The organism is Achromobacter sp. D7-1, from assembly GCF_059760445.1.
The window spans coordinates 1-44360 of sequence record NZ_JCBAMT010000061.1; the positions used below are offsets into that span (position 1 = coordinate 1).

Below are 44360 nucleotides of genomic sequence, written 5' to 3' on the forward strand. Positions count from 1 at the left end.
GGGGCGGCAAGGTTGCCGCCCCTGGCGCTTTTTTTGCTGCCGGAGGTCAGGGCGTGATCTTCGTGCCCAGCACCGCCAGGAATTGCGACATCCAGGCCGGATGCGCGGGCCAGGCCGGTGCCGTCACCAGGTTGCCGTCGGTGTAGGCCTGGTCGATGCCGATCTCGGCGTAGGTACCGCCCGCCAGGCGCACTTCCGGCGCGCACGCGGGATAGGCGGAGCAGGTGCGGCCCTTCAGGATTCCTGCCGCGGCCAGCAGTTGCGCGCCGTGGCAGACCGCCGCGATGGGCTTGCCGGCCTGGTCGAAGGCACGCACGATGTCCAGCACCTTTTCGTTCAGGCGCAGGTATTCCGGCGCGCGGCCGCCCGGAATCACCAGACCGTCGTAGGAGGCGGGCTCGACGCGGTCGAAGTCGTAGTTCAGCGCAAAATTGTGGCCGCGCTTTTCGGTGTAGGTCTGCGCGCCCTCGAAATCATGGATGGCGGTGGCAATGGTGTCGCCCGCCTTCTTGTCCGGGCATACCGCATGCACGGTGTGCCCCACCGTCAGCAGGGTCTGGTACGGCACCATGGTTTCATAGTCCTCGGCGTAGTCGCCGACCAGCATCAACAGTCGCTTGCTCATGTGTGTCTCCTAGGGATGGCGTAAAGCCGGTTCAGCGCCCGTGGCCGGGCTCCGGTTCTTGATCTACGCCCCTATTGTGGCGCGGCCGCCGACCCAGGAGGTGGTATGGGAATACCACGCCCACGCAAACGCGCCCTACTCCAGCGCCACGGACACGCCCTTGGCTCCCAGCAGCGCAACCAGCACCTTGGGGTCGATGCCTATCAGGTACCCGCGCCGCCCGCCGTTGATGTAGACCACGGGGTAATCCAGCACCTCGGCCTCAACCCAAACCGGCATCTTCTTGCGCGTGCCGAAGGGCGAGGTGCCGCCCACCTGGTAGCCCGAATGGCGCTGCGCCACCTCGGGCTTGCAGGGCTCGACCCGCTTGAGACCGGCCTGCCGCGCCAGATTCTTGGTGGAAACCTCGCGGTCGCCGTGCATGACGACGATCAGGGGCTTGGCGGACTCGTCCTCCATCACCAGGGTCTTGACCACCGCATGCGGATCCAGGCCCAGCTGGCGCGCGGCTTCGCCCGCGCCGCCATGATCCACGTAGTCGTAGGTGTGTTCCGTGTAGGCGACCTTGTTCTGCTTGAGGAACTGGGTAGCGGGCGTTTCCGAAACGTGGCGGGCTTTGCTCATGAGAATGCGTGAAGGAAGAAGTAGGTAAACCGCGTCAGGCTAGCCGCGCGGATGGTGCGCCGCGTGCAGCGCCTTCAGGCGTTCGCGCGCGACGTGCGTGTAGATCTGCGTGGTGGAGATGTCGGCGTGCCCCAGCAGCATCTGCACCACGCGCAGGTCGGCGCCGTGGTTCAGCAGGTGCGTGGCGAAGGCGTGCCGTAGCACGTGCGGCGACAGCGGCGCGCGCACGTCGGCCAGCAGGGCGTACTTCTTCACCAACTGCCAGAACGCCTGGCGCGACATCGCTTCGGCCCGGCCGGTGATGAAGAGCGCATCGCTCACGCGTCCGGCCGCCAGCTCCGGGCGTCCGGACTTCAGATAGAGGTCGATCCAATGCGCGGCCTCGGCGCCCAGCGGCACCAGCCGGTCCTTGCCGCCCTTGCCCAGCACCACCCGCACCACGCCTTCGTTCAGGCTCACGTCGAGCGCGCGCACGCCCACCAGCTCGGACACGCGCAACCCCGTGGCGTACAGCGTTTCCAGCATGGCGCGGTCGCGCAGGCCGCGGGCCTGCCCCAGGTCGGGCGCGCGCAGCAAGGCGTCCACCTGCTGCTCGGACAAGGTCTTGGGCATGCGCGGCGGCTGCTTGGCAGCGATCAGCGTCAGGCAGGGGTCGCGTTCGGCGCGGTGTTCGCGCAAAGCCCAGGCATAGAAGCGGCGCAGCGCGGCCAGCCTGCGGTTGGCCGTGGTGGCGCGGGTTTCCTCGTGGCGGAAGGCGAACCAGGCTTCGATGTCAGCCTTGCCGGCATCGCGCAGGGGCTTGGCGGGGCCCGCAGGCAGCGCGTGGGCCTGCGCGGCATCGCCATGGCGGTCGGCCATTTCGCGGGCATAGGCCTCGGGGTCTTCGAGCCAGCGGGCGAAGCCCGTCAGGTCGCGCCGGTAGGCGGCGAGAGTGTTGGCCGACAGGCCATCCTCGAGCCAGACGGCGTCGATGAAAGCGTCGATATCGGCCTGGGATTCAAGCGGCGGGCGGGATGCGGACATGCCTGGATTCTACGGCTCAGCGTCCGCCCACGCCGGCGGCGGCTGTCTTCAGCCAGCTCTCGAAGAGTTGGAGCGCGTCGGAGCGCTCGCTGCGTTGCGGATAACCGAAGTAATAGCCCTGGCTGACCGCCAGCGATTGCGGCACCGGCATCGCAAGCGTGCCCTGGTCCAGCGCGGGCTGAGCCAGGAAGCGCGGCATCAGGCCGACTCCCAGGCCGGCCTGCACCGCCGCCATCACCATGGTGAAGAGCTCGTAGCGCGGCCCGCCAGCGGCGTGGGGACCATAGAGATGGCTGTTGGCCGCATACCACTGGCGCCAGGCGTCAGGGCGCGACGCCAGATGCAGATGAGTCATGCCGGACAGGGCGCTGGCGCCCGGCTCCGCCGCCCGCGCCGCCAGTTCCGGCGCGCACACCGGCACCAGTTCGCGTTCGGGGAACAGCAGTACGCCCTGGGTGCCCGGCCACAATCCGTCCCCGTGGTACAGCGCGCCGTCGAAGGGCTGATCCTTGAACTGGAACGGCAGCGTGCGCACGGACAGGCTGACCGTGATGTCGCCATGTTCGCGCTGGAAGTCGGCCAGGCGCGGTATCAGCCAAGTCGTCGCCAGGGTGGGTACCACGGCGATATGGATGCTACGGCCCATGCCGGTGCGGCTGACCAGGCCGAAGGTGTCTTTTTCAATCTGGTCCAGGTGGTGCCGGATGCGGCCGGCGTACTCCGCCCCGTGATCAGTCAGCACGATGCGCCGCCGCACCCGCGTGAACAGCTGCACGCCCAGGCGCGACTCCAGGCTGGCCACCTGCCGGTAGACCGCGCTGTGTGTCAGGGACAGTTCCTCGGCGGCGCGGGAAAAGCTGCCCAGGCGGGCCGAAGCTTCGAACGCCTGCAAGGCGCTCAGATTGGGAATGCCGTTTCTCATGTCGCGGGAACCGCCTGGTGCCGGTGGACGCCGCCGCGCCGGGCCGCGCGCATCTTGTCGCGGCGCAGCATGGCCGGTCGTGCCGGTGGGTCAATAGATTGTGCAATTTTATCAATTGCATTGTGCGATCAAGGAACATTATGCTCGGATGTCCTAACCTCGGCTCATCATGACTACCACCCCCATGTCCCAGCAAGAATCCCGCCTTGGCGGTCACATCCTGGTCGACCAGCTGGTTGCACAGGGCGTCAAACATGTTTTCTGTGTTCCCGGCGAAAGCTATCTGGCGGTGCTGGACGGCCTGCACGATGCGGACATCAAGGTCACGGTGTGCCGCCAGGAAGGCGGCGCGGCCATGATGGCCGATGCCCACGGCAAGCTGACCGGCGAACCCGGCATCTGCATGGTGACCCGCGGCCCCGGCGCGTCCAACGCGCTGGCCGGCGTGCACATCGCCAAGCAGGACTCCACCCCCCTGATCCTCTTCGTCGGCCAGATCGAGCGCGGCATGCGCGAACGCGAGGCCTTCCAGGAAATGGACTACCGCGCCGTGTTCGGCACGCAGGCCAAGTGGGTCACCGAAATCGACCAGGTCGAACGCATTCCCGAACTGGTGTCGCGCGCCTTCCATATCGCCACCTCGGGCCGTCCCGGCCCGGTCGTGATCGCACTGCCCGAAGACATGCTGGTCGAAGCCGCCAAGGTGGCCGACGCGCCGCGCTACGAAGTCATCGACTCCGCGCCCACGGCCGGCCAACTGGCCGACCTGGAAAAGCTGCTGGCCGAAGCCAGGAATCCGGTCGCCATCCTGGGCGGCACGCGCTGGGACGCCCGCGCGGTGCAACAGTTCGCCGACTTCGCGCAGCGCCACGCCCTGCCCACCGCGGTGTCCTTCCGCCGCCAGATGCTGTTCCCGGCCGACCACCCCTGCTTCATCGGCGACGTGGGCCTGGGCATCAACCCGGCGCTGCTCAAGCGTGTCTCCGACGCGGACCTGATCCTGCTGGTGGGCGGCCGCATGTCGGAAAACCCCAGCCAGGCCTACACCCTGCTGGACATCCCCGTGCCCAAGCAGAAGCTGGTGCACGTGCATCCCGATACCGCCGAGCTGGGACGCGTCTACCGCGCCACCCTGGCCATCAATACCTCGCCCGCCGCCTTCGCGCAGGCGCTGGCCGGCCTGAAGGCCCCGGCCCAGCCCGCCTGGGCCGCCGGCACGCAAGCCATGCGCGAGTCGTACCTGAAATGGAGCGATCCCGGCGCCATCACCACACCCGGCGCGTTGCAGATGGGCCAGGTCATGGCCTACCTGGAAAAGACGCTGCCGGCCGACGCCATCATGACCAACGGCGCAGGCAACTACGCCACCTGGCTGCACCGGTTCCACCGATTCACGCGCTACGGCACGCAGCTGGCGCCCACCTCGGGCTCCATGGGCTACGGCCTGCCTGCGGCCGTCGGCGCCAAGCGGGTGTCGCCCGACAAGACCGTGGTCTGCTTCGCGGGCGACGGCTGCTTCCTGATGCACGGCCAGGAGTTCGCGACGGCGGTGCAGTACGACCTGCCCATCGTCGTGGTGCTGGTGGACAACGGCATGTACGGCACGATCCGCATGCACCAGGAAAAGCACTACCCCGGCCGCATTTCCGCGACCGCGCTGAAGAATCCGGACTTCGCCGACTACGCGCGCGCCTTCGGCGGGCACGGCGAACGCGTCGAGACCACCGAGCAGTTCGGCCCGGCCTTCGAACGCGCCCTGGCCAGCGGCAAGCCGGCCATCCTGCACTGCTTCATCGATCCGGAAACCATCACCCCGGGTACGACCCTGGAAAAGATCCGCGACGCGGCGCTCAAGGCGCAGCACTGAAGGCGGGACGGAACGGCGGCGCCGCGCGCCGGCCGTTCCAATCGCTGCTTGCCGCCCGAATTATTTTAGGTTTAAACTTTCTAGCATTCCGAAATCCATAGCGGAGACCCAGCATGTCCTCGAATCCTTCCTTTCACTGGCAAGACCCCCTGTTGCTGGACCAGCAACTGACCGACGAAGAACGCATGGTGCGCGACGCCGCCCTGGCCTATTCGCAGGACAAGCTCGCCCCGCGCGTGCTGAACGCATTCCGCAATGAACAGACCGACCCGGCCATCTTCTCCGAAATGGGCGAACTGGGCCTGCTGGGCGCCACCATCCCCGTCGAATACGGCGGCGCCGGCCTGAACTACGTCAGCTACGGCCTGATCGCCCGCGAAGTCGAACGCATCGACTCCGGCTACCGCTCCATGATGAGCGTGCAGTCGTCGCTGGTGATGGTGCCCATCAATGAATTCGGCAGCGAAGCGCAAAAGCAGAAGTACCTGCCCAAGCTGGCCCGCGGCGAATGGATCGGCTGCTTCGGCCTGACCGAACCCAACCACGGCTCCGACCCCGGCGGCATGGAAACCCGCGCCGTCAAGACGGCCGACGGCTACAAGGTTTCCGGCAACAAGATGTGGATCACCAACTCCCCCATCGCCGATGTCTTCGTGGTGTGGGCCAAGTGCGTCGGCGGCGACTTCGACGGCAAGATCCGCGGCTTCATCCTGGAAAAGGGCATGAAGGGCCTGTCGGCTCCGGCCATCCACGGCAAGGTCGGCCTGCGCGCCTCGATCACCGGCGAAATCGTCATGGACGAAGTGGAGATTTCCGCTGACCAGATGATGCCCGGCGTGTCCGGCCTGAAGGGTCCGTTCACCTGCCTGAACTCCGCTCGCTACGGCATCGCCTGGGGCGCCATCGGCGCCGCCGAAGCCTGCTGGCACACCGCCCGCCAGTACACGCTGGACCGCAAGCAATTCGGCCGCCCGCTGGCCGCCAACCAGCTGATCCAGAAGAAGCTGGCCGACATGCAGACCGACATCACGCTGGCCCTGCAAGGCTGCCTGCGCCTGGGCCGCATGAAGGACGAAGGCACCGCCGCCGTCGAAATCACCTCCATCATGAAGCGCAACTCTTGCGGCAAGGCGCTGGACATCGCCCGCCTGGCGCGCGACATGCTCGGCGGCAACGGCATCTCCGATGAATTCGGCGTGGCCCGCCACTTGGTGAACCTGGAAGTGGTCAACACCTACGAAGGCACCCACGACGTGCACGCCCTGATCCTGGGCCGCGCGCAGACCGGCATCCAGGCGTTCTATTGATAGTCTGATTGGTTCTGACGACACCGCCCTTCGGGGCGGTTTTTTTTTGCCCCGGCTCCGGCGCCGGGATTCGTCCCCACCCGCTGGACAACGAGCGCCACGCGACGCGTCCTGGACACCGGGACTTTTTGGAAGGTAGCAGTCAGGCGGCATGACCCAGCAACTGCTCCGCAGCACACGCGAAGGCCGCATAGCATGTCTCGAATTCCGGCTTCTGCGCAGCGTACAGCAACGGCTTCAGACGCTGCTCGAAATTCGTCTTCAGTCCTTCATTGGCGGCAGCAGCAAATAATGTCCGCCGCAGCACCGAGTATGCGTCTTGATCAAACTCGGGATGCTGACCTCGGAATTCGTCCATCTCCTTTCGGACCAATTCCGCAAAGATCTGGCAGGCCGCGGTCAAGGCATCGGGCCTATTTTCTGCAATACGCCAGACGTCGTAGATATGGCGGACCAAGGCGGCATCGTACTCACCACGTTGATGCCCATCCCAACTCCAGGCGCAGCGACGCAACAGTGATAGCACTTTCTCTGCGAGCGTCTCCGCGACCGTGATGCACGCCATCGAAAAGCGCAGAGGCGCTACGCGCGGAACAAAGCCGTCAAACATGTAGCCCATTTCGCGAATTTCAGCCGTTAACACGGGAGGACGATGTACCAGTTCAAGCTTGAGTTCGGGCCTCAGCGCACCAGATACGTCCTGGAAATACGCCGCATACGAAATCAATAGGCAATAGTAGCGACGGCTGTCGCGCGCAACGGGGTTCTCCTCGTCATCACGCGCCACAAGTTTGAAGCCGATCTCCGCGAGACAACGCTCCACCTGCCGATGCAATTTGCCCAGCCGAGCCCGGTCTGTGTGCCCGTCTTGCAGCACGTACCCTTCCGGTACATCTTCCAGCGCAACCTTGATGTCTATGTCCTCGGACATCCGCTGAACCAGACCGTGCGCTTTGGAAAGGCATGTCCCGCCAGCGAAGACCAACCGTGTAGTCACGGTGATGGACTCGGGCCTGGAATCCCTTTTTTTACGGTCTTTCTGATGCGCAATATGCGTAACCTTGATCTGGGCCAGCACTCGCAGCGCGTCAGTGATGTGCAGGTCTTTTTCAGCGACGGCAGGCGACAAGGCGCCTAGCAGCCCCGCTGTGGCGGCGTCTTCAATATCAGACTTCAGTTCGTCTGAGATTCTTTTCATACGTCAGCGTGCTGCTCCCTACTGTCACTTTCCGCGTGATGCGTCGGCGCCCGGTACTGACAGTCGCCCCCATGGGAATCTGCGTCGATTTGCCACTGTTGTATTCGGCCACGAGCGCACTCGGTTCCACAGATATCTTGAGCTTGCGAAAAAGCTCCTCGGCAATCATTTCCAGCGTTCCGGCGGGCGTTGCCTTGCCCGTGAACTTGTTGATGCGTGTCTTGGCAAAGGCCCCCTTGCTCACGCGAACAAGCCTGCCCTCGTCTACGAAGCGGGCCAAAACGCGTCCGATCTGAGAATCGCTCGCCATCTCAGCAAAGTCGGAGCGCAAGACGACGACGCTAGCGCGCTGCTTGATCGAGCGACTCATGCGATCTTCGAGTTTCATACTCTACCCTCAATATGGAGATATATTTCACCAGGTGACCTGAATTCACAGCTAGCAATTCTTCCAGTAATTACAATATATTGCATTACAAAAACCACGCATCAATGCATGGTTTTTGCTTCATTGAAAACTCCGCGACCGCCCCGTCAGCGCTGTCACCCAGAAACAAACCCGCACATTGCCGAAAGCCCGTATAGGCGAGCGCTTGCGCAAGCCGTACGCTTTGCGGCATCGGCCAGGCACGCGCGCCCCGGCGCTCCCGCGCCCCCCGTGTCCGGACCAGGTTTCCCACCCGACCAGGAGCCGCGCATGCAAGGCTGTTCTACCCTACGCCTGATGACGGGCGTCGCCATGGCGTTCGTCGCCCATGGCGCCTACGCCGCCACCACCCTCACGATGACCACCGAGTACCCGGCCACCTCCATGCCCGGGCAAGGCGTCTCCACCTTTGCCGAGTTGGTCCGCGCCAAGACGGCGGGCAAGGTGGTCATCGACGCCAGCTATGACGCATCCAAGGGGATCAAGTCGGCCGATATGATCGATGCGGTGCAGGCGCGCAAGGTGGATGCGGGCGATGCTTTCGCCGGCGCGCTGGCCACCAAATACCCCTTGTTCGGCGTGTCGTCCCTGCCCTTTCTGGCGGACTCTCTGTCCAAGGCCCGCAATCTGAACAAGGCCGCCAGGCCCGCGTATGAAAAACTGCTGGCGGCGCACGGGCAGAAGTTGCTCTACACCACGCCTTGGCCGGCGTCGGGCATCTGGTCCAAGCAGAAGCTGGACAGCGTGGCGGCGTTGAAAAAACTGAGCATCCGCACCTACGACGCCACCTCGCAGGACGTCATGCAGAAGGCCGGCGCCCAGGCGCGCAATGTCTCCTTTGCGGATGCGATGCCGCTGATCGCCTCGGGCGAAGTGAACGCGGTGCTGTCGTCGGGCGACGGCGGCGCAGGCCGCAAGCTGTGGGAACACCTGCCCAACTTCGCCGAGATCAACTACGCCATGCCGATCTCGGTGGCGACGATGAACCTGCAGGCTTATCAGGCGCTGGACGCGCGCACGCGCCGCGCCATCGACCAGGCCGCGGCGCAGACCGAAACCGATCAATGGAAGCGCATCGACGGGCGACTGCAGCAGAACTACGCCAACATGCGCAAGAATGGCGTGGCGATCAATACGTCCGTGCCCTTGCCCGTGCGCAAGGCGCTGAAGGATGCGGCTGCGGACTCGGTAACTGCATGGAAGGCCGCAGCCGGTCCGGACGCGGCCGCCATTCTCAAGCAGGCAGCCAAGCGCTAGCGCGGCGGGTTCGAGGACGCGACCGCGGGCATGAGTCCGGCCCCGGACCTCGGACCCTGAAGCCCCGAGGTCTCACGGCGCAACGCTCAGTTCTCGCCGGAAAGGTCGAACAGGCTGGTCGCGTCCAGTTCCAGCACGCCTTCGTCGTGCTGGTTCAGGACCGTCCAGGCCCAGGTGATGATGCCCAGGTCCGGGCGCGACGACGAGGTCCGCACGCCCTGCACGCGCGCTTCCAGGCGCAGCGTGTCGCCGGGACGCACCGGCGTGCGCCAGCGCACCTCGCCCAGGCCGGGCGAGCCGAAGGATTCGGAATCGTGCAGCGCCGCGTCCACCGCCATGCGCATGGCCAGCGCGCAGGTGTGCCAGCCGCTGGCGATCAGTCCGCCCCAGCGGCCTTCCGAGGCGCGCTTGGGATCGGTGTGGAACCACTGGGGATCGAACTTGCGTGCAAACTCCAGGATCTCGGGCTCCGTCACGGTGACCGGACCGCCCTTGATGATCATGCCGTCCTTGAACTCGGCGAACTTCATTTTGTGGTTTCCCCCCCGCAAATGAAATCGGCGCGCCATGGCGCGCCGATTGCCACGCATGTTTGTGGATTCAGTACGTTTCGAAATGCAGGCGCCCTTCGCGGCGCAACGCATCATGCAGGATAGACCAATCCTGGCCCGCTTGCATCGTCACTTCGCGCAGGGCGTCCAGCACGCCCAGTTCCATGCCCTTCAGCCCGCACACGTAGATGCAGGTGTTGCGGTCCGCCAGCAGTTCGCGCACCGCGCCTGCGCGGTCGCGGATCAGGTCCTGCACGTAGCGCTTGGGCTGTCCGGCCTCGCGCGACAGCGCCAGATTGATATCGATGAAGTCGCGCGGCAACTTCATCAGCGGCCCGAAGTACGGCAGTTCGCGCTCGGTACGCGCGCCGAAAAACAGCAATAGCCTGCCGTTTTCGCCGGTCTCGATGCGGCGGCGGTAGCGCTCCGTCATGGCTCGCATGGGCGCCGAACCCGTGCCGGTGCAGATCATGATCAGATTGGCGCGGGGATGGTTGGGCATCAGGAAGGTATTCCCGAACGGCCCGATCACCTGCACCTTGTCGTTCTTGGCCAGGTCGCACAGGTAGTTCGAGCACACGCCGTGGGCGGCCGCGCCCGCATGGTCCTCGGTGACGCGCTTCACCGTCAGCGAAAGATTGTTGTAGCCCGCCCGCTCGCCGTCGCGCGGGCTGGCCAGCGAATACTGGCGTGCGTGATGCGTCCGCCCCTGCGCGTCCACGCCCGGCGGCAGGATGCCGATGGACTGCCCTTCAAGCACCGGAAACGGCAGTTCGCCGAAGTCGAGCACGATATGGTGGATGTCGCTTTCCGTGTCGGCGCCGGTCACCCGGTAGTTGCCGACCACGGTAGCCGTCATCGGCGCCTTGTGCGTGTACAGGTTGACGTAGGGATGGGCCGCGGACCAGGGCGGAACGGTGGCGCCGGGCGCGACGGACGGCGGCGACGCAATGGCTGCCTCGGCCGCATCCGGCTCGTCGCTTGCGGGGGCTGCGGCCATGGCTTCAGGCAGCGCCTTCTCGCCCGGCAGTTCTTCCCAGCCCAGTTGTTCCTGCAGGCCATAGGCTTCGGTGCGCACCATCAGCCGCCAATTGTCGATGGCCCCCGTGGGGCAAGGCGGCACGCAGGCCATGCAGCCGTTGCAGATCTCGGGATCCACCACGTAGTTGTTCGAATCGTGGGTGATCGCCTTGATCGGACAGGTTTCTTCGCAGGTATTGCAGCGGATGCAGATCTCGGGATCGATCAGATGCTGCTTCAGGACTTCTGCTGGTAAGGGAGCGTTCATCTCGGTCTTCCCCATGCTCCGGTAGGCGGCCGCGGGCGCGGCCGCCGCCCCGCTTTAGTTGAAACGGACGTAGTCGAAATTCACCGGCTGGCGGTTGATGCCCATGACGGGCGGCGCGATCCAGTTGGCGAACTTGCCCGGCTCGGTGACGCGGCCCATCAGCGATGCGACGAAGGCGCGGTCCTCGGGCGTGGGCAGCCACTTGTGGCTGTTGGCCTGCCATTGCGCTTCGGAAAGGATCTCGCCTTCGGGCGACATGCGTATGCCGGCCAGCGTGCCGATCTGGCGGTTGAAGGCCTTGTGCGGCACCTGCAGCCGGAACGGCACGCCGCTCTTTTCGATGACCTTGTTCCAGCGGCCGATGCCGGCGACCGAATCGCGGATGAAGTCGTCGCGCAGCACTTCATTCAAGGCGTTCAGCATCGGCACCTCGGTCTCGCGCAGCTGGCCGTTTTCCACGGTCAGCACGCGGTAGGTGTCGTTCTTCAACTGGTGGTCGTCGGTGCGCTTGCTCTCTTCGTAGCGGCCCTTCAGGCCCGAGCCGTAGAAGATGGCGGCATTGGACGACTGGTCCGCGCCAAACAGGTCGATGGTGACGCTGTAATGGAAGTTCAGATAGCGCTGGATGGTGGGCAGGTCGATCACGCCGGCCGCGCGCACGCTAGCCGGATCGTCGGTCTTGAGCTGGTTCATGACCTCGCAGGTGCGCTGGATGACGCGCGAGATGCCGGACTCGCCCACGAACATATGGTGCGCTTCCTCGGTCAGCATGAACTTGGTGGTGCGCGCCAGCGGATCGAAGCTGGACTCCGCCAACGCGCACAGCTGGAATTTGCCGTCGCGGTCGGTGAAGTAGGTGAACATATAGAAGGCCAGCCAGTCGGGCGTTTTCTCATTGAATGCGCCCAGGATGCGCGGGTTGTCGGAATCCCCCGAGCTGCGCTGCAACAGCGCATCGGCCTCTTCGCGGCCGTCGCGGCCGAAGTAGCGGTGCAGCAGGTAGACCATGGCCCACAGGTGGCGGCCTTCCTCGACGTTGATCTGGAACAGGTTGCGCAGGTCGTACTGCGATGGCGCAGTCAGGCCCAGGTGGCGCTGCTGCTCGATCGAAGCCGGCTCGGTGTCGCCCTGCGTGACGATGATGCGGCGCAGGTTGGCGCGGTGCTCGCCAGGTACGTCCTGCCAGACGTCGCGGCCCATGTTTTCGCCGAAATGGATCTTGCGCTGGCCGTCCTGCGGCGCCAGGAAAATGCCCCAGCGGTAATCCGGCATCTTGACGTGGTTGAAGTGCGCCCAGCCGTCCGGCTGCACGCTGACCGCCGTGCGCAGGTAGACGTCGAAGCCATGGGAGCCGTCGGGTCCCATGTCCTGCCACCACTGCAGGTAGTTGGGCTGCCAATGCTCCAGCGCGCGCTGCAAGGTGCGGTCGCCGGACAGATTGACGTTGTTGGGGATCTTATCGCTGTAGTTGATTCCAGACATGTCTCGCTCCTGTTCCTTGGGATGGCCGCGGTCACGCGGCGCGGTGTCGCGGGGCCGTCAGACCCGGTTCCAGTCGAATGCGGCTTGTTCACCCTTGCCGTACAGCTTGAGCGCGCCCTTGTCGCCAGCGGCGTTGGGGCGGTTGAAGATCCAGTTCTGCCAGGCGGTGAGCCGGCCGAAAATGCGGGTCTCCATCGTTTCCTGGCCGCCGAAGCGCAGATTGGCTTCCAGGCCCGTCAGGGCGTCGGGCGAGAGCGCGCGGCGCTCTTCCAGCATCATTCGCACCTCGTCGTCCCAATCGATGTTGTCGGGCGCGTAGGTGACCAGGCCCAGCTCCAGCGCTTGCGTGGCCGACAGCCGCTGGTCCGCGCGCGCGCGCACCGCTTCCAAGGGGCCTTCCTCTTCGTAAAAGCGGCGCTGCAGCCGGCTCTGCCCATTGACCATGGGATAGGCGCCGAAATTGCGCGCGCCCACCACGATCTGTGCGGGCGCGGATTCGTCCTCGTTGTCCAGCATGTAGCTGCGGTCGGCGGCCAGCGCCAGTTCGAGCAAGGTGCCGGCAAAGCAGGAGCCCGGCTCGATCAGCGCGAACAGGCTGCGCGAGGTGACGTCCAGGCGCGCCAGCGTGCGGCGCAGCATGCCGGCCGTTTCGCGCACGAACCAGTGGTCGGCATGCTGTTGCAGGGCGGCATCGGCAGCCAGCACCAACGCGGCGTCGCCCTCGGTCTTGAGGGTCCAGGTGCCGATGTCCAGCTCATTGGTGCGCATGGTCAGGATGGCGTCGTCCAGTTCGCGCGCCATTTGCAAGGGCCACCAGGCGGCGCCGGCAGCGACGATGTCCCGCAGTTCAGTTTCCACCGCGCCTTCGGGCGCGCGGACCGTCCAGGTGGCCTGGCGCTTCTCGCGGTCCAACTGGATATCCACATAGCGGTAGGAAAGGCCGTCGGCGCTTTCGGTACGTTGCACCGGCGTCAGCGCGATGCCTTGCTCACTGGCCGGGCGGTCGCTGCCCTGCGCCAGCGCCTGCGCGCGTTCGCGCACGGCCTCCTCGAAGCGGGCCGGCTTGACCACCTCGTCCACCAGGCGCCAGTCCTTGGCGCGCTGGCCGCGCACGCCTTCGACCAGGGTGCAGAAGATGTCGGCGTGGTCGTGGCGCACGCGGCGCTTGTCGGTCACGCGGGTCAGGCCGCCGGTGCCCGGCAGCACGCCCAGCAGCGGCACCTCGGGCAGCGCGACGGCGGACGAGCGGTCGTCAATCAGCATGATCTCGTCGCAGGCCAGCGCCAGCTCATAACCGCCCCCGGCGCAAGCGCCATTAAGCGCCGCAATGAATTTCAGCCCGCTGTGGCGGCTGGAATCTTCGATGCCGTTGCGGGTTTCGTTGGTGAACTTGCAGAAGTTCACCTTCCAGGCGTGCGAGGACAAACCCAGCATGAAGATATTGGCGCCGGAACAGAAAATGCGGTCCTTCATGCTGGTCACGACCACGGTGCGTACTTCCGGATGTTCGAAACGGATGCGCTGCAAGGCGTCGTGCAGTTCGATGTCCACGCCCAGGTCGTAGGAATTCAGTTTGAGCTTGTAGCCCGGACGCAGGCCGCCGTCCTCGGCGACATCCATGGCCAGCGTGGCAACCGGGCCGTCGAAGCTCAGGCGCCAGTGGCGGTACTGCTCGGGATCGGTCCGGAAATCAACCCGATTGAGGGTGCTGCTCATAGTGTGTCTCCTCGTACGCCTGCCAAAACAGGAAAAATACTGCACTACATGAATTATTGTGCAGATTAGAGGACAAAAAAAGCCCCGTCAAGCGGGGCATGCACAAAAATGCATATTGCCGGCCAGGCCGGCATCGAGCCAGCCTATAGCGGCAGGCCGCAGGCTTTGCGCACCTGGGTACGTAGGCCGGCAAAGCTCTCCTGCACCTCCAGGTTGCTGGTGACCCAGGTCAAGTCGGCCTTGGCGTAGAAGGCCTCGCGCCCGGCCAGGATGCGCTTCAGGTCGGCCATGGCCTCGTTGTTGCCCGACATGGGGCGGAAGTCGCCCTGCGCCATGACCCGGCCCATGTGCTCCTCGGGCGTGGCGCGCAGCCAAACCGTATAGCAATGCGCCAGCAGCAGGTTCAGCGTGGCGGGCTCGGACACCAGCCCGCCTGGCGTGGCCAGTACCATTTCCGGGTAGATCTGCACGGCTTCTTCCAGCGCCCGCCGTTCGTAGCGGCGATAGGCGTTGGGGCCGTACAGATTGTGGATCTCCAGGATGCTGCATCCCGCCACGCGCTCGATCTCGCGGTTCAGCTCCACGAAGGGATAGCCGAGATCGTCGGCCAGCATCTGGCCCAAGGTGGACTTGCCCGCGCCGCGCAGGCCGATCAGCGCCACGCGCTGGGTGCGATTGGGGCGCTGCGCGCCCGCTCCCACCCCGAACAGCTGGGTCAGGGCCTCGCGCGCGCGCTGCAGGTCGGATTCCGTGCGGCCGCTGAGCAGTTCGCGTATCAGCAGCCAATCGGGCGATTCGGTGGTGACGTCGCCCACCAGTTCGGCCAGCGCGCAGTTGAAGGCCCGGGCGATCTGGAGCAGCACCAGGATGGAGGCGTTGCCCACCCCGTGCTCCAGGTTGGCGAGGTGGCGTTCCGATACGCCGGTCACCTGCGACAGGCTCTTGCGGGTCATGCCGCGTATAGCCCGCAGGCGGCGCACCCGCTCGCCCAATGCCACCAGGAACGCTTCCCGCCTGGGTTCGGATGGCGCCGCGTCTAGCGCTTGATTCATGTTTACGTGACTCCGCAAAAACCCTGATTACCACGTTTTATGCACTATAGTGCTTGACCCTAATCAATGGAAGCACTATTTTTCCTTCATCGAGTCCAAAGCGGCTCGGCTCATGCGCAAAAAAACAGCAGTCGATTTCATCTCGATTCTGAAGCGCCGACAGTGTAAAGGAGGAGCCCGGTGAGTACGCCTGACCAATTCCATGCCCTGATGCGCGAGGTCGCGCGCCTGACGCAAGGCCAGCCGCTGGACGCCGCGCTGCAGGAAAGCCTGAACCGCGAGGCCGGTCCGCAAAGCGCCCTGTTCCAGGAGATATACGCCACCTGTAGGCAGGGCGTGGCCGAGGGCTGGATGTGCAACCGCGAAGGCGGCGGCATCCGCTACGGCCGCGTCATCAAGCCGGCGCCGGACCTGGCGGACTGCTCGGTGGACGTGGTCGACATGAACGACCTGGCCGGCCCCCACCACGCCCATCCCAATGGCGAGATCGACATGATCATGCCGCTGACCGACGGCGCCCGTTTCGACGGTCAAGGCGCTGGCTGGCTGGTTTACAGCCCCGGCAGCGCGCACAGTCCGACCGTAAGCGGCGGCCGCGCCCTGGTGCTGTACCTACTGCCGGGCGGCGCCATCGAATTCACGCGGTCCTAGCGCCGCCTTGCCGCCAGAAAAACACACATAGCGCGGCCCCCACCCACAGGACATCAGGAGACAACCGTGAACGCCTGTCCCGCCGAACTCAACTTCGCCAGCCACCTGGCGGCGCTCAACGCGCCGCGCGCGGCCAAGCCGGCCTACATCGACGATACGCGCCAGATCAGCTACGGCGAACTGGCGGAGCGGGTGGCGCGCATGGCCGGCGCGTTGCGCCAGCTGGGCCTGCGGCGCGAGGAGCGCATCCTGCTGCTGATGCAGGACAGCGTCGACTGGCCGGTGGTATTCCTGGGCGCGCTGCATGCGGGCGTGGTGCCGGTGGCCGTGAACACCCTGCTCACCGCCGACGACTACGCCTACATCATCGGCCACAGCCGCGTGAGCGCCGTGTTCGCGTCGGGCACCTTGCTGCCCGTGGTGCAGGCGGCGCTGGCGCAGGCTTCGGCCGACGTCGAACATCTGGTGGTCTCGCAGCCGGCCGGCCCTCTGCCCGAGGCCGCGCGCGAATTCGAATCGCTGCTGGCGGCGGCGCCGCTTGCGCCCGCGGCGCGCACCCTGTCCGACGAGATCGCCTTCTGGCTGTATTCCTCCGGCTCCACCGGCAAGCCCAAGGGCGTGGTCCACACCCACGGCAACCTGTGGCATACCGCCGAACTCTATGCCAAGCCCGTGCTCGGCATCCGCGAGGACGACGTGGTGTTCTCGGCCGCCAAGCTGTTCTTCGCCTATGGCCTGGGCAACGGGCTGACCTTTCCCCTATCGGTCGGCGCGACCGTCATCCTGATGGGCGAACGCCCCACGCCGCAGGCGGTGTTCCAGCGCCTGACCCGGCACCGGCCCACGGTGTTCTACGGCGTGCCCACGCTGTACGCCAGCATGCTGGCCTCGCCCGACCTGCCCCCGCGCGAACAGGTGGCCATGCGCATCTGCACGTCGGCCGGCGAAGCCCTGCCGCGCGACATCGGCGAACGCTACACGCGCCACTTCGGCTGCGAGATCCTGGATGGCATCGGCTCCACCGAGATGCTGCACATCTTCATCTCCAACCAGACCGGGCAGCTGCGCTACGGCACCACGGGCAAGCCGGTGCCCGGCTATGAAGTGCAGCTGCGCGACGACAGCGGCGCCCTGGTGCCGCCCGGCGCCATCGGCGACCTCTACATCAAAGGCCCGAGCGCGGCCCTGATGTACTGGAACAACCGCGACAAGACCCGCCAATGCTTCCTGGGCGACTGGCTCAAGAGCGGCGACAAGTACACCTGCGACGCGGACGGCTACTACACCTATGCCGGACGCAGCGACGACATGATCAAGGTCAGCGGCCAGTACGTGTCGCCGGTCGAGGTCGAGAACATCCTGGTGCAGCACGAAGCCGTGCTGGAAGCCGCGGTGATCGGCGTGCCGGACCATGACGGCCTGGTCAAGACCAAGGCCTATGTGGTGCTGCGTCCCGGCTTCGAGCCCGACGCCCAGACCGGCGCCGCCTTGCAGAACTACGTGAAGCAGCACCTGGCGCCGTTCAAGTATCCGCGCCAGATCAATTTCACCGAGGAACTGCCCAAGACCGCCACCGGGAAGATACAGCGCTTCCGCCTGCGCCAGCTGGAAGAGGCCACGCTATGAGCGCGTGCGACGTGGCCGAGACCGTCTTTGCCGAGTTCCATGCCGGCGGGCGCGACCTGCGCCTGGAATGCCAGTGGCTCGAGTCCGATCGCGCCGGCGCGCCGCTGCTGGTGTTCCTGCACGAAGGGCTGGGCTCGGTGTCCATGTGGAAGGACTGGCCCCGGCGCGTCTGCGAGGCGGCCGGCTGCCGCGGGCTGGTGTATTCGCGCTACGGCTACGGGCAATCGACGCCACGGCCACCCGAAGAAAAACGGCCGGTGGATTTCATGCACACCGAGGCGCGCGAGGTGCTGCCCGCCTTGCTGCGCGCCCTGGACGTGGACGCCGCGCGCGACAAGCCGGTACTGTTTGGCCACAGCGACGGCGGCTCCATCGCTCTGCTGTACGCCGCGATGCATCCGGACGCCGTCGCCGGCGTGGTGGCCGCGGCCCCGCACATCCTGGTCGAAGACGTCTCGGTCGCCAGCATCGCGCAGGCGCGCCAGGCCTATCTGGAAACCGACCTGCGCGCCCGGCTGGGCCGCTATCACGCGGACCCGGACTCGGCATTCTGGGGCTGGAACGACATCTGGCTGGACCCCGCGTTCCGCCGCTGGAACCTGGACGAATACCTGTCCCGCATCGCCTGTCCAGTGCTTGCCATCCAGGGCCTGGACGACGAATACGGCACCCTGGCGCAGATCCGCGGCATACGCCGGCTCGCGCCCCAGACCGAACTGCTGGAAATCCCCGACTGCGGCCATTCTGCGCACAAGGACCAGCCGGCCCGCGTTATCCAGGCCATCGCCGGCTTCGTCGGCGGCCTGGCACAACCCCGCTGACCTCGCGTCGGCCCATAACAAGCACGGAGACTAACCATGAACCACGCCCTGACCCGGGCTGCGCTCGCCGCGGCTCTGACGCTCGCCGCCACCGGCGCCCAGGCCGCCGACAAGATCAAGGTCGGCTTCATGCTGCCCTACAGCGGCACCTACGCCGCGCTGGGCAACGCCATCGAGAACGGCTTCAAGCTGTACGTCGCCGAGCAAGGCGGCAAGCTGGGCGGACGCGAGATCGAATACTTCAAGGTGGACGACGAGTCCAATCCCGCCAAGGCCGCCGAAAACGCCAATCGGCTGATCAAGCGCGACCAGGTCGACGTGCTGATCGGCACCGTGCACTCGGGCGTGGCGATGGCGCTGGCCAAGGCCGCCAAGGATGCCGACACCACCTTGATCGTGACCAACGCGGGCGCCAATGCCATCACCGGCCCGCTGTGCAGCCCGGGTATCTTCCGCACCTCGTTCACCAACTGGCAGCCCGCCTACGCCATGGGCCCGGTGGCCTTTGCCAAGGGCCACAAGACGGCCGTTACCATCACCTGGAAGTACGCGGCCGGCGATGAAGCCATCGGCGGCTTCAAGGAAGGCTTCGAGAAGGCCGGCGGCAAGGTCGTGAAGGAACTGAGCCTGCCGTTTCCCAACGTGGAGTTCCAGCCGCTGCTGACCGAGATCGCGGCGCTCAAACCGGACATGGTGTTCACGTTCTTCGCAGGCGGCGGGGCCGTGAAGTTCGTGCAGGACTACCATGCAGCCGGCCTGGGCAAGACCATCCCGCTGTACGGCTCCGGCTTCCTCACCGACGGCACACTCGAAGCCCAGGGCGCTTCCGCGCAAGGCCTGCTGACCACCCTGCACTATGCCGACGGCCTGAACACGCCGCGCGACAACGCCTTCCGCGCCGACTACAGCAAGGCCTACAAGGCGCAGCCCGATGTGTACGCGGTGCAGGGCTATGACGCGGCGCAGCTAATGCAGTCGGGCCTCGCCGCGGTCAAGGGCGACTTCGCCAAGAAGGAGGACTTCCGCAAGGCCATGCGCGGCGCCACGGTGGACAGCCCGCGCGGCCCCTTCACGCTGTCCAGCGCCGGCAACCCGGTGCAGGACATCTATCTGCGCCGCGTCGACGGGCTGGAGAACAAGGTCGTCGATGTCGCGGTGAAGAAGCTGGCCGATCCGGCCCGCGGCTGCAAGCTCTGACGCTGACCGCAATCCGCCACAGGGAGGCCCCATGGACATCAGCATCCTGCTCATCCAAAGCCTGAACGCATTCCAGTACGGCTTGCTGCTGTTCCTGGTGGCCAGCGGACTCACGCTGATCTTCGGCATCATGGGCATCATCAATCTGGCCCACGGCAGTTTCTACATGATAGGCGCGTACATGGCGTTCGCGCTGGGACCGGCCGTCGACCGCTGGCTGGGCGGCGGCTTCCTGGCCACGCTGGCGATCTGCGTGCTGGCCGCCGGCGCACTGGGCTATCTGCTGGAAGCCGCCTTCTTCAGCTACCTGTACAAGCGCAACCACCTGCAGCAGGTGCTGATGACCTACGGCCTGATCCTGGTCTTCGAAGAGCTGCGCAGCATCCTGGTGGGCAACGACGTGCACGGCGTGCCCCTGCCCGCCTGGCTGCAAGGCAGCATCGCGCTGGGCGATGTCATGACCTATCCGGTCTACCGGCTGTTCATCTCGGCCGTCGGCATCGCGGTGGCGCTGCTGCTGTACTGGGTCATCACGCGCACGCGGCTGGGCATGATGCTGCGGGCGGGCGCCAGCAACCGCGAAATGATCGGCTCGCTGGGCATAGACATCAACAAGCTCTACCGCCTGGTGTTCGCGGCCGGCGTGGCGCTGGCGGCCCTGGCGGGCAGCATCGCCGCGCCGGTGTCCTCGGTCTACCCCGGCATGGGCAACGGTGTACTCATCATCTGCTTCGTGGTGGTCGTGATCGGCGGCATAGGCTCGATCCGTGGCGCCTTCCTGGCCGCGATGCTGGTGGGGGTGGTGGAAACCTTCGGCCAGGTGCTGTTCCCGTCCGCGGCAGGCGTGCTGGTGTACCTGCTGATGGCGTTCATACTTCTTTGCAAGCCCGAAGGGCTGTTCAAGCAGGGCTGACCATGTTGAACCGACTATTGCCCATTGCGGCGCTGCTGGCCCTGGCCGCCTTTGCCTGGAACGGCAGCGACTACTACACCGGCCTGGCGATCAAGATCATGATCTACGCGATCTTCGCGCTCAGCCTGCAACTGCTGGTAGGTGGCGCCGGACTGGTCAGCCTGGGCCATGCCGCCTTCTTCGGCATCGGCGCCTACGTCGCGGCGCTGCTGTCGCCGGAATCCGAGGCCGCGGGCCTGTGGTGGCTGCTGCCCGCCGCGCTGCTCGCCGCTGCGGCCTATGCGCTCGTGACCGGCGCGCTGGCGCTGCGCACCCGCGGCGTGTATTTCATCATGGTCACGCTGGCATTCTCGCAGATGGCCTACTACGTGTTCCACGACACCAAGATCGGCGGCGGCAGCGACGGCATCTATCTGTACTTCCGGCCCGAGCTGTCCGTGGGCGGCTGGATGCCGTTCGACCTGAGCGATGCGCGAACCTTCTATTTCTTCGTGCTGGCCTGCCTGGCGCTGGCCTGGGGCTTTCTGGCGCTCCTGCGGCGTTCGCCCTTCGGCGCCGCGCTGGCCGGCATCCGCATCAACGAACAGCGCATGCGCGCAGCCGGCTACTCGACCTATCCGTACAAGCTGGCTGCCTACGTGGTGGGCGCCACGCTGGCCAGCCTGGCCGGCTTTCTATTCGCCCTGAAGGACGGCTTCGTCACGCCCGAGCTGCTGGCCTGGGAACAATCCGGCCTGGTGCTGCTGATGGTGATCCTGGGTGGCATGGGCAGCCTGGGCGGCGCGGTGCTGGGCACCGTGGCACTGGTGCTGCTGCAGGAACTGTTCCAGTCGCAGGAACTGTTCGGCGACTACGCGCGCCATTGGCACCTGCCCCTGGGCATCGCCATCATCGCACTGGTGGCCTTGCTGCCCAATGGCCTGGCCGGATTGCCGGCTCAGTTGCGCCAGCGGCGCGCGGCGCGCAACGCTGCGCCCAGCCCGGGCCACGACGCCGCCCGCAATGCCGCGCCCAAGCCGGACACGGCCCCTTCCGGCCGTCCGCCGGCCCCTGCCCGCCTGCCCATCCAGGGAGAGCCCCATGTCTGACGTCCTGCTTGCCGCCAGCGCGGTCACGCGCCGCTTCGGCGGCCTGACGGCGGTCAACGGCGTGTCGCTGCAATTGCGACGCGGCCAGGTCCATGCCGTCATCGGCACCAACGGCGCGGGCAAGTCCACGCTGATCAACATCCTGTCGGGCGAACTCGCGCCCAGCAGCGGCCAGGTGATGCTGGGCGGCCGCGACATCACCGCCTGGCGCCAGCCCGACCGCGCCCGCGCCGGCCTGGGCCGCAGCTACCAGCGGTCCACCATCTTTCCCGAACTGAGCGTGTTCGAAAATTGCAGGCTGGCCGCCCAGGCGCGCCGCCAGCGCTTCTGGCATTGGTGGCGCTCGGCCGCGGAATGCCGCCACAGCGCGGACCTTGCGCGCCACGCGCTGGAACGCACCGGACTGGCCGACGAGGCCGCGCGCGAGGCCGGGCTGCTGCCGCACGGCCGCAAGCGCCAGCTTGAAATCGCCATGTGCCTGGCGGGCGAGCCGCAGGTGCTGCTGCTGGACGAACCCCTGGCCGGCATGGGACCGGAGGAAACCGACCGCATCCTGGAACTGCTGGAAGCGCTCAAGCCCGGCCACGCCATCCTGCTGGTGGAACACGACATGGACGCGGTCTTCCGCGTCGCCGAAACCATCACCGTCATGGTCAACGGCGCCGCCATCGCCAGCGGCAAGCCGGACGAGATCCGCGCCAACCCCGACGTGCGCACCGCGTACCTCGGCGAAGAGACGCATGGAGCCCCGCTATGACCGCATTGATCGAAGCCGGCGGCCTGCACGTCTATTACGGCGCCAGCCACGTGCTGCGCGGCATAGACATGCATATCGCGCCGGGAGAATCCGTCGGCCTGGTGGGCCGCAACGGCATGGGCAAGACCACGCTGATCCGCAGCCTGATGGGCCACGTCAAAAGCGCCCAGGGCAGTGTGCGGGTGGACGGGCGCGACTGCACCCGCGCGCAGCCGCATGCCATCGCCCGCATGGGCGTGGCCTACGTGCCTGAAGGACGCGGCATCTTTCCCAACCTGAACGTGCGCGAGAACCTGCAGGTGGCGGCGCGCGCCGGCCGGGACGGCCGCCAGGAATGGACCTATGCACGCGTGCTGGAGGTGTTTCCACGCCTGCAGGAACGCCTGGGCCATGGCGGCCAGCAGTTGTCGGGCGGCGAACAGCAGATGCTGGCCATAGGCCGGGCGCTGATGACCAACCCCGAACTGCTGATCCTGGACGAGGCTACCGAGGGCCTGGCGCCGCTGATCGTGGCCGAAATCTGGAAGATCATCCGGCAGATCCGCGCCAGCGGCATGTCCACCCTGATCGTGGACCGCAACTACCGCGCGGTGCTGGAACACACCGACCGCTGCCTGGTGATGGAGAAAGGCCAGATCGTGCAGGATGGCGACAGCGCGTCGCTGGCCCGGCAGCCGGAGCAGCTGACGCGCTATCTCGGGGTATAGGTCAGGACGGTTCCGCGGCATCCAGAACCGTGACGGCCGCGGCATCCAGCACCACGCTTACGTCGCCCCCCGGCCGCAAGTCCGCAAGACCAGGCGCGCCGGCGACCAACTCCAGATACAGCGGCGTGCCGCGAGGCGTGCGCAACAGGTAGTTGAGCAGATTGCCCGCATAGCTGAGCGCTTCTACCTTGGCCTGCAGGCCGGGATGCCCCGCAGGCGCCAGGCGCAACTGGTGCGGCCGCACCACCAGACGCACGCTGTCGCCGGCGGCATGCGCACGGCTGACGGCCCCCGCCTGTATCGTGCCCCCTTCGTAATCCACCGCCACGCCGTCCTGGTCGACGGACCGCACCGTGCCTTCCAGCACGTTGCTGCGGCCCAGGAACTCGGCCACGAACAAGTTCGCCGGCCGCTCATAGAGTTCAGAAGGCGAGCCGATCTGCGCGATGCGGCCGTGGTTGAAGATCACGATGCGGTCCGACATGGACAAGGCCTCTTCCTGGTCGTGCGTCACGTACAGGAACGACGCGCCGGACTCCTTGTTCAACTTGCGCAGTTCCCATTGCAGATCCGCGCGCAGCTTTTTATCCAGGGCGGATAGCGGTTCGTCCAGCAGCAGCGCGTCGGGCCGGTACACCAGCGCGCGCGCCAGCGCCACGCGCTGCTGCTGCCCGCCCGAAAGCTGCCGGGGATATCTTGCCGCGTAGGCGCCGAGCTGCACCTGCTCGAGCGCGGCGCGGGCGCGGCTGCGCGCCTCGGCCGCGGATACACCGCGTATCGACAAGGGGAACTTCACATTCTGTTCCACCGTCATGTGGGGAAACAGCGCATAGCCCTGGAACACCATGCCGAAACCCCGCTCCTCGGGCTGACGCCGCGTGATCGATTCGCCCCTGTGGAAGATCTCGCCCGCAGTAGGCGTGACAAAGCCCGCGATCGACATCAGGGTGGTCGTCTTGCCGGATCCCGACGGGCCCAGCAGCGTGAGGAATTCTCCCGGAGCCAGCGAGAAATCGACGCCATCCAGCGCCACCGTGGCGCCGAACAACTTGCGCAGTCCCTGCACGCGCAGCAGGGGTTCAGATGAAGCAAGAGACGGATTCATGAGGGTTCCCGCTTTCCTTTCCGGTGCGCAAGCAAGCGCTCGACGCACAGGCAGATGAAGGTGATCAAGATCATCAAAGTAGCCACGGCCGCGATGGTGGGATCGACGTTCTCGTTGATTCCATCCCACATCGCGCGCGGCAACAGATAGACGTTGCGCGTGGTGATAAAGAGCAGCACGACCAGTTCATCCCAGGACACGATGAACGCGAAGATCGCGCCCGAAACGATGCCGGGCCGGATGCCGGGCAAAGTCACGCGCCGCAGGACTTGCAGGGGCCGCGCACCCATGGAACGGGCCGCCTGCTCCAGGCGCGGATCGAAATTGGCCAGGGCCGATCCGACCGACACGAACACGAAGGGCGTGGCGGCCACGACATGCGCCAGTACCACCCCGGTGTAGGTATCGAGCAAGCCCAGGTCGATGTACAGGCGGTAGTACGCCAGCGCGCCCACGATGGTGGGCACGATCAGCGGCAGCAAGGCAAGCATGCGAACCAGGCCGCCCATGCGCGCGCCCAGCTTCCACGCACCGATGGCGGCCGCGCAGCCCAGCGCGGTGGCGGCAAGCGTCGAAACCGCCGAAACGGCAACGCTCTGCAGCAGGCTGTCGCGCCAGACCGGGCTTTCCACCAGTTGCCTATAGTGTTGCAAGGACCAGGATTCCGCCGGAAACGACAGATAGCTGCGGTCGGTAAACGAAACGGGAATGACCACCAGCGCCGGCAGAAAAAGGTAGGCCAGCACCAGTGCCGCGGCCAAGGCCGCCGCCGCGAACCACCATGAAGGACGTATGCTCATGGCGCACCGAACAGGGAAGGAACGCGCACACAGCGCGACATCAGGATCAAGCTCAGCACCACGGTGACCAGCAAGGCGCTGGCGAACGCGGTCGAGATTCCCCAGTTCATGGTTTCACTGATGCCGAACTCGATGTACTGCGCCACCATCACGGTCTTTCCTCCGCCCAGCAAGGCCGGCGTGATGAAGAACCCCAAGCAGAAGATGAAGACCAGCACCGCCGCTGCCAACACGCCCGGCAGGGACAGCGGCAGGTACACGCGCAGGAAGGTCTGCACCGGTCCGGCTCCCAGCGCGCGCGAGGCCGCCATCAACGACCGGTCCATGCCCAGCATGTTGGTCAGCATCGGCAACACCGCGTAGGGAATCATGTAGTGCACCATGCCTATCAGCACGCCGGTCTCGTTGCGCAACAGCGCCAGCGGCCGGTCGACCAGCCCCAGCGCCATCAGCGTCGCATTGACCACGCCCTCCTTCGACAACAACAGAACCCAGGCAAACGCCCGCACCAGCACCGACAGCCAGAACGGCACCAACAGGCATATCGTCATCCAGCTGCGCACCTGCTCAGGCACGTTGGCCATGACATAGGCCACCACGTAGCCCAGCGTCAGGGCAATGACCGTGGTCCAGATGCATACCCTGGCCGTGGTGGCCATGATCTTCAGATAGAGCGGTTCTGTGAACAGCGCCACATAATTGCCGATGCCCGCGACGGGCTCGGTGAAGCTGATCGCCAGGATGCGCAGGACCGGCAGCAGGAACAAACCTCCGACCAGCAACACCACGGGCAGAACCAGCACGGCGGGAAGCGAGCGCTGCATGGGTTCAGTCCTCCTCGGGAAGTTGATCCGCCCACGATGCAAGCGGCGAACGGAATACGGCGCGGCCGCCGACCAGCGTGGCGCGCACCGCGGCCTCCTTGATCTGGTCAGCGGGAATGCGATACAGGTCACGGTCCAGCACGATCAGGTCGGCCAGCTTGCCCGGCGCCAGCGTGCCCTTGCTTGCGTACTGGCGCTCGGCCCGCGCCGGATTGACGGTGTAGCAACGCATGGCCTCGTCCACCGAAATCGCCTGCGCAGCGCCGATCCCGGCCCCCGAGGCGGTCTTGCGATTGACCATCGACCACATGCCCAGGAAGGGATTGCGGTCGCATACCGGCGCGTCCGAATGCCCGCAGACCAGCACCCCCCGATCCAGCATGTCGCGGTGCGGCCACAGCCAAGGCCAGTCCGATTCGGGCCGGTTGCGCAGATAGGCGTCGCCCAGGTTGTAGGCAAAACCTGCCGCCGAGGAATCGATCACGCCCAGGCGCGCCATGCGCGCCTGGATCGCGGGCGGCGCGCAGCAGCAATGTTCGATGCGCGGCGGCACCGCGCCGGGATGCATGGCAAGCGCATGCTCGAACGCATCGAGCGCGAAATCGATGCCGCGGTCGCCGTTGCCGGTGGCCGCCGCCTGCAGGCCCGCGGCCATGACCCGGCCCACCTTGAAGGCCAGCTCCTCGGCGGAGAAATTCACGTCGCCGAATTCCTGCGGGGCATCCGTCTTGCCTGCCAGGGCAGCATAGGGCCGGTAGTACGCAGCGGTGCGGCCGCTGGTGCTGCCGTCCGATCCATACTCCACGCCGAGCAGGTGCAGGTATTCATCGCCAAAGCCAAAGCGCAGGCCCGACCGGATGACATCGTCGACCAAGGCTTCGTCGCGCCCGTTGAGCATCATGCCCACGCGCACGGGCAGCTTTCCCGCCGCATGCAGCTGGCGGTACGCCTGCATCGCCAGGGCGCTGGTCAGGGCGTTGTGCACGCTGGTGATACCCACCCTGGCCATCTCGCCGAAAATCGCCGGATAGCCGTCGAGGTAGTCGTCCACCCGGTCGCCCGCAGCGATATGCGTCGTGAAGGCGAAAACGCCACGGCCCCGCGCCATGCCCTCGGCCGGATTCAGGCAATGCTCCGGAACCGTGCGCGCCAGGCCGCTGGCCGCGAGGCCGTCGAACGCGGCCTTGTTGGCCACGCCTACTTGCGCATCCCGCCGCAGCAGAAATACCGGCCGTCCCGGCGCCGCCGCGTCCAGCGCCGCGCGCGAGGGATAGCCGCCGATATCGTTCTCGTCCAGGCGAAATCCCAGGTACCAGGCGTCTGCTGGCGCGCTGCCGTGGAATGCCGCGATGCGCCACAGCAGCGCCGTTGGCGAACCGATGCTGGAAAGATCGTCCCAGCGTCCGGCCTTGACCGCCTGTCCGTCCGGATGGCAATGGCTGTCATTGATCCCCGGCATGGCGAAGGCGCCATCCAGGTCGATCTTCGCCGTGGCGGGCCCGGCCAGCGCCAGGCAGTCCGCGTCCGTGCCCGCGCCAACCACGCGGCCATGCCGTATCGCCAGCGCCGGCACGACGCCCAGGGTTTCATCGAGCGTGGCGATGCGGCCGCCATGCAACACCATATCCGCGTATGCGCTCATGCTGGCGGCTCAACCCGTGATGACTTTGACGTACTCGTTGTAGATGCGGTCCTGGTTCTCGCCGTGCCAGGTCGCATCCGCCACGATCTGCAAGCGGAAATTCTCTTCGTCCGTGGGATTGTCCTTGCGCAGCTCCGGCGGCACCAGCGCATTGGCGGCGGGGTTGGCGGGGCCATTGCCCATCAGCCGCAACAACTCGATCTGGCTTTCCGGCGATTGCGTCGAGGCGATGAAGTCGAACACCTTGCGCCCCGCTGGATTGCCCTTGGGCACCAGCCAGCCGGCGGGAATCAGGATGCCCTGGTTCCAGGTGAAATCGATGGTCGAGCCGGGTTCCCGCCGCATCACGGTCGCGCGGGTATGCCACACCAGTCCCATGCTGGCCTCGCCTTGCCGCAGCAATTGCTGGCTCTCGGCCCCCGTCTTCCAGAAGATCGCGTGCTCCTTGATCGCCGCGATCTTGTCCAGCGCGCGCTTCTCGTCGATGGGATAGATCTTGGCCGCCTCCGCGGGCACGCCATCGGCCATCAGGGCGGCCTCCAGCGAGGCCAGCACGCGATCCGGCAGGATGCGCGTTCCAGGAAAGTCTTTCGTGTTCCAGAAATCAGCCCAGGTCCGGGGCACGCGATCGCCGAAGGCCTTCTTGTCATACGCCAGCACAAAGCTGTAGATGAAATGCGAGATCCCATACTCGCTGCTGAAGCCGGGCCGCACCTTGTTGCGGTCGACGATCGTGTAGTCGATCGGTTCCAGATAGCCGCGCTTGCCCAGCGAATGCGCCGCGGCAAGATTGGCGTCGCACACGTCCCAGACTACGTTCTTCGATTCCACCATGGTGCGGATCTTGCCGAACGAGGGGCCGGTGCCATCGAACTCGACCTTGATGCCGCTCGCCTTTTCAAAGGGCTTGCCCCATACGGTAGGCTGGTGCTTGATGGCGTCCCCGCCCCAGTTGCAGACGACGATCTTGCCCGCATCGGCGCGCGCGCGGCCCAGCGGCAACATGGCTGATACGCCAGCCGCACCCAGCAAGGCCAACAACTGGCGGCGGCGCGCGGAACTCAACGAGGGATCGCTCAGCGCAAGGCGCGCCGCATCGGTCAGGCAAGGGTCTTGCGTAGGCGTCTTCATCGGTTTGCTCCGGTTGGGGATAAGGGAGCGGGCATGATGACGGCGCCATTTCTTTCATGCAATATATGAGCTTTGCACCTATCCGTACTTCCCCTAGGCCCTCTTGCCCATGAGCCCTCGCTCGCATCTCGGACTGGCCAGATCCCACGAACCGCGCGAACCCAGCTTCGCGCAGTTGGGGGTATTCAACGCCATCATGATTTCAGGCTCGGTGTCGCGCGCGGCGAAGCTGTTGGGCATGACGCAATCCGCAGCCAGCAAGATGCTGCGCCAGCTCGAGGACGACACGGGCCTGCTGCTGTTCGAACGCGCGCACCAGCGCCTGGTGCCGACGCCGCAAGCGCTGCGGTTGCAGGAAAGCGTGGAGCATCTCTACGGATCCTATGGCGTGGTGCAGCGCCTGATCGGCAGCCTCGCCAATCCGGACCATGGCAACGTCACCGTGGCCGCCATACCCACGCAGGCAGCAACCTTCATTCCGCAAGCCGTCAAGCGCTTGCGCGAACGCCATCCCGGCATTACCGTCACGCTGGAAATCCTGGCCAACCAGCCTGTCGTCGACCGCGTGCTGAACGGACAGGCGGATTTCGGCCTGGTGCATGACATCACCGCCTCGCCCGACACGCACAACGAAGATCTCGGCCCGCAACACCTGGTCTGCGTCGCCGCTCGCGGCCACCGCTATGCCGGCCTGGATCACGTCACGGCGCAGGATCTGAAATCCGAGACCTTCCTCTCGTACGGCCCGCAGACGAATTTCGGGAGTTTCCTGGAGATCGCGTTCTCCGAGGCCGGCCTGCACATGCCGGTGTCAGTCGAGGTGACCTCCTCGGCCGCGCTGCTGGCGCTGATACGCGCAGGCGTGGGCGTGGGCCTGGTGGAGCCCGCCGCCATCGTGCCTTTTCCCGAAGACCAGTTCGTGGTCAGGCCTTTCCGTCCCAGCCTGCTGATCCATTCGCGCATTGTGCGCTCGCGCATACGGCCGCTGACGCGGCACGCCGAACTGCTGCTCGACGAATACCGCGCCGTCATCGCCGCGCCCCAGCCCGGCTATTTCCTGAACTGAGACGCGCTGGCCGTTCAGATCACCGCTTCGATCAGGAACGGGCCGCGGCGCTTCAGGCCTTCCTGCAGCGCGCGCGCGAATCCTTCCACCGTATCCACGCTGACCGCTTCCACGCCCATGCCGCGCGCCAGATGCGTCCAGTCCAGATACGGTTCCTCAAGGTCCAGCATGCGGCGGGCGTTGCGGCCCGGCTCCAGCACGCCCACGTTCTTCATCTCGCCGTGCAGCGTGGCGTAGGAACGGTTGGCCAGGATCACCGTCAGGCAGTCCAGGTTCTCGCGCGCCTGCGTCCACAGCGCCTGCAAGGTGTACATGCCGCTGCCGTCGGCCTGCAGGGTGACGACCTTGCGGTCGGGGCAGGCGACCGCGGCGCCGGTCGCCAGGGGCAGGCCGATGCCGATGGCGCCGCCCGTCAGCATCAGCCAGTCGTGCGGCGCGCTGCTGGCGCTGTAGATGGGAAACTCGCGGCCCTGGGTGATGGACTCGTCGCAGACAATGGCTTGCTCGGGCAGATGATGCGCGACCAGCACGTTGACGGCGGCGCCGGTCAGCTTGCCGGACTGCGGCACCTCGTAGTTGGCCGGAGCCGCCGCCAAGCGCGGCGCGTCCTGAGCAATGCCGAGTTCGTCGGCCAGCCACTCCAGCGCATGCGCCAAGTCCTGCTCCGGCGTGCCCAGCACCACCTGCTTGCAATCGGGCGGCGCCAGCAGGCTGGGCTTGCCCGGATACGCGAAAAAGCCGACCGGCGCCTTCGCGCCCACCAGTACCAGATGGCGCACATCCTTCAGTTTGGCCACCGCCAGGTCGATGGGATACGGCAGGCGATCCACCGGCGTGCGCGCGCCGCCGCGCTCGATGCGGCGGTTCGAGGTTTCCGATACCAACCGCACGCCGGTGGCGCGCGCGATGCGGCCGGCGGCGTTCAGCGCGCGCTCGCGCAGTGCGGTGCCGCCCAGCATCAGGGTCGTGACTTCGCCCGAGCGGATCGCGGCGGCCGCCGCGCGCACCGCCTCGGCCGAGGTCTGGGCCAGGGCCTCGCTCTTGGCCAACACCGGCGCGGTGTTTTCCGGCAGATCCGTCCAGGCCGCGTCGGCCGGCAGGATCAGCGTAGCGATATTGCCGGGCGAACGGCGCGCCACGCTCACGGCCTCGGCGGCATCGGCGGACAGGTCGGCGGCCTGCATGGTGCGCTTGACCCAGTGCGACATCGGACGCGCGACGCCCTCGACGTCGCTGGTCAGCGGCGCGTCGTACTGGACGTGATAGGTAGCGTGGTCGCCAACGATGTTGACCATGGGCGTGCGGGCGCGCTTGGCGTTGTGCAGGTTGGCCAGGCCGTTGCCCAGCCCGGGGCCCAGATGCAGCAAGGTGGCCGCAGGCTTGTCGGCCATGCGTGCGTAGCCGTCGGCCGCGCCCGTCACCACGCCTTCGAACAGGCCCAGCACGCAACGCATCTTCGGTTTGCGATCCAATGCCGCGACAAAGTGCATTTCAGATGTGCCCGGGTTCGCGAAGCAAACATCCACATCGTTGGCCAGCAAGGTATCGCAAAGACTATCAGCGCCGTTCATCGTTTTTCCCTGATCATTTTCCATGGGCGGTGCATGGGCGCATGCGCGCCCGCATGACATGCATGATAGGTAGCGTAGCCGAAACCGGCTAGAACCATTTCAGGCCGTCGTCATGGAACCATTCCGCAGGTTCCGCCAAGCGGAATTTGCAGGGGCATCCTCAGCCCAGTATCTGCCCGAGGAAGGCCTGCGCGCGCTCGGTGCGCGGCGCGCGGAAGAAATTGTCCGGCGTGTCCGCTTCGACGATCGCCCCCTGGTCCATGAAAACCACCCGGTCGCCGACCTCGCGCGCAAAGCCCATCTCGTGCGTGACGCACACCATGGTCATGCCGTCGCTGGCCAGCGCCACCATGGTGTCCAGCACCTCCTTGACCATCTCCGGATCCAGCGCGGAAGTGGGCTCATCGAACAGCATGATCTTGGGCCGCATGCACAGGGCTCGCGCGATCGCCACGCGCTGCTTCTGGCCGCCGGAAAGCTGACCCGGATACTTGGACGCATGCTGCGGGATCTTCACCCGCTCCAGGTATTCCATGGCGCGCGCTTCGGCCTCCTCGCGCGGCACGCCTTTCACCAGCATCGGCGCCAGCGTGCAGTTATCCAATACGGTCAGATGCGGGAACAGGTTGAAGTGCTGGAACACCATGCCAACCTCTGCACGGATGCGTTCGATGTTCTTCAGGTCGTCGTTCAGTTCGATGCCGTCGACCACGATGCGGCCCTTCTGGTGTTCCTCCAGGCGGTTCATCAGCCTGATGGTCGTGGACTTGCCGGAACCGGACGGCCCGCACAGGATCAGTTTTTCTCCGGGCAGCACCTCCAGCGCCAGGTCGTCCAGTACCTTGAAGTCGCCATACCATTTGCATACGCCCTGCATGGTGATGATAGGGGCGGCGTAGTTCAATCCATCCATCGCATCAGGCCTTGGAAATGTCGTGGTTTTCGCCCGCGCCGCTCCAGTACCCCGGCACGGTCAAGCGCTTTTCGGAACGGCGGAACAGGTACGCCAGCACGCTGCACATGGCGAAGTAGATGACGCCCACCATGGTGTAGACGGTCAACGCCTGAAAGGTGGCGCCCGCCAGCATTTCGCCGGCGCGCATCAGTTCATAGACGCTGATGACGGCTACCAGCGAGGTTTCCTTGATCAGCACCAGCGCGTAATTGCCCAGCGCCGGGAACACGGTGCGCAACGCCTGCGGCAGTACGATGCGGCGCAGCCGCTGCACCTTGCCCAGGCCCAGCGCGCGCGCCGCCTCGTACTGGCCGCTATCTACCGACTGGATGCCGCTGCGGAACAGCTCCGCCAGATAGGCGCCGAAGTTCAGCGTCAGCCCCAGCACGCCGGCGACGAAACCGTTGATGACCACGCCCATCTCGGGCAGGCCGTAATAGATGTAGAACAGCTGCAGCAGCAGCGGCGTGCCGCGTATCACGTCGATGTAGAAACGCGCTCCGCGGCTGAGCAGCCGCGATGGCGACAAACGGCACAGACAGACGAGCAGGCCCAAGGCCACCGCCAGGAATGCCGAACAGAAAAACAGCGCCAGGGTCCAGACCGTCCCCTCGGCAAGGGGGGCCAGGTACATGCGCAGGGTCGCGAGATCCAAGTCGTGCTCCTTATCCGTGCCGGTGCGGCGTTACTTGCTCATCAGGTCGGCCACGCCCCACTTCTGCCCGATGGCGGCGAGCTCGCCGTTCTGCTTCATCTGCGCCAGCGCGCCGTTGACGGCCTCCAGCAGCGCGGCATTGCCCTTCTGCACCGCCATGCCCACCTGCCACTTGCGCTGCGGCTGGTAGCCCGTATCCAGCTTCACGCCCGGGATGTTCTTGGTCTTGATCTGGTAGATGATGCTGGGCGGATCCACGATGCCCAGGTCGATGCGGCCGGCGCGCACATCGGCCAGCAGCGTGGAGTAGTCCTGGTAAGTGGATACCTTGGTACCGGGCATGTCCTTGATCATGTTGAACTGCACCGAGTCCACCAGCACGCCGACGCGCTGGCCTTTCATGTCCTCGAACTTGGCGTACTTTTTGTCGGCCTTGTCGCTGACCACGATGCCCTCGCCCCATTCATAGACCGGCGCCGAGAAATCGATGGCGCGGGCGCGTTCCTCGGTGATGAAGAGCGGCGCGGACATGACGTCGGCGCGGCCCGAGGTCAGCGTGGGAATCAAGCCGGAGAACGGCACATCGGATAGCTTGTCCGACACCTTGAGGTGCTTGGCCACGCCTGCGGCCACGTCCACCATGATGCCCTCCAGCTGGTTCGACTTCGGATTCTTGAAGCCGTGCGGCGGCGCGGACGCCGTGGTAACCACGTTCAGGCTCTGGTCCGCGCGAACCTCGTCCAGCGTGCGCGCCTGCGCGCCGGCATGGACCAGCAGGCTGGCAGCGGCCAGGCTCAACAGGATGGATTTGAATTTCATCGTTTTCCCCTTGAATGAAGTTATCGGCGTGGCGGACCCGGCTCAGGCCGGACGCCCTTGCGGATACTGCTGCACCGCTACCGCCGCCAGCGCGCAGAATTCCTGCATGACGGTGGCGGCCAGGAAGGCCGTGGCTCCCTGCACGTCTTGCGGCGGCGACACGGTGTTGACGTCGAACGCCACGAAGTTCAGGCCCGCGAGCTGGCGCAGCAACGCCAACCCTTCCTTGGCCGTCAGTCCGCCCCACTCCGGCGTGCACACGCCCGGCGCGCAGGAGGGATCGAAGATGTCCATGTCGAAGCACAGGTACACCGGACGCTGGCCGATGCGCTGCTTGATCTGTTCCAGCGCGCCCTTCTGGTCCTGATCGAAATCGTCGTAAGGCAGGATCGTGTACCCGACCTCGCGCCCGAACTCCAATACGCCCGGCATGAAGGAACTGCCGCGCGTGCCGACGTGGAAGCTGGACGCCACGTCCAGCAGCCCCTCTTCGGCGGCGCGCGTGAACGTGGTGGCCGTGTTGTAGCCAGGAATGGGGTAGGTGTCGGTGTGCGAATCGAAATGCAGCACCACGAAATCCGGATGGCGGCGCGCCACGGCGCGCAGCTGCGGCAAGGTGACCGCGCCGTCGCCCCCCATGGAAATGGGAATGGCGCCCGAATCCAGGATGGCGCCGATGCCGGCCTCGATCAGCGGATAGGATGCGTCCGGATCGCCCGGATGGCAGGCCACGTTGCCCACATCGATGGCGCGCAGGAACTCCGGCGGGTTATCGATGCCGTGGCGCCGGAAGATGTCGATGGGCCGCAACAGCCTGGATTGCTCGCGGATCGCGTCCGGCCCCTGGCGCGAGCCGACCCGGAACGGATGCGTGCCGCAATCAAAGGGAATGCCCACCACGCAGGCCCGCGCCGCGCCCGAGCCGGCGGCGCGAACGGAAGGCAGGCCCATGAACCCGGCGACGGGATGAAAACAGACTTCGGCTGGCTGCTGCACAACTCGGCTCCTGTGTGACGACGCGTACCCACGATCACGATCGGGATCATTATTTAGATTCGATCAAATCGCTGTGCGATATGATCGTGTCGAAATAAGATTAGCGCGCATACAAGCACCCGGCCAATTAGGGATTTTCCCCTAATCGGCATTTTTATATCCGACTAATTTAGTGTGGATAAAACGCTCAGCGCATCCGCGCGCAGGCGCTGGCGCGGGGCTTGGGCAGGACTTAGGCGTCGTCGCTGGCGAACGGCATGGCGTCGCGCAAGGCGCCGCCCGGCGGCTCCATTTCGTAGTAGGGACGCGACCGTCCCAGCGTGCGCGACGCGCTGATGGCGTGCGCCGTTTCCACCACTTGCGGGCCGAACACCGCCTGCGCCTGCTCGAACGACCAGCGGCTGGACGGAACCGACACGTTGACCGCCCCCACCGGCGTGCCCCCCGCATCCAGCACTGCGGCGCTGACCGTGATGTCCCCCGGATAGAACTCGCCGTTGGAGCGTGCATAGCCGTGGCGCCGCGCGAACTCCAGCTCGGACAGGAGCGCGTCCATGTCGGTGATGGTGGCCGCCGTATAGGACTTACGGTCGCAGCGCTCCAGGAGGCCGCGCGCGACCACGGGATCCAGCCTGGCCAGTACCGCCCTGCCCGCCGCCGTGCAATACAGCGGCAGCCGCATACCGACCGGCATGTTCACGAACATTTCCTTGTGGGTGGCAAAGCGCGCCACGTAGACCATGTCCAGGCCATCGGGCTCGGCCAGGCTGCAGGTTTCCTGGCTGTTGCGGTTGAGCGTATGCAGGAAAGGATTGCCGCCCAGCACCAGCGGGCTGGTCTGCACATACTTCATGCCCAGCTCCAGCGACCAGGGCCCCAGCGAGAACTTCTTGCTCAAGGGATCCTTGCGCAGATAGCCCAAGGTCCACAAGGTATGGGTGAAGCGCTGCACCGAACTCTTGCTCAGGCCCGTCGCTTCCGCCAATTCCGGCAGGGTCATGGCCGGCTGCCCCTCGCTGAAGGCCCGCAGGACGGAGACGCCGCGTGCCAGCGCGGCGATGAACAATGGGGAATCCTCGGCGTTTCGGGTCTGCGTCATGGCGCGTGGGGCGTCCAGTGGAAAGCGCATAGCGTACCGCATTACGGTGCGAACGTATCGCGTGGCGATGCCATAAAAAAACGGCCCGGAATACCGGGCCGTCTCGACGGGCGCGAACCTTAACGGATCGGCCAGGGATACATGGCGCCGCCCTTGTTCCACAGCGCATTCGTGCCGCGTTGCAGGCCAAGCTTGCTGTCCTTGCCCACGTTGCGCTCGAACACTTCGCTGTAGTTGCCCACCGCCTTGATGGCGTTGTAGGCCCACTTTTCATCCAGCCCCATGTTCTTGCCCGCGCCCGGCGTCACGCCCAGGATGCGCGCAATGTTGGGGTTGTTGCTCTTGAGCATTTCGTCCACGTTCTTCTGCGTGATGCCGTATTCCTCGGCCTCCATCAGCGCGAACAGCGTCCAGCGCACGATGCCCAGCCAGTTCTCGTCGCCTTGGCGCACCATGGGGCCCAGCGGCTCCTTGGAGAAGCGCTCCGGCAGGATCTCGTAGTCGTCCGGCTTGGCGACCTGCGTGGCCCGCACTGCGGCCAGTTGCGAGGAATCGTCGGTGAAGGCATCGCAGCGGCCCGACTCGAAGGCGCGCACGACCTCGGTCACCTTGTCGATCACCACCGGCTTGAACTCGATGTTGTTGGTGCGGAACCAGTCGGCCAGGTTGAGTTCGGTAGTGGTGCCCGGCTGCACGCAGACCGTGGCGCCGTTGAGCTCCTTGGCGCTTTTGACGCCCAGCTTCTTGTTCACCAGGATGCCCTGGCCATCGTAGAAGCTGGCGGCCACCGCCGCCAGGCCCAGCGAGGTGTCGCGGGTCTGCGTCAAGGTGACGGTGCGCAGCAGCACGTCCACTTCGCCCGATTGCAGCGCCGTGAAGCGTTGCTGCGTGGACAGCGGCGTGCCCTTGAATTTGGTCGGATCACCGAACACGGCCGCCGCAACCGCGCGGCAGATGTCCACGTCCATGCCTTCCCATTCGCCCTTGCTGTTGGTGGCCGAAAAGCCGGATACGCCGTCGGTCAGGCCGCATTGCACGAATCCTTTTTTCTTCACGGCATCGAGGGTGGGCCCCGCCACCGCTGCCTGGGATGCGCAAGCCAGGGCAAGAGCGCTGGCTGCAAACAAGATGGAACGCTTCATGGTCGCTACTCCTGAGAGGGATGCCGCGCCGGCTTGTAAGCCGGCTGCGTTTGAAACCGAGCCCTGCCTTACTGGGCCGGCCGCCAGATTAAGCGATGTCCACGGCGTGAACAACGCAACGGCGCCTAGTGGAAACCCGGAGAACAGGCCGCTGTTCCAGAAGGTTGCCGAGCTGTCCGGTGAACGAACTTTATCCGTCCGCCGGGCCGCGATCGGCGCTTGCCTTGGTGCCATACTTTTTTCGCGTCCCGGGCCCGCCGCTGCCGGCGCCGCGATCTCTCAAAAATAACGGCCGCGCTTCCGATAGCGGCCGATTCATGGAGGAGACCAACCCATGCCCCATGCAAGCACCTTGCAGTCCCGCCGCAGCACCCTCAAGACCCTGCTGGGCACGGCCCTGGCCGCCGCCGGCCTGGCCGCCGGCGCCGTCCATGCGGCCGATGATTGGCCCAGCAAGCCCATCAAGGTCATCGTGCCGTACACGCCCGGCGGCTCGACCGACATCGTTACCCGCATCGTGATGGACAAGCTCGGCCCGCGCCTGAAGCAGACCATCATCATCGAAAACCGCCCCGGCGCCAACAGCAGCGTGGGCTCGGCCATCGCCGCCAAGGCGGAGGCGGATGGCTACACCTTTCTTTCCATCCTTCCGGCCTACATCATCAATTTCCATCTGTACAAGTTGGGCTACAAGCCGGCCGACCTGACGCCGGTGGTGCAAATGGCGGACTTGCCTCTGTTCCTGTTCGTGGCGGAGGAAATACCGGTCAAGACGGTGGCCGAACTGGTCGAATACGCCCGCAAGAACCCGGACAAGCTCACCTATGCCTCCAGCGGCAACGGTTCCAGCGCGCACCTGACCGGCGCCGACTTCGCGCTGCAAAGCAAGATCACCATGACGCACGTGGCCTACAAGGGCAGCGCCCCCATCCTGGCCGACCTGCTGGGCGGCCGGGTCTCGATGGTGTTCGACCCCATTCTCGTGCCCATGCAGTACGTCAAGCAGAACCGGCTGAAGGCGCTGGCGTTCACCGGCAAGCAACGCTGGCCCACCGAACCCTCGATCCCGACCATGGAGGAGGCCGGCCTGCCCGGTTTCGTCACCGGGTCCTGGGCAGGACTGATGGCGCCGGCCGGCACGCCCGCGCCCATCATCGAGCGCATGGCGCGCGAGATCAGCGAAATCGTCAAGGAACCCGACGTCAAGCAGAAGTTCCTGGACGCGGGCTTCCTGCCGGCCAGCGGCACCACCGCGCAATTCGCGGAACTGATGAAGACGGACTCGACGCGCTACGCCGGGATCATCAAGCAGGCGCGCATCACCGTGGACTGAACGCGGAGCCCCACCATGATCGACAAGTTCTACGACACGCCCGAGTCCGCCGTCGCGGACATCCACGACGGCGCCACCGTGCTGATCAGCGGCTTCGGCGGCGCCGGCATGCCCACGGAACTGATCCACGCCCTGATCGCGCAGGGCGCGCGCGATCTCACCGTGGTCAGCAACAACGCCGGCAACCACGAGACCGGCCTGGCCGCGCTGATCAAGGCCGGGCGCGTGCGCAAGGTGGTCTGCTCGTTTCCCAAGGCCTCGCACTCCTGGGTCTTCGACGAGCTCTACCGCCAAGGCCGCATCGAGTTGGAATGCGTGCCGCAAGGCACCATCGCCGAACGCCTGCGGGCGGCCGGCGCCGGCCTGGGCGGGTTCTACACGCCCACGGCCTACGGCACCGAACTGGCGCGCGGCAAGGAGACGCGCATGATCGACGGCCGCGGCCATGTCTTCGAGCTTCCCCTGCATGGCGACTTCGCGCTGGTGAAGGCCGATCTGGGCGACCGCTGGGGCAACCTCACCTACAACAAGAGCGCGCGCAACTTCGGCCCCGTCATGTGCATGGCGGCCAAGACCGCCATCGTGCAGGTGCGCGCCAAGGCTGCGCTGGGCGAGCTCTCGCCCGAGGCCGTGGTGACGCCGGGCATCTTCGTCCAGCGCGTCACCCAGGTGGCCAACGCCGCCTTCTCCAGCTAGGGCCTGTTCACTCCAGAAGGAATCCGCATGTTCCAACCCCTGACCCGCGAGGCCATGGCGCGCCGCCTGGCCCAGGACATCCCCGACGGCAGCTACGTGAATCTGGGCATCGGCATGCCCGTGCTGGTGGCCGCGCACCTGCCCGCCGGCCGCGAGATCGTGCTGCACAGCGAAAACGGCATCCTGGGCATGGGGCCGCCACCCGCCGACGCCGATATCAACCTGGACTTGATCAACGCCGGCAAGCAGCCCGTGACCCTGCTCGCAGGCGGCGCCTACTTCCATCACGCGGATTCGTTCGCGATGATGCGCGGCGGCCACCTGGACATCTGCGTCATGGGCGGCATGCAGGTCGCCGCCAACGGCGACCTGGCCAACTGGTCGCTGGCCAAGCCTGGGGAAGCACCGGCCGTGGGCGGCGCGATGGACCTGGCGGTGGGCGCGCGCAGCGTCTACATCATGATGGAACACAACAGCAAGAGCGGCGAACCCAAGATCGTCGAGCGCTGCACCTATCCGCTGACGGGCGCCGGCGTGGTGGACCGCATCTATACCGACCTGGCCGTGATCGAGGTCACGCCGGACGGGCTGCTGGTTCGGGATATGATCGACGGCATGACCCTCTCAGCCCTCCAGGCGCGCACCGGCGCGCCATTGCGCGCAGCCTGATGCGGCCCAATCTTCCCCCGCCCGGCTATGCCGCGCCGCTCGCGGCGGAAGATCATCCCGACCAGTTGCGCGGCGATCCGGACTACATGTTGACGCTGGCGCGCGGCCTGCATGTGATCCGCGCCTTCGGCACCCGGCGCCATCCGCAAACCGCGGCCGAACTGAGCCGCCGCGCCGGCCTGCCGCGCGCCGTGGTGCAACGCTGCCTGCACACCCTGATCCTGCTGGGCATCGCCGAGCAGCACGGCAGGCTCTATGTGCTGACCCCGCGCATCCTGGGCCTGGGCTACGCCTACTTCTCGTCCACGCCCTTCGTCTCGCTGGCGCAGCCGGTGCTGGAAGAGCTCAGCGCCACCATCAACGAGACCTGCGCCCTGGCCATCATGGAAGGCCACGAAATGCTGTATCTGGCGCGGTCCGAAGTCACGCGCCTGCTGGCCACCTCGATGGGGCTGGGCAGCAGGCTGCCGGCTTATTGCACGTCCATCGGGCGGGTGCTGCTGGCGCAGTTGCCGGAACCGGCGCTGGCGCGCTATTTCGCCGCGACCGAGCTGCAGCCCTACACGGAATTCACGATCATCTCCGAAGACGGGCTGCGCGCGGAACTTGCCCGCATCCGCGAGCAGGACTATGCGGTCGTCGACCAGGAACTGGAACTGAATGTGCGCGCCATTTCCGTGGCCGTGCGCTCGGCCAGCGGCAAGGCCTGCGGCGCGGTCAACGTCAGCGTCAAGGCGGCGCGGGTGCCGCTAAACCGGCTGACCGAGGAGTTCCTGCCGCCGTTGCGGCAGGCGGTGGAGCGGATCGGGGAGTTTCTGGCGGCGTGAGGCGCAAGCCTCACAGATCCGTCGTATCCAGCGTGAAGGCAGCGGCGGCGCGACCGATTCGGTCGTTGACGGCGTGCCAGTCGTCGGTGGCGGGCGGCGCCTGCACGATGATGCGGGCATAGCCCTGCTGGTCCAGGTCGCGCAGCAGGCCGTAGAGCGCCTGCGCATAGCGCGCCGGATCGGCGGGCACGGCTTGCCATTGCACCCGGGCATCGAGCGCAGCGGGACGATCGCCGTAGGCGACCACCACCACCTTGCCCTCTGGCAGGCCCTGCCCCTGCACCACGTCGCGCAGACGGGCGTCGGTGGCCAGCTCGAGCGCCGTGCGTGGCGCGTAGTGCGCCTTCAGCGTGCCCGAGGCGCGCGGCGCGGCCGCGTCGGGCGCGAACACCTGCACGCCCAGCACGGCTTCGATCTGCGCGGCGCTGATGTGGCCGGGACGCAGCAGCACGGGGCCGGCGCCGCGGTCCAGGCGCGACAGATCCAGGATGGTGGATTCAATGCCGACTTCCGAAGCGCCGCCCTCCAGCACCGGCATGCCGGCCGCGACTTCCTCGGGGAACTCGCTGCGCACGTGCTCGGCGCGCGTCGGCGACACCTGGCCGAACTTATTGGCCGAAGGCGCCGCGACCCCGCCCTGCCCGTTGGGCTTGCCGGCGGCAAAGGCCGCCAACAACGCCTGGGCCACGGGATGCGAGGGGCAGCGGATGCCGATGCTGTCCTGGCCGCCGCTGACCGTGTCGACGATGTGCGGCGCGCGCTTGAGGATCAGCGTGAGCGGACCGGGCCAGAAGGCGTCGATCAGCAGGCGCGCCTCTTGCGGCACTTCCGCCGCCCAGTACGACAGGTCGCCTTGCGGCGCGATGTGCACGATGACGGGATGGTTGGACGGCCGGCCCTTGGCGGCGTAGATCTTGGCGACTGCCTGCGGGTTCTCCGCGTCCGCACCCAGGCCGTAGACGGTCTCGGTGGGGAAGGCGGCCAGTTCGCCGTCCAGCATGCGCTGCGCGGCTTGGGCGATCTCTGCGGCGCTGGCGGAAGCGGTCGGGGGCAAGGAAGTCATGGAGTCGCCACGCTTTACTCGGGAGCCTGCATGCCCAGCGCCGCCGCCACGCGGGCGGCGTCGTCGCGGGCCTGCTGCAGGGTGGGCGCCACGATCGTGATGTGGCCCATCTTGCGGCCCCGGCGCGCTTCGCGCTTGCCGTACAGGTGCAGTTTGGCCGTAGGCACGGCCAGCGCGGCAGCCCAGTCGGGCTCGCGTTGCGCGGTGGCGGTGGCCGACGGATACCAGATGTCGCCCAGGATGTTCAGCATGACGGCAGGCGCCAGCAGGTCGGAACCGCCCAGAGGCAGGCCGGCCATGGCGCGCGCCTGCTGTTCGAACTGGCTCGTCAGGCAGGCATCCATGGTGTAGTGGCCGCTGTTGTGCGGACGCGGCGCGATCTCGTTGACGATCAGGCTACCGTCCTTGAGCACGAAGAATTCCACGCACAGCACGCCGTGATAGCCCAGACCCTGGGCGATGGCTTGCGCGGCCTGCGTGGCGCGGGCCTGCCGTTCGGCGTGGGCCGCGTCCTGCTGCACGGGTGCGGCGGTCGACACCGCCAGGATGCCGTCGCGGTGCACGTTGCGCGCCACGGGAAACACCACGCTCGCGCCGTCGAAGCCGCGCGCCAGCACCACCGAGATTTCGTAGTCCAGCGGCATCAGCGCTTCCAGCACGCAAGCCACGCCGCCGAATTCGGCGAAGGCGGCCAGCGCTTCCTCGCGCGTGCCGATGCGGGCCTGGCCCTTGCCGTCATAGCCCAGGCGGGCGACTTTCAGGATGCCGGGAAACAGGTCTTGCGGCGCGGCACGCAGGTCGGCTTCGCTGCGGATGGCGGCGTGCGGCGCAACAGCGATGCCCTGCGAGGCGATGAAGGTCTTTTCGGCGATGCGGTCCTGCACGATGGCCACGGCATCTCCGGCCGGGCTGACGCGGCAGCGCGTAGCCAGCGTGCGCAGGCTGTCCGCGGGCACGTTCTCGAATTCGGTGGTCACGGCCTGACAGGTCTGCGCCAGGCGCTCGAGCCCGGCCTCGTCGTCGTAGGCCGCCTGGATATGCAGGTCGGCCACCATGCCCGCCGGGCATTCGGCGGCCGGATCCAGCACCGCAACCTTGTAGCCCAGGCTCTGGGCCGCGTGGCAGAACATGCGGCCCAGTTGGCCGCCGCCCAGCAATCCCAGCCAGCCGCCGGGAGCAATCATGAAAGCAGTCGATTGAGTCATTCTGATCAGGCCTCGGGCGGAACCTTCATGTCGCGCGCGGCTTGCGTCTGGCGCGCGCGGAACGCCACCAGTTTCTTATGCAAGCCGGCATCCGTGCCCGCCAGGGTGGCGATCAGGTGCAACGCCGCATTGGCGGCGCCGGCTTCGCCGATCGCGAACGTGGCCACCGGCACGCCCTTGGGCATCTGCACAATGGACAGCAGCGAATCCTCGCCGCGCAGGTACTTGGACGGGACCGGTACGCCGAACACCGGCACTTCGGTCAGCGCCGCCATCATGCCCGGCAGGTGCGCCGCGCCGCCGGCACCGGCGATGATGCCGCGCAGGCCGCGCGCATGCGCCTCGGCGCCGTACTCGGCCATGTCCTGCGGCATGCGGTGCGCGGAGATCACGCGGGCCTCGTGGGGCACGCCGAAGTCCTCCAGCATGGTGACCGCGTGCTTCATGACCTCCCAATCGCTGGAAGAACCCATAATCACGCCCACCACGGGGGTGGCCTCTGCCGCTGCGGAAGTCTTGGCTGTCATAACCGGTGTCGTAGAAGACCGCGGCGCAGGGCCGCGGAGAGTCAAAGGACCGCGGACGGATGCCGCGAAACCCGGTATTTTACCCGGCGCTGGCGCCGGGCTATGTGGCGGAGGGGGAATTCAGCCACTGGTAGCTGGTGGGGTTGTCCGGGCAAGGCCCGAAACCGCATTCCAGCGTGGTGCTGCCGACGTTGGCCAGCGCCATCAGGAAAAACAGGGCCATGACCAGCACGCCCAGCACCGATACCGGCTTGCGCAGCATGTTGTCGCCCCACTTGCGGTCGACCGCCAGCATCACCGTGCAAAACACGATGATGGCGATGAAGGCAATGAACGCCCAGGTGTAGAAGTGCAGGCCGAGCAGCGGCGAACCGTAGCCCGGATCGCCAGGAGCAATGTGCAGCAGCACCTGCCGGCCCGAGGCCAGCAGGCCGCCCAGCGCGCCCGCAATGCTCATTGCGTAGTGCAGCGGCGACGGACCCAGGCGCATATTCAACAGAAAGCCCATGCCGGCCAGCATCAGCGCCACGCGCTGCAACAGGCATAGCGGGCAAGGCAGCTCGTCGTAGGCGATCTGCCAGAAGAAGGCCATGCCCAGGGCGCCGGTAATGCCCAGCAGCGCCAGGCCGTTGAGGATGCGCGAGCCGCGCGCGGGATTGCGGGAGAAGATCATCGCCCCGCCCTCAGAACGACAAGGCCAGCGGGCTGGTCATGTGGTACTGGCACCAGGCGGCGAACAGCACCAGCGTCAGCAGCCAGAAGGTCACGCAGGGGCGGCGCCTGCCCAGCATGCCGAACCACACCGCGATCAGGCCAGTCAGGAAAGGCAACATCATTACCATGCTGGGAGCTCCTTTCTGGGGAACGTCCCCATGCAAGCAGCCGGGAATTATAACGTCACAATTCGCAATAAATCCTATCGAAAGCCCTGATAACACTTGCAGGGCAACGCTCCAGGGCGAAAAAAACCGCTCCATCTGAACCGCCCCCGGAAGTCGGACGTAAATCCAACTTCCGGGGGGGGCGGAGCGACGGGGCTTCGAACTGGCGGATGTCAGGGTTCTTTACCCGCCGAGGCTGCCCTGCGCCATTCCGATGCTCGCCCCGGTGGGGCTGCGCTTCGGATGGCTCCGGGG

The 44360-nt window shown here is 66.2% G+C and carries 44 protein-coding genes; 16 read left to right on the plus strand and 28 right to left on the minus strand.

Features of this window, described 5'->3' with window-relative positions; translation table 11 throughout:
• Window positions 1–46 precede the first annotated feature (46 nt).
• The 4 genes from AC6LKD_RS22690 to AC6LKD_RS22705 form a co-directional block, all read right to left on the minus strand.
• On the minus strand, window positions 47–625 hold the full coding sequence (locus AC6LKD_RS22690; RefSeq protein ID WP_207465449.1) for a DJ-1/PfpI family protein: 579 nt from the start codon (window positions 623–625) through the stop codon (window positions 47–49).
• A gap of 135 nt (window positions 626–760) precedes the next feature.
• Window positions 761–1249 carry a Cys-tRNA(Pro) deacylase gene (ybaK, locus tag AC6LKD_RS22695; protein ID WP_013395631.1) on the minus strand — a complete coding sequence of 163 codons (489 nt, stop codon included), beginning with the start codon at window positions 1247–1249 and terminating at the stop codon, window positions 761–763.
• A gap of 39 nt (window positions 1250–1288) precedes the next feature.
• Entirely contained in the window at window positions 1289–2272 is a 984-nt protein-coding gene (gene xerD, locus AC6LKD_RS22700; RefSeq protein WP_013395632.1) for a site-specific tyrosine recombinase XerD, read from the minus strand.
• Between the two features lie 16 nt (window positions 2273–2288).
• Window positions 2289–3194, minus strand: a complete 906-nt coding sequence (locus tag AC6LKD_RS22705; protein WP_498117531.1) for a LysR substrate-binding domain-containing protein — start codon at window positions 3192–3194, stop codon at window positions 2289–2291.
• A 184-nt stretch (window positions 3195–3378) separates the two neighbouring features.
• Here AC6LKD_RS22705 and AC6LKD_RS22710 point away from each other — a divergent pair, with 184 nt between their 5' ends.
• Together AC6LKD_RS22710 and AC6LKD_RS22715 are read left to right on the plus strand one after the other, a co-directional pair.
• Window positions 3379–5061 carry a thiamine pyrophosphate-binding protein gene (locus AC6LKD_RS22710; RefSeq protein WP_498117533.1) on the plus strand — a complete coding sequence of 561 codons (1683 nt, stop codon included), beginning with the start codon at window positions 3379–3381 and terminating at the stop codon, window positions 5059–5061.
• A 113-nt stretch (window positions 5062–5174) separates the two neighbouring features.
• Complete coding sequence (locus tag AC6LKD_RS22715; protein ID WP_013395635.1) at window positions 5175–6368, plus strand: acyl-CoA dehydrogenase; 1194 nt, start codon at window positions 5175–5177, stop codon at window positions 6366–6368.
• Between the two features lie 142 nt (window positions 6369–6510).
• On the opposite strand, the gene AC6LKD_RS22720 is transcribed toward AC6LKD_RS22715, so the two are convergent.
• Window positions 6511–7566, minus strand: coding sequence for a nucleotidyl transferase AbiEii/AbiGii toxin family protein (locus tag AC6LKD_RS22720; protein ID WP_498117534.1), 1056 nt, complete (start codon window positions 7564–7566; stop codon window positions 6511–6513).
• Window positions 7535–7954 (minus strand): DUF6088 family protein, encoded by a 420-nt coding sequence (locus tag AC6LKD_RS22725; protein WP_498117535.1) that lies wholly within the window; start codon window positions 7952–7954, stop codon window positions 7535–7537. The genes AC6LKD_RS22720 and AC6LKD_RS22725 overlap by 32 nt, the downstream gene beginning before the upstream one ends.
• A 309-nt stretch (window positions 7955–8263) precedes the next feature.
• Between AC6LKD_RS22725 and AC6LKD_RS22730 the strand changes: the two genes are divergently transcribed.
• Entirely contained in the window at window positions 8264–9250 is a 987-nt protein-coding gene (locus AC6LKD_RS22730) for a TRAP transporter substrate-binding protein (protein WP_498117536.1), read from the plus strand.
• Window positions 9251–9336: 86 nt separating this feature from the next.
• Here the strand turns inward: AC6LKD_RS22730 and AC6LKD_RS22735 are convergent, their stop codons facing one another.
• From AC6LKD_RS22735 to AC6LKD_RS22755, 5 genes are all read right to left on the minus strand, one after another.
• Complete coding sequence (locus tag AC6LKD_RS22735; protein ID WP_207465459.1) at window positions 9337–9780, minus strand: MaoC family dehydratase; 444 nt, start codon at window positions 9778–9780, stop codon at window positions 9337–9339.
• 70 nt (window positions 9781–9850) lie between these two features.
• Entirely contained in the window at window positions 9851–11089 is a 1239-nt protein-coding gene (gene boxA / locus AC6LKD_RS22740) for a benzoyl-CoA 2,3-epoxidase subunit BoxA (protein WP_498117537.1), read from the minus strand.
• A 54-nt stretch (window positions 11090–11143) separates the two neighbouring features.
• Window positions 11144–12571: a benzoyl-CoA 2,3-epoxidase subunit BoxB gene (gene boxB / locus AC6LKD_RS22745; protein ID WP_492276499.1), complete on the minus strand. Its 1428-nt coding sequence runs from the start codon at window positions 12569–12571 to the stop codon at window positions 11144–11146.
• A gap of 57 nt (window positions 12572–12628) precedes the next feature.
• Window positions 12629–14287 carry a 2,3-epoxybenzoyl-CoA dihydrolase gene (gene boxC / locus AC6LKD_RS22750; RefSeq protein WP_013395642.1) on the minus strand — a complete coding sequence of 553 codons (1659 nt, stop codon included), beginning with the start codon at window positions 14285–14287 and terminating at the stop codon, window positions 12629–12631.
• 143 nt (window positions 14288–14430) lie between these two features.
• Window positions 14431–15339, minus strand: coding sequence for a helix-turn-helix transcriptional regulator (locus AC6LKD_RS22755; RefSeq protein WP_006221123.1), 909 nt, complete (start codon window positions 15337–15339; stop codon window positions 14431–14433).
• A gap of 180 nt (window positions 15340–15519) precedes the next feature.
• Here AC6LKD_RS22755 and AC6LKD_RS22760 point away from each other — a divergent pair, with 180 nt between their 5' ends.
• The 8 genes from AC6LKD_RS22760 to AC6LKD_RS22795 all read left to right on the plus strand — a co-directional run bounded on the left by AC6LKD_RS22760 (window position 15520) and on the right by AC6LKD_RS22795 (window position 23099).
• On the plus strand, window positions 15520–15990 hold the full coding sequence (locus AC6LKD_RS22760; protein ID WP_492276498.1) for a DUF4863 family protein: 471 nt from the start codon (window positions 15520–15522) through the stop codon (window positions 15988–15990).
• Between the two features lie 66 nt (window positions 15991–16056).
• Window positions 16057–17616 carry a benzoate-CoA ligase family protein gene (locus AC6LKD_RS22765; RefSeq protein ID WP_013395645.1) on the plus strand — a complete coding sequence of 520 codons (1560 nt, stop codon included), beginning with the start codon at window positions 16057–16059 and terminating at the stop codon, window positions 17614–17616.
• Window positions 17613–18437 (plus strand): alpha/beta fold hydrolase, encoded by an 825-nt coding sequence (locus tag AC6LKD_RS22770; RefSeq protein WP_498117538.1) that lies wholly within the window; start codon window positions 17613–17615, stop codon window positions 18435–18437. Before AC6LKD_RS22765 ends, AC6LKD_RS22770 begins: the two co-directional genes overlap by 4 nt.
• Window positions 18438–18473: 36 nt before the next feature.
• Window positions 18474–19634, plus strand: a complete 1161-nt coding sequence (locus AC6LKD_RS22775) for an ABC transporter substrate-binding protein (RefSeq protein WP_013395647.1) — start codon at window positions 18474–18476, stop codon at window positions 19632–19634.
• 31 nt (window positions 19635–19665) lie between these two features.
• Entirely contained in the window at window positions 19666–20547 is an 882-nt protein-coding gene (locus AC6LKD_RS22780) for a branched-chain amino acid ABC transporter permease (RefSeq protein ID WP_013395648.1), read from the plus strand.
• Between the two features lie 2 nt (window positions 20548–20549).
• Window positions 20550–21635 carry a branched-chain amino acid ABC transporter permease gene (locus AC6LKD_RS22785; protein WP_492276495.1) on the plus strand — a complete coding sequence of 362 codons (1086 nt, stop codon included), beginning with the start codon at window positions 20550–20552 and terminating at the stop codon, window positions 21633–21635.
• On the plus strand, window positions 21628–22392 hold the full coding sequence (locus tag AC6LKD_RS22790; protein WP_013395650.1) for an ABC transporter ATP-binding protein: 765 nt from the start codon (window positions 21628–21630) through the stop codon (window positions 22390–22392). Before AC6LKD_RS22785 ends, AC6LKD_RS22790 begins: the two co-directional genes overlap by 8 nt.
• Entirely contained in the window at window positions 22389–23099 is a 711-nt protein-coding gene (locus tag AC6LKD_RS22795) for an ABC transporter ATP-binding protein (RefSeq protein WP_498117539.1), read from the plus strand. Before AC6LKD_RS22790 ends, AC6LKD_RS22795 begins: the two co-directional genes overlap by 4 nt.
• A gap of 1 nt (window position 23100) precedes the next feature.
• On the opposite strand, the gene AC6LKD_RS22800 is transcribed toward AC6LKD_RS22795, so the two are convergent.
• Genes AC6LKD_RS22800 through AC6LKD_RS22820 form a run of 5 tightly spaced genes read right to left on the minus strand, consistent with a single transcriptional unit; the run spans window position 23101 to window position 28601 of the window.
• Window positions 23101–24204: an ABC transporter ATP-binding protein gene (locus tag AC6LKD_RS22800; protein WP_498117540.1), complete on the minus strand. Its 1104-nt coding sequence runs from the start codon at window positions 24202–24204 to the stop codon at window positions 23101–23103.
• Window positions 24201–25004 (minus strand): ABC transporter permease, encoded by an 804-nt coding sequence (locus AC6LKD_RS22805; RefSeq protein WP_498117541.1) that lies wholly within the window; start codon window positions 25002–25004, stop codon window positions 24201–24203. The genes AC6LKD_RS22800 and AC6LKD_RS22805 overlap by 4 nt, the downstream gene beginning before the upstream one ends.
• Window positions 25001–25828 (minus strand): ABC transporter permease, encoded by an 828-nt coding sequence (locus AC6LKD_RS22810; RefSeq protein ID WP_498117543.1) that lies wholly within the window; start codon window positions 25826–25828, stop codon window positions 25001–25003. Before AC6LKD_RS22810 ends, AC6LKD_RS22805 begins: the two co-directional genes overlap by 4 nt.
• 4 nt (window positions 25829–25832) lie before the next feature.
• Complete coding sequence (locus AC6LKD_RS22815) at window positions 25833–27470, minus strand: amidohydrolase (RefSeq protein WP_498117544.1); 1638 nt, start codon at window positions 27468–27470, stop codon at window positions 25833–25835.
• A 9-nt stretch (window positions 27471–27479) separates the two neighbouring features.
• On the minus strand, window positions 27480–28601 hold the full coding sequence (locus tag AC6LKD_RS22820; RefSeq protein ID WP_498117545.1) for an ABC transporter substrate-binding protein: 1122 nt from the start codon (window positions 28599–28601) through the stop codon (window positions 27480–27482).
• 109 nt (window positions 28602–28710) lie between these two features.
• Between AC6LKD_RS22820 and AC6LKD_RS22825 the strand changes: the two genes are divergently transcribed.
• Window positions 28711–29667, plus strand: a complete 957-nt coding sequence (locus AC6LKD_RS22825; protein WP_498117546.1) for a LysR family transcriptional regulator — start codon at window positions 28711–28713, stop codon at window positions 29665–29667.
• Window positions 29668–29681: 14 nt separating this feature from the next.
• On the opposite strand, the gene AC6LKD_RS22830 is transcribed toward AC6LKD_RS22825, so the two are convergent.
• The 7 genes from AC6LKD_RS22830 to AC6LKD_RS22860 form a co-directional block, all read right to left on the minus strand.
• Window positions 29682–31238 (minus strand): acetolactate synthase large subunit, encoded by a 1557-nt coding sequence (locus AC6LKD_RS22830; protein WP_498117547.1) that lies wholly within the window; start codon window positions 31236–31238, stop codon window positions 29682–29684.
• Between the two features lie 160 nt (window positions 31239–31398).
• On the minus strand, window positions 31399–32151 hold the full coding sequence (locus tag AC6LKD_RS22835) for an amino acid ABC transporter ATP-binding protein (protein WP_013395659.1): 753 nt from the start codon (window positions 32149–32151) through the stop codon (window positions 31399–31401).
• A gap of 4 nt (window positions 32152–32155) precedes the next feature.
• The gene (locus AC6LKD_RS22840) at window positions 32156–32848 is read right to left on the minus strand and encodes an amino acid ABC transporter permease (RefSeq protein WP_013395660.1); all 693 of its coding nucleotides are present in this window, start codon (window positions 32846–32848) and stop codon (window positions 32156–32158) included.
• Between the two features lie 30 nt (window positions 32849–32878).
• Window positions 32879–33667, minus strand: coding sequence for an ABC transporter substrate-binding protein (locus AC6LKD_RS22845; RefSeq protein ID WP_498117548.1), 789 nt, complete (start codon window positions 33665–33667; stop codon window positions 32879–32881).
• Window positions 33668–33709: 42 nt separating this feature from the next.
• Entirely contained in the window at window positions 33710–34618 is a 909-nt protein-coding gene (locus tag AC6LKD_RS22850) for an arginase family protein (protein WP_041656097.1), read from the minus strand.
• Window positions 34619–34895: 277 nt separating this feature from the next.
• Window positions 34896–35762, minus strand: coding sequence for an IclR family transcriptional regulator (locus AC6LKD_RS22855; protein ID WP_492276492.1), 867 nt, complete (start codon window positions 35760–35762; stop codon window positions 34896–34898).
• 119 nt (window positions 35763–35881) lie between these two features.
• A complete protein-coding gene (locus AC6LKD_RS22860) occupies window positions 35882–36904 on the minus strand; it encodes an amino acid ABC transporter substrate-binding protein (protein ID WP_013395664.1) in 1023 nt (340 codons plus the stop codon).
• 334 nt (window positions 36905–37238) lie between these two features.
• Here AC6LKD_RS22860 and AC6LKD_RS22865 point away from each other — a divergent pair, with 334 nt between their 5' ends.
• Genes AC6LKD_RS22865 through AC6LKD_RS22880 form a run of 4 tightly spaced genes read left to right on the plus strand, consistent with a single transcriptional unit; the run spans window position 37239 to window position 40429 of the window.
• Window positions 37239–38237, plus strand: a complete 999-nt coding sequence (locus AC6LKD_RS22865; RefSeq protein WP_498117549.1) for a Bug family tripartite tricarboxylate transporter substrate binding protein — start codon at window positions 37239–37241, stop codon at window positions 38235–38237.
• Between the two features lie 15 nt (window positions 38238–38252).
• Window positions 38253–38933 carry a 3-oxoacid CoA-transferase subunit A gene (locus AC6LKD_RS22870; RefSeq protein WP_498117550.1) on the plus strand — a complete coding sequence of 227 codons (681 nt, stop codon included), beginning with the start codon at window positions 38253–38255 and terminating at the stop codon, window positions 38931–38933.
• A 27-nt stretch (window positions 38934–38960) separates the two neighbouring features.
• Window positions 38961–39602, plus strand: coding sequence for a 3-oxoacid CoA-transferase subunit B (locus AC6LKD_RS22875; RefSeq protein WP_013395667.1), 642 nt, complete (start codon window positions 38961–38963; stop codon window positions 39600–39602).
• Window positions 39602–40429 carry an IclR family transcriptional regulator domain-containing protein gene (locus AC6LKD_RS22880; RefSeq protein ID WP_013395668.1) on the plus strand — a complete coding sequence of 276 codons (828 nt, stop codon included), beginning with the start codon at window positions 39602–39604 and terminating at the stop codon, window positions 40427–40429. Before AC6LKD_RS22875 ends, AC6LKD_RS22880 begins: the two co-directional genes overlap by 1 nt.
• Window positions 40430–40439: 10 nt before the next feature.
• On the opposite strand, the gene AC6LKD_RS22885 is transcribed toward AC6LKD_RS22880, so the two are convergent.
• From AC6LKD_RS22885 to AC6LKD_RS22905, 5 genes are all read right to left on the minus strand, one after another.
• Window positions 40440–41492, minus strand: a complete 1053-nt coding sequence (locus AC6LKD_RS22885) for an L-threonylcarbamoyladenylate synthase (protein ID WP_013395669.1) — start codon at window positions 41490–41492, stop codon at window positions 40440–40442.
• 14 nt (window positions 41493–41506) lie between these two features.
• Entirely contained in the window at window positions 41507–42697 is a 1191-nt protein-coding gene (locus AC6LKD_RS22890) for a 5-(carboxyamino)imidazole ribonucleotide synthase (RefSeq protein WP_498117551.1), read from the minus strand.
• A 5-nt stretch (window positions 42698–42702) separates the two neighbouring features.
• Window positions 42703–43224, minus strand: coding sequence for a 5-(carboxyamino)imidazole ribonucleotide mutase (purE, locus tag AC6LKD_RS22895; RefSeq protein ID WP_013395671.1), 522 nt, complete (start codon window positions 43222–43224; stop codon window positions 42703–42705).
• Window positions 43225–43324: 100 nt separating this feature from the next.
• Complete coding sequence (locus tag AC6LKD_RS22900; RefSeq protein WP_013395672.1) at window positions 43325–43897, minus strand: disulfide bond formation protein B; 573 nt, start codon at window positions 43895–43897, stop codon at window positions 43325–43327.
• A 10-nt stretch (window positions 43898–43907) separates the two neighbouring features.
• Window positions 43908–44066, minus strand: coding sequence for a DUF5993 family protein (locus AC6LKD_RS22905; RefSeq protein ID WP_498117552.1), 159 nt, complete (start codon window positions 44064–44066; stop codon window positions 43908–43910).
• Window positions 44067–44360: the final 294 nt, after the last annotated feature.

Coding starts and splice junctions, on each gene's coding strand:
- AC6LKD_RS22690 (WP_207465449.1), bottom strand. CDS start 625: ATGAGCAAGCGACTGTTGATGCTGGTCGGCGACTACGCCGAGGACTAT.
- ybaK (WP_013395631.1), bottom strand. CDS start 1,249: ATGAGCAAAGCCCGCCACGTTTCGGAAACGCCCGCTACCCAGTTCCTC.
- xerD (WP_013395632.1), bottom strand. CDS start 2,272: ATGTCCGCATCCCGCCCGCCGCTTGAATCCCAGGCCGATATCGACGCT.
- AC6LKD_RS22705 (WP_498117531.1), bottom strand. CDS start 3,194: ATGAGAAACGGCATTCCCAATCTGAGCGCCTTGCAGGCGTTCGAAGCT.
- AC6LKD_RS22710 (WP_498117533.1), top strand. CDS start 3,379: ATGTCCCAGCAAGAATCCCGCCTTGGCGGTCACATCCTGGTCGACCAG.
- AC6LKD_RS22715 (WP_013395635.1), top strand. CDS start 5,175: ATGTCCTCGAATCCTTCCTTTCACTGGCAAGACCCCCTGTTGCTGGAC.
- AC6LKD_RS22720 (WP_498117534.1), bottom strand. CDS start 7,566: ATGAAAAGAATCTCAGACGAACTGAAGTCTGATATTGAAGACGCCGCC.
- AC6LKD_RS22725 (WP_498117535.1), bottom strand. CDS start 7,954: ATGAAACTCGAAGATCGCATGAGTCGCTCGATCAAGCAGCGCGCTAGC.
- AC6LKD_RS22730 (WP_498117536.1), top strand. CDS start 8,264: ATGCAAGGCTGTTCTACCCTACGCCTGATGACGGGCGTCGCCATGGCG.
- AC6LKD_RS22735 (WP_207465459.1), bottom strand. CDS start 9,780: ATGAAGTTCGCCGAGTTCAAGGACGGCATGATCATCAAGGGCGGTCCG.
- boxA (WP_498117537.1), bottom strand. CDS start 11,089: ATGAACGCTCCCTTACCAGCAGAAGTCCTGAAGCAGCATCTGATCGAT.
- boxB (WP_492276499.1), bottom strand. CDS start 12,571: ATGTCTGGAATCAACTACAGCGATAAGATCCCCAACAACGTCAATCTG.
- boxC (WP_013395642.1), bottom strand. CDS start 14,287: ATGAGCAGCACCCTCAATCGGGTTGATTTCCGGACCGATCCCGAGCAG.
- AC6LKD_RS22755 (WP_006221123.1), bottom strand. CDS start 15,339: ATGAATCAAGCGCTAGACGCGGCGCCATCCGAACCCAGGCGGGAAGCG.
- AC6LKD_RS22770 (WP_498117538.1), top strand. CDS start 17,613: ATGAGCGCGTGCGACGTGGCCGAGACCGTCTTTGCCGAGTTCCATGCC.
- AC6LKD_RS22775 (WP_013395647.1), top strand. CDS start 18,474: ATGAACCACGCCCTGACCCGGGCTGCGCTCGCCGCGGCTCTGACGCTC.
- AC6LKD_RS22780 (WP_013395648.1), top strand. CDS start 19,666: ATGGACATCAGCATCCTGCTCATCCAAAGCCTGAACGCATTCCAGTAC.
- AC6LKD_RS22785 (WP_492276495.1), top strand. CDS start 20,550: ATGTTGAACCGACTATTGCCCATTGCGGCGCTGCTGGCCCTGGCCGCC.
- AC6LKD_RS22790 (WP_013395650.1), top strand. CDS start 21,628: ATGTCTGACGTCCTGCTTGCCGCCAGCGCGGTCACGCGCCGCTTCGGC.
- AC6LKD_RS22795 (WP_498117539.1), top strand. CDS start 22,389: ATGACCGCATTGATCGAAGCCGGCGGCCTGCACGTCTATTACGGCGCC.
- AC6LKD_RS22800 (WP_498117540.1), bottom strand. CDS start 24,204: ATGAATCCGTCTCTTGCTTCATCTGAACCCCTGCTGCGCGTGCAGGGA.
- AC6LKD_RS22805 (WP_498117541.1), bottom strand. CDS start 25,004: ATGAGCATACGTCCTTCATGGTGGTTCGCGGCGGCGGCCTTGGCCGCG.
- AC6LKD_RS22810 (WP_498117543.1), bottom strand. CDS start 25,828: ATGCAGCGCTCGCTTCCCGCCGTGCTGGTTCTGCCCGTGGTGTTGCTG.
- AC6LKD_RS22815 (WP_498117544.1), bottom strand. CDS start 27,470: ATGAGCGCATACGCGGATATGGTGTTGCATGGCGGCCGCATCGCCACG.
- AC6LKD_RS22820 (WP_498117545.1), bottom strand. CDS start 28,601: ATGAAGACGCCTACGCAAGACCCTTGCCTGACCGATGCGGCGCGCCTT.
- AC6LKD_RS22825 (WP_498117546.1), top strand. CDS start 28,711: ATGAGCCCTCGCTCGCATCTCGGACTGGCCAGATCCCACGAACCGCGC.
- AC6LKD_RS22830 (WP_498117547.1), bottom strand. CDS start 31,238: ATGAACGGCGCTGATAGTCTTTGCGATACCTTGCTGGCCAACGATGTG.
- AC6LKD_RS22835 (WP_013395659.1), bottom strand. CDS start 32,151: ATGGATGGATTGAACTACGCCGCCCCTATCATCACCATGCAGGGCGTA.
- AC6LKD_RS22845 (WP_498117548.1), bottom strand. CDS start 33,667: ATGAAATTCAAATCCATCCTGTTGAGCCTGGCCGCTGCCAGCCTGCTG.
- AC6LKD_RS22850 (WP_041656097.1), bottom strand. CDS start 34,618: ATGGGCCTGCCTTCCGTTCGCGCCGCCGGCTCGGGCGCGGCGCGGGCC.
- AC6LKD_RS22855 (WP_492276492.1), bottom strand. CDS start 35,762: ATGACGCAGACCCGAAACGCCGAGGATTCCCCATTGTTCATCGCCGCG.
- AC6LKD_RS22860 (WP_013395664.1), bottom strand. CDS start 36,904: ATGAAGCGTTCCATCTTGTTTGCAGCCAGCGCTCTTGCCCTGGCTTGC.
- AC6LKD_RS22865 (WP_498117549.1), top strand. CDS start 37,239: ATGCCCCATGCAAGCACCTTGCAGTCCCGCCGCAGCACCCTCAAGACC.
- AC6LKD_RS22870 (WP_498117550.1), top strand. CDS start 38,253: ATGATCGACAAGTTCTACGACACGCCCGAGTCCGCCGTCGCGGACATC.
- AC6LKD_RS22875 (WP_013395667.1), top strand. CDS start 38,961: ATGTTCCAACCCCTGACCCGCGAGGCCATGGCGCGCCGCCTGGCCCAG.
- AC6LKD_RS22880 (WP_013395668.1), top strand. CDS start 39,602: ATGCGGCCCAATCTTCCCCCGCCCGGCTATGCCGCGCCGCTCGCGGCG.
- AC6LKD_RS22885 (WP_013395669.1), bottom strand. CDS start 41,492: ATGACTTCCTTGCCCCCGACCGCTTCCGCCAGCGCCGCAGAGATCGCC.
- AC6LKD_RS22890 (WP_498117551.1), bottom strand. CDS start 42,697: ATGACTCAATCGACTGCTTTCATGATTGCTCCCGGCGGCTGGCTGGGA.
- purE (WP_013395671.1), bottom strand. CDS start 43,224: ATGACAGCCAAGACTTCCGCAGCGGCAGAGGCCACCCCCGTGGTGGGC.
- AC6LKD_RS22900 (WP_013395672.1), bottom strand. CDS start 43,897: ATGATCTTCTCCCGCAATCCCGCGCGCGGCTCGCGCATCCTCAACGGC.
- AC6LKD_RS22905 (WP_498117552.1), bottom strand. CDS start 44,066: ATGGTAATGATGTTGCCTTTCCTGACTGGCCTGATCGCGGTGTGGTTC.